Here is a 57,136-nt window from a genome sequence, read left to right as displayed (position 1 = left end):
AAACATTGATATGAAGCAAAAGACAGTGATTGTACTGGGGAAAGGAAAAAAAGAGAGGCCTGTATTCTTCTCTGACCGTTTACTAGTTTACCTGGAAAAGTATCTGGATGGCAGGCGTGAGGGCCCGGTGGTGATATCGGTCAGAGCTCCGTATCAAGGCATAAAAAAGAACGCTATGGAGAATATCGTCAGAGAGATTTCAAAGAAGGCCGGAATCGAAAAGAGGGTATTCCCACATCTTCTGAGGCACACATTTGCCACACATGCGCTTAACAAGGGAATGCCGCTGGAATCACTGAGTGACCTGATGGGCCATGCGTGTATCGAAACAACGCGTATTTACGCAAAAAACCATATGTCAAAGATACGGTATGAATACGATATGTATGCATCGTAGAAAGGAGTATGCTTCATGGGAGAGGTCGTAATGTATGATTTATATGACGAGGGGAGATATGTCGGGAGGTATCCAATAGCAGCATTAGCCGTCATGTTAAGCATCCAATATCCACGCTTGATAGCCAATTATGCAAGGGAGGGAAGGACATATCGCAAACGGTACCAGTTTGAGCGGGTAGACGAGCCGATAGGTGCCGAACTGGCAGAGGAGTGGGATAAGGCGAGGCAGAGGTTTTTAAGGCTGGGGAGGTGATGCCGATGGAAAAGCATATATTAAGTCAATATATAGATGCCTGCGAACTAATCAAAGAGACAGAAGAAGATATTACGAGGCTTAAGAAACGTAGGAAGCTACCTGTACAGGATTCGGTAAAAGGATCCATGCATGAATTTCCTTATGCACCACAGAACTTTCATATCGAAGGACTTTCTTACTCTTTCATAGAACATCCAAGCTACCTAGAAAAGGAGGAAGAATTGCTAAAATTTCGGAAAGAAGATGCAGAGAAAATAAAGCTGCAGGTAGAAGCTTGGATGAATACTATTCCTCAGAGAATGCAGAGGATTATAAGGATGAAATTTTTTGAAGAAAAGACGTGGGGGGAGGTGGCCGCACGATTGGGGAGAAAGGCAACAGCAGACAGTGTCAGAATGGAATTTAACAATTTTATGAGCGCTGCATAAATAATTTCGTTAATTTCACATTTTTCGTTTTTGAAATGTTATAGTGTAAACTGGAAGTGGTGTAAAGCATTGCTTCACATACACGTACTGGCGCATCGGGTATCTGATTTCAGATACTTGGATGCAGGTACGCCTTGATGCGAGGTAGAGCAGTCTGGCAGCTCGCAAGGTTCATACCCTTGAGGCCATGGGTTCAAATCCCATCCTCGATATTAAGCATTCGGCCATAAAGTTGAGTGCTTTATTTTTGGTCATTTACCCGACAGGTCTTTCTTACCAGGATATTTCGATGCTAGGAAAGGTGACATATGGATAGTTTTATTAGTTGGATTGGTGGAAAGAAACTATTACGAAGGGCAATTCTGGAACAATTTCCTGAGACAGGCACATTTGACCGATACATAGAGGTATTCGGCGGCGCTGCCTGGCTTTTGTTCTCCAAGGAGAGCCATGCAACAATGGAGGTATATAATGATATTAATGGGGAGTTAGTCAACCTGTTCCGAATAGTTAAATACCATCCGGACGCGTTGCAAAAGGAGCTTGATGGAACATTGATGTCCAGGGAAATGTTTTTAGATGCAATACAGCCAGCGCGAGGACTTACGGATATACAAAGGGCAGCGCGCTTTTGGATTGCAATAAAAGAGAGTTTTGGGACAAACTTACATTCCTTTATATGCAAGGGTTATAATATACAGAATGCCGTTGAGCTTATCAAGGTAGCATCCGTAAGACTAAACAAGGTAATCATTGAGAATAATGATTTTGGGAAATTGATTAAAACATATGACAGGGAAAAAGCTCTTTTCTACCTTGACCCTCCATATTACGATGCAGAAAAATATTATCCAGATAGATTCCAACCGGAGGACCATATTCGTCTCAAAGAGAGCCTGGAACATATTAAGGGAAGGTTTATCTTGTCGTATAATGATTGCCCGGAAATCAGGAAATTGTATGACAGATTTGTAATTATTGAAGTAGAGAGGCAAGATAATCTTGTAAGCAAGAACGGCAGCAGGAAATACAAAGAATTGATTATTAAAAATTATTGATACACTCTCCGGGGCCACGGACCGTCACAGGTTCGCGGCTCATTTAATTTTCAGTTATCTGAATATGTTTTCGAAAAAATAAATGAATGAGAGGTGGTGATGGATGCCAAGACCCAGAGACCCCAACAGGGACCGGGCATTTGAGTTGTACAGGAAAAGTGGAGGAAGCCTTGATTTGGTTGAGATTGCAAGTCAACTAAATCTCCCGCCCGGGACAATCCGAGGATGGAAATCAAAAGATAACTGGGAAAACCGATTAAATGGAACGCTCCAAAAAAATACGGAACGTTCCAAACATGATTCCAGAAAAAATAAGGCGGAGAAAATAAAAGCTGCAGAGGCTGCTGAACAGATGAGTGTAAATACTGAACTCAACAGCAATCAACAACTTTTCTGCCTGTACTGTGCTTATGGAGATAATGCTACAGCCGCGTATCAGAAGGCATATGACTGTAGTTACCAGACAGCAATGGTTAATGCCTCACGTCTGCTAAGAAATGCTAAGATTAAAGCCGAAGTTGACCGAATCAAAAAAGAACGTTTGGAGTCGTTATTTTTCGATGAGCATGACATATTTCAATGGCATTTAGATGTGGCGAGAGCTAACATCACGGATTATGTAACATTTGGTCGCGAGGAAATCCAGGCCATCGGGGCTTTTGGGCCAATCACAGACAAAGAGACTGGAGAGCCGATAACGAAGGAAGTTAATTATGTAAAGTTCAAGGAATCATCTGAGGTAAACGGGCATGTCATAAAAAAAGTGAAATTGGGGAAGGATGGTGCAAGCATTGAGCTTTATGACGCAATGGCAGCCATGAAGTGGCTGGCCGAGCATATGAGCCTGGGAACCGCAGGACAACAGAAACTGGCCCAAAGCATTGTGGATGCATATGAATGGCGGAGGAGCCAGGAAAAGGAAAGGAAAGGGGAAGCAGATGCTGGGGAGTGATGCCGTTCTTTTTTATGCGGATAATCCTATATATTTTGTCGAGGATGTCATACGGGCAAAACCGGACGAGAAGCAGAGAGACATCTTGAGAAGCCTGCGTGATTATCCGATGACATCCGTACGGTCCGGCCATGGTATAGGCAAGAGTGCCGTGGAAGCATGGTCTGTAATTTGGTATATGTGTACCAGGCCGTTTCCTAAGATTCCATGTACCGCCCCTACAGAGCACCAATTGATGGACGTCCTGTGGGCTGAAATCAGCAAATGGATGAGGAATAATCCTGCATTACGCGATGATCTTATATGGACCAAGGAAAAGCTCTATATGCAAGGCCATCCAGAAGAATGGTTCGCGGTTCCACGGACAGCAACTAATCCAGAGGCATTACAGGGGTTCCATGCAGAGCATGTCCTTTATATCATTGACGAAGCATCCGGCGTGTCGGACAAAGTATTTGAGCCGGTCTTAGGTGCTATGACAGGAGAGGATGCCAAGCTGCTTATGATGGGGAATCCGACCCGCCTGGCTGGATTCTTTTACGACAGCCATCATCGCAATCGGGAACAATATAGTGCGATTCATGTGGACGGACGCGACAGCCAGCACGTATCAAGGACATTCGTACAAAAGATTATTGATATGTTCGGAGAGGATAGTGATGTGTTTAGGGTCCGTGTTGCAGGACAGTTTCCTAAATCCACGCCGGACAGCCTGATTGCAATGGAATGGTGCGAGGAAGCTGCGAATCTCCAGGTATATGCGCCAGGAGGACAGATTGACATTGGTGTGGATGTGGCGCGCTATGGTGACGATAGTTCCGCGCTGTATCCATTGATAGACAAGAAACAATCATTACCATATGAGCTATACCATCATAACCGCACAACTGAGATAGCAGGGTATGTTGTCATTATGATAAAACAGTTTGCCATGGATTATCCGGACGCGGCCATCCGGGTTAAAGTTGACTGTGATGGACTGGGGGTTGGCGTTTACGATAATCTATATGATCAACGTGACCAGATAATAGATGCAATATGGTATGACCGATGCCGACGGGCCGGTATAAATCCGGAGGACGGAAATCAGTGGAATGAATGCCAGAATGTTCCGAAACTGGACCTGGAGATTATTGAGTGTCACTTTGGAGGCTCTGGAGGAAAGGTTGATGATAATGACCCCGTGGAATATAGCAACAGTACTGGCCTCATGTGGGGGAAAGTGAGAAAGTATCTTCAAGAGGGAAAGCTGCAGCTCCCCGATGACGATACACTGGTATCGCAGCTCTGCAACCGTCGCTATTTGGTAAATAAAGACGGAAAACTGGAGCTTGAAAGAAAAGAATCCATGAAGAAACGCGGGCTGACTTCTCCCGATATTGCCGATGCACTTGCATTGGCATTATATGAACCTAATAACGAATGGACTGTGAATTGGTGATTAATATGGGTATTTTTAATTTTAGACAACGGCGCCGTAGGGATTACTTTGAACGCCGTTCAGATAATAGTATGGTTCCGAGGTACACTTCTCCACCGACCAGAAACACAGCAGAATGGATGGACACGTTCGGAAAGAATCCGAGGATGGCAGTTATTGATAAGATATCCTCAGATTTAGCATATGTGAAAGGGAAGCTATATCGGATTGACCAGAACGGGGACAAGAAAGAACTGACAGTGCATCCCTTCCTGGATTTTTGGGCCAGGCCAAATCCGTTATATGAGTTTACAGCAAGTGCACTTTGGAAGCTGCAAAGCGATTATCTCCTGCTGAAAGGCGAGGGGTATTTCATCATCGAACGATATGACAATGGATATCCAGCAGAACTGTGGCCGGTACCGACACATTGGGTTCAAATGACGCCATATCAAGGTTTCCCATATTATCGGATACGGGCGGCCGATGGCGGAGTAATGGATGTGCCGATTGATGATGTTTTTGTAATGAAGGACCTAAACCCTCTCGATCCATACCGAAGAGGCCTGGGGCAGGCGGAGCCCCTTGCGGATGAGGTTGAGATTGATGAATATGCGGCCAAGTTCCAAAAGAAGTTTTTCTTCAATGACGCGATGCCGGGTGCAATCGTTGTAATGCCAGGGGCGGATGATAAACAGCAGGAGCGTTTTCTTGCAAAATGGAAAGAACGATTCAGGGGGCATCAAAACAGCCATGGAATTGCGACCATAGGAGGACCAAAGGACACACAAGCAAGCGTCGTGAAACTGAGTGACAACATGAAGGACCTAGACATGATTAACGGGAGGGCATTTACCCGTGATGCGGTCCTGGAGCATTTTGGGGTACCGCGTGAAATAATGGGAATCACCCAAAACAGCAACAGGGCTACGGCAGAGGCTGCGAGATATATATACGCTACAAACGTATTGACTCCGCGCCTGGCGAACCGGCAGGATGCCATAAACCTGCAGCTTTTATCTGCTTATGGGGACGATCTTGTATGGGAGTATGATGATATCATACCAAAAGACAAAGAGTTTGAAAAAATGGTCGCCTTTGATGGATGGAATAACGGAGTAATTACTAAGAATGAGGCGCGTGAAAAGCTGGATATGGAGAAGACGGAGAAGGGCGACATCTTCAAAATGAATTTTGCGGACCTCTATATTGGTGAAGACGAAGATCCAGTGGAACTCAGTTCGGCGGCGGAAAACCTACAATACTCAGATGCATCCGATCCGATTGAGGCAGACAGGAACGATATAGAAGTGTCTCTTGGGGACGAGTTGATTGGAAGTACACAGGACGAAGAGAAAATCCTAAAGCGTGCAGCAGAGATTAAAGAACAGCGAATCAAGGCGGCGGGGATGGGGTTAAACCATGCAAGGCAGACACAGACCCGTAAATTTGAAATAGCTACAACGAAATACTTCCGGAGCCAGGCAGATCAGATACAGGGTGCGCTGATAGGAAACAAAAAGGCGGAAGGGAGCGTTTGGGATGCCATTGGTATGACACAAGAGGAATTCCTGCGGCTGTCTGAGCAGCAACAATCACAATTGACCATGCAGTTTGTGAATGGATTGCTGGATTGGAAAACACAAGAAGGAATCCTGGAATCCATATTGACGCCTCTTTGGGCAGAGACCTATGATAAGGGTGTAAAAGAAGTGGTATCGAGTTACCGCCTGAATGCAATCCAGCAACCATCATTGACTTCTGTAGCACGTTTGCGTGGAGGGCAGCGCGTCACAAGGGTGACGCAGACAACCAAAGATAATATCCGAAGAATCGTCGCAGACGGCCTAACGCAAGGGAAAGGAAAGCAGGAGCTAACTGAGGACATCATGATTGAAATGAACACATCTGCTGCCAGGGCACGTATCATTGCTGCACAGGAATGCAATACCAGCCTTCTGGCAGGGAATTTTGATATGGCGAGACAAGGTGGATTTTCAACGAAGACTTGGCATGTAACTAATTTGGGAAAAGCCAGGGACACACATCAGGCATTGAATGGAAAAACAGTCCCAATAACGGAACCATTCGTAACAATTAAGGGGAATAAACTCATGATGCCGTGTGATCCTGATTGTTCAGTCGCAGAGGAAACCGTGAACTGTCATTGCTTTTTGACATACTCATAAATTGCACCGGTACAACAGATTTAATAAGCATGTAAAAGAGACCAAGAGACATCCTGGTCTCTTTTAACATAAAAAATTAAGCGGAAAGGAGGAAGAGGAGTGGAGCATGAGTTTAAAAAAATGCGGTTCAAGATGGATGCCTATAACGAAGAAGAAGGGATTTTTTCAGGTTATGGCGCGGTATTTGAGAACATAGACAGCGGAGGGGACATCATAGAACCGGGAGCGTTTACAAAGACATTAGCAGAAGGATGGGAGCGGGTTAAAGTACTTGCATTACACAATGACTGCTGGCTCCCGATTGGACGTCCTGTTGAACTGCGTGAAGAACCCAATGGACTGTTTATAAGTGGGAAAATTTCCGACACGACCATGGGACGTGACGTAAAAGTACTATTGAAGGACGGAGTTTTAAATGAGCTGTCCATTGGGTATGATCCAATCATTTTCGATTATGACGAGAACGGAATTCGACATCTGAGAGAAATTAAACTATGGGAAGTATCGGTCGTCACCTGGGCAATGAATCCGGAAGCTGTAATTACCAGTTATAAGTCAATGCAGGAAACAGCTGCACAGGCATTAGCTATCAAGAAAGATTTATTGCAGGAATTAAAGGAAGGGCGCAAAATCAGTAATTCACGATTGAAATCACTAAGGGATGTCAGTAAATCAATGAAAGATTCCGCACGCACGATTGATGCGGTCATTCGAGAGGCCAGTAATGAAGCTGCAAAGAAGTCCGGGGTTCTAACTCTTGGAAGCAGTAAAAGCGTTCAGAAACAAATAGAGATTATTTTTTAGGAGGGCATGTAATGTCAAGATATAAAATGAGCCGAAAGACGGCAAGAGCAAGAAAGTCTATGAAAATGGGAGCAGACGACCTGCAGGAAATGGTAAAGGCAGCAGTAAAGGAGGCTCTGGATGAACAGAAGGCAGAGGATGGTTCCGAAGACGACCCAGAAGAATCTGGTGGAGACTTAGGGGAAATCCTGGATGCAGCCATTGAGGCCGTGAATGCGAAACGCAAGTCTGCAAAATCTGATGAATTAAATCCGGATGATACAGAGGAGTTGGTCGGCGCCATTCTGGAAGAAGCTGGAGCGGCAGAGGATGGTAAATCGGATGATGAAGCAACTGACCTGGAGGAGGTCATTAAAGCTGCCTGCGAGGCTGTAAACGAGAAACGCAAATCTGCAAAAGCGGATGAGATAGGTGATGATGTGGTAGATGAAATCCTGGATGCAGTGGCAGAGGTTATGTCAGATGACACGGCAGATGAGGAAGGGAAAGGAAGAAAAGAGGCCTATTTCAGACAGCGCCAGACTAAGTCATATGGAAGCAGAGGAAAACAGAAGAAGGCTGTGCAGAGAAAGTATAGTGACATTTTTTTAAAAGGAGGAAATGGAGGAGGAATGCAGAAAAAAAAGGAAGAAGTACCGCCGTTAATTACCTTTGCGCGGGCAGTAAAGTGTCTGGATGTGTATGGACGTCAGGATCCGGAAAGAGCTGCTTACTATGCCAGAAAGAAATATGATGACACGGAAATGGAAAGAGAGTTTAAGGCATTGTCAGCTACTAACCCTACAGACGGAGGGTATCTTATACCAGAAGTCTACTCTGACCAGGTTATTGAACTGCTTTATCCCAAGACTGTGATTGTTGAATTGGGAGCTCAGACTGTGCCACTTACCACTGGAAATCTGAATCTGCCCAAGATGACCGCAGGAGCCCGTGCCCAGTGGGGAGGAGAGCAGCGAAAGATTAAAACCAGCCAGACTAAATTTGGAAACATCAAATTATCTGCAAAGAGGTTGGAGGCAATTATTCCTCAGTCAAGGGAACTGCTTATGCTCTCCACCTTCTCGGCAGACTCTATGTTCGCAAATGATTTAACACGCAGAATGCAGTTGGGCCTTGACTATGGCGGTCTGTACGGTGCGGGAGCCGAGTTCCAGCCCCTTGGTATTGCGAATAATAAAGAAGTCGAGAATATTGATGCCACCAAGATAGGCAATGATGACCTGGCAGACACTAATGGTAAAATCACACCAGATTTACCTATTTACGTAAGGTCTAAAGCAATGTCGAAGAACATTGACGACATCCATGCCGGATGGGCTATGAACAGTATGTTAGAAGGAATCTTTTTGAACATGAAAACCCAGATGGGAACCTATATTTACCGCGAGGAAATGGCAACCGGGAAGCTGTGCGGATTCCCATATAAGGTATCCAACCAGATTCCGACCGACAACGGAAAGACTGACTTGTTCTTTGGAAATTGGTCTGACCTGCTTATTGGCGACCAGATGGGTCTGGAGACATACACTACTTTGGATGGTACATGGACTGATGAGGATGGTGTGCAGCACAATGCATTCGAGGAAAACCTGGCGGCCACCAGAGCTCTGATGTATGACGATATTGGTGTACGTCATGCTGAGAGTTTCATATACTGTAAAAATATTAAGGTAATGTAAGGAGGAGTAGACGATGAAGAGAGAATTATTTGACAATGTGGTGGTGAGGGTTGGGGCGACTGGTATTGCAGTTGACCGAAAGGGATTTCTTTCGGCTGTCGTTGCCGCCGATATTGGGGAAATAACTGGTTCCCCTACAGAGACAAAACTGTCTGTAAAAGTTGAGCATAGCGATACAGCTGATGGTACATTCACGAATGTGGAGGATACCATGATCAACCCGGAACATGCAAGTCAGGAAGGAATCTTGAGCGTGGCAACTGTGGAGTCAGAGGCTGTGCTTCAGATAAATATGGATCTGCTGGGGTGCAAAAGGTATATCAAGGTGACACCAACTATTACTTTTACAGGAGGGACCAGCCCAAGTGCGGCATCTGCGGCGTATGCGCTGGTTCTGGGAGACCCCATAGACAGTCCTGTATAAGGAGAAACGATGAAAAAAGATGGCAGGGAAAATAAGATGAATAAGAGCCCGGGGAGCAACAAGGATCGGGTAAAGGATTCCGCTCATAAGAGAGGTGATGAGATTGGAGGAAAGAAGGAAGCTCCTGGCAGATAATGCCATGACCACACTCGAAGATTTAATGGAATTTATGGGAATGGACCCGAAGGATATAGGGATACCAGACTCCGTTAAGAATAACCTGGAGCGCCTTATAAATGCAGCATCCGGTTATATTGAGAGGATGACAGACCGCAGATTTGGACGCAAGGAATATGTTGAAGGACACCATGGAAGTGGATGGCAGGAATTGTGTTTAAATCAATACCCGATTGTGGATGTAAAATCAGTCATAGACGTGGAGAGTGGACAGATCATTCCATCAGAGTCTTACTCTTTTTCTGATACTGGGGAAATCGGAGTGTTGTACAGGGATGGGGGGTGGGCGGACCGGACATTTTTAGGTGGGCTGGCAAATGATAGGGTGGCCCCCAAACGTTACCTGAAAGTGACTTATACAGCTGGTTACATACTTCCGAAAGATGGGGCGGATCATAGTGCATCTGACCTGCCATTCGACTTACAATATGCCGTATGGCAAATGGTTCAGCAACAATGGAATCTGTCACACAATGGTGCAAACGGTTTGTCTGCATTTACCATCTCAGATGTAAGCTGGACCTTTGATAAAGAACTAAACACACAAGTACAGAATGTAATTGAACAGTACCGGAGGTGGGCATAACGGAAGCGAAAGACGAGATATCCCCGGAGATGGAACGGATTATCCGGGAGCTTAAGAGACTGGAAGAAATGTCCATCCATATCGGGATTCAAGGGCAACCCGGACGCGATGAGTCGGGAATGGAAAGGGAAGGGGCGCCGGCAGATATTCTGACCATTGCAAATGTCAATGAATTTGGCGCGACCATCAAGGCTAAAAATGTAAAGAACCTGGCTATCCCGATTGCTAAAAAAGCAATCGGGAAAAGCCCACTGGATTTTCCCGGACTATTCTTTCTGCGTTCCAGGAATGGTTATCTGTTTGGATGTATCAGTAAGAAGCGAAAGGGAACATCCCCAAAAAAGAAAAGCAGTCCAACAGACAGCAAACCCAATAAGCATGGTCCATCCAAAAAACAGATTCCGAAAAAAACAGACGATATTGAATTCTTATTTATCCTGATGGAATCCACTTCCATTCCGGAGCGTAGCTTCATCCGTGCCGGATATGACAACAACAGAAGGACGATTGAGGATATAACAACAGCTGCCATACAGAATATTATATTTAGCGGATGGGATGCGGAGAAAGCGGCAAATAACATTGGAATGGGTGTGGTAGGCATCATCCAAATGTACATGAATCAGCCGTTTAATTTTAAAAAGAAGAGCAGCATTACAAAAGCGGTATCTAACTGGCCGGATAATCCCCTTATCGAAACAGGGCGTCTCCGTAATTCAATTACTTACAGCATAGAAGGAGGAACATAGAGTGAATAGTTATTGTTTTGGAAGCGCCCAGCCGATGATACCGGAGGGACTTATGCATGAAATGTATGAAATTAAGTCTGGTGCTGTATTTAGCCAGGAAGATGGCGGCCAATGGGTTCCAGGAGAAGATGAACGTATTCCGTTCAAAGGCGTACTTTTACCGGTTAGCAACAAGGACTTGGTGCGGGACATTGCCGGGGTGTTTACGCAGTATTCCGAAAAAATATATACCAATGGACATACCCTCAAAGTCGGGGCGCAGGTGGAAGATTTTGGCGGAATGCGATATACGGTCACCCAGGAACTGGGATACAATTCTCTGCACCCGCTCAAACGCTACTTGGTGGAACGGAAAGGAAAGGCAGCTAAAAAATGAAATTCAAATATATTAGGAACATGGTCACAAATGGATTAAGCAATTACCTAAAGGTGCCGGTTGTTCTGGCAAGTCAAGTGGAGCCAGAGCAGGATTATCCGTTCATCATTTATTCCGTTACAGCCCCTTATATACCGGAAAATACATTAGGGGAATATCGGCAGGGCGGAGACGGGGAAGAGATACGGAGAGAACAACCCACATGTACATGGTCCTTTACAGCCTGCAGTGCAAACCGTAGAACACCGTCCGGTTTTATACTGGGAGAAGATGAAGCCATGGAACTGGCGAATCAGGCTCTTGGATGGTTCCTGCACGCAGGATACGAATATACGTCCGGGAACGGAATTACCATTGTGAACACAGGAAACGTACAGGAGCGGAGCGTTCTGGAAGTGGATGAGGCGGTCAGAAGGTATGGGTTTGACGTGACCATCCGATATATCAGAGAGGACAACCGGATGATTGCCACCATACGGAATGCAGCAACCATTGAGCAGAAAGGAGACACACATTGAGCAAAGATGTAGTAGTTGTGGTGACACTTGAGGATGTGCCACAGTCCATGGACACCCTTGATATTCTCTTGATTTCTACAGCAGGTGAGAAAGCGGGAAAAACCTATACAGATTTAGAGGAAATCAAGAAGGATTGGACAGATTCCAGTATTGTGTATAAAAAGGCAGCAGCCTTATTTAACCAGGGAAATGCCATACCTGCGCCGGAAAAATTAATCAGGAAGGTAACTATTGTAGGAGTTGCGCAACCGGAAACAGCCAGTGCATTGGTGGAAGCGATTAAGGCATATCAGGAGGAGAACGATGACTGGTATATTTTCCTGACTGACCAAACGGATGATACCTACCTGGAGGCTTTGGGAAATTTCGCAGCGGGAAGTGAGCCGACAGAAGCGGAACTGTCATCGGGGGTGGAGGACCACAGGAAGTTATACATTGCTCAGACGAACAATAAGGAGTATGCAGTCAGTACTGCCCGGACTGTGATAGTATATACCAAGGATACGAATGAACATGCGGATGCAGCATGGCTGGGGGCTGTTGGTCCTTGGTATCCGCAATCAGTTACATGGAAATTCAAGATGCCGGCAGGAATTTCGGTCCCAACGCTGACCACTTCAGAAGTCACAGCCCTGGAAACAAACCACGTGAATTTCGTAACCAGTGAATATAAAAAGAATTACATCAAAAATGGCATCTGCATGGATGGGGAATGGATTGACGCAGTGCTTGGAGCTGATTGGATTGCGAAAAGGATGAGGGAAAAACTCTATGATATCTTCATGGGAAATCCCAACATCCCTTATACAGATGCTGGTTTCACTACGGTATCAGCAGGTGTATTTGAGACATTAGAAGAGGCAACTGGATATGCAATTATAGCAGAGAACCCAGAATCCGGAGCGGGCATCTATAACGTGTCCGTACCTAAACGGTCTGAGGCAACGGACCAGCAGGCAGCTTCCAGGCAGATGCCGGACATTTCGTGGGAGGCCCAGCTCGGAGGGGCCGTGCATGGAGTTAAAGTCAAAGGTACTCTGAAAGTATCGCTTACATAAACGGGAGGTAAGAAGAATGGTAACAAGTTATGATCCCAAAAAAGTGAATGTTAATGTGGATGGAACAACCCTGACGGGATTTGCCAGTGATGGTATTATCACGGTATCCAAAAGTGAAGATGCTGTTACGCCGAATGTGGGAGTACAGGGTGATGTGGTATATGAAGAGAATGCCAATGAAAGCGGGACGGTCGCAGTTACACTGCAGCAGACATCCTCATCATTGCAAAAGCTCAGGAACCTGGCATCAAACCGGAAACGATTTGCTCTAACAATTTCAGATGCCAACGACGACGCACCTGCCAACGTTAGCGGTTCAGAGTGTCGCATCTTAAAAGAACCGGATGTAGTTAGAGGAAAGAATACAAGCACGGTGACAGTCAATATCTATGTGCCTAATCTTAAAATCAGGCAGTAACAATGTCGATGGAATGGCCACAGCGTCCAAAGGGACTAACAGAAAGGAGCTATAGAAAATATATGGCAAAGCAGAAAAAGGTAACAGTAAACGGAACAGAGTATACATTGCAGAGCGTTTCGCCCACATGGTATTTCAATCACAATGATGAATGTGGAATGACTGGAGGGAAGAGGAAAACGGTAAATTACATAGATGGCCTGATTAAGAATATCGTGATTTCACCGAAGGAAGTGAGCACCCAGGGGATATCATACTTTGAAGAGGCAGAGGATATATCCACTCCGGAGAAGCTTATGACTGAAATTGAATCCTTTCTTAGAGGATGAAAAGGATATCGGGAAGGCACAGATTCGGGCGATACGCAACCAGGAGTTTTGGTCGCTTGTTTTTAGCACAGGGAAAATCGCATATACAGAATGGTGTAATATGTGCTTGTCGGAGTATTATGAAGCCAGGGAAGCCTATATCAACTATAATGAGAGCTTAAAGAGCAATCAGTGACCAATGTCGCGATTGCTCTTTTCTTTTAGGAGGGATGAAACTTGGAGGACAAGCGGAACCTGACCATGGGAATTCGAGTTTCAGCTACGGATACCATTGGACAGTTGACCAAAATAATGGAATCCATAGATGAAATTAAAGAAGGATTCCAAAAAGCAGAGGATAAAGCAGAAAAATTCGGAAGTGAGGCCGCCGAGAGTGCCGGGACATTGGCCCACGGGATGCAGGATGCCAGACAGGAAACATCAAAGGTAGCCACCTCTATGGATAAATTGTCAGATTCAGGGGATAAGGTAGAGAGTTCGGCCAAAGGCGCTAGAAGGGCGCTTGAGAACATGGGGAGCGCAGCATCGAAAAGTGCAACCGAGGCGAGGAAGGACCTGAATAATGCCAGCGATGCAGCGGATGAATTCAGAAAAGAAATCAATAAAACATCAGAGGCAGGAGAAGACGCTTCGAATACTTATCGAAGTATGGGGGCAGAGGCGGATGGATTCGGTTCTGCTGCTGCTCGTTCTGCTGCAAAAGCCTTAAAAGAAACCAATTCTCTTGGAAAGGCCGTAAAGGCAGGATTCCAGGGAGCATATGGATTTGCAGGAAAACAGGCAGAACAGTTTGCCAATAAGGCCAGAGACGGGTTGGAAGAGCTGGAGACGGCCCTTAAGAATCCAATCCAAACAATCAAAAATAAGCTGGTGGATGCCCTGGAAAAGGCAGGGAAGAAAATTAAGGATACCGGGGATAAATCCGATGAAACAGGTGATGACTTAAAGCACATGGGAAATGACGGAGAATCAGCCGGGACAAGAATCAAAGATGCCGTAGGAGGGGCTGTAAAATCATTTTTTGCTATTTCTGCAGCCATTGAAATTGTGAAGGCGGGTATCGAGGCGGCAAAACAGCTAGGATCTGCCATCAAGGATGCAGGAATTGCTTCGGAGCAGACAGGAGCAAAATTTGGAGCTATGTTCTCGGCAGATTCAGGTGTGCAGGAGTGGGCCGATAATTTTTCAGATGCCATCCACCGGAGCAACACTGAAGTGCAAGGCTTCCTTGTTTCGAATAAGGCCATGTACCAGGAGATGGGAATTACCGGGACAGCGGCAGAGGACCTATCTAAAATCACCACATCACTGGCCTATGATTTTGGAACAGCCTTTTCGCTGGATGATGCAGAAGCCCTATCAGTCGTACAGGACTATCTAAAAGGCAATACGGAAGCGATGGCTGAGTTTGGGATGCAGATTGATGATGCGGCCTTGAAACAGTCTGCCATGGAGATGGGACTGGGAAAGAATATTGACGCATTGGATGAAGCTGCAATGGCACAAGTAAGAATGAATGCATTATTGCAAAATAGTACGGAAATCCAGCAGGCAGCGACTAAAAAACAGGAAGGATATGCGAACAACATCAAGAGCTTGAAGGGCATCTGGAGTGACTTCCTTTCTGGAGCTGCATCAAAGTTTGCGCCTGTGTTTACAGAACTTACAAATACAATCATGGCATCATGGCCACAGATTGAACCAGCCTTACTGGGCATGATAGATATGCTTAGCAATGGATTTGCAGCAGGAGTGCCGGTCATCATGGATTTGGCAACAGGCGCACTGCCGGGACTGATATCGACATTTGGTGAACTGATGTCGGCTGCCGCACCCATAGGAGGAGTTCTGCTCGATATGGCAACCACTGCACTGCCGCCGCTCATGGCTGCCGTGACACCACTTATTCAGACATTTAGTACATTGGCTCAAACTGTGCTCCCGCCGGTTTCTAGGATTATTGGAAGCATTGCAACCACAGTGGTGCCGCCATTGGTTAACATACTTAAATCCTTGAGCGACAATGTAATCGCACCGCTTATGCCACATATTGAGAGTATTGCAAATGCAATCCTGCCGGCATTATCTGCGGGACTGAAGATTATACCACCTATATTATCAGCCATCTCCCCTGTTCTGAGTGGAATTTCAGGGGTCCTCTCGAACGTGGTAGGATTTCTGGCAAAAATTATGGAATGGGCAGCAAATGGATTAGCAAGCCTGCTGGAAAAGATTGCTGGTCTGTTTGGTGGCGGCTCAAAGGCGGCGGCCTCAGCCGGGGCAAATATTCCACATAATGCGGATGGAGATAATTACTTCCAGGGAGGATGGACGCACATCAATGAACGCGGAGGAGAAATTGCCTATCTGCCATCTGGATCAACCATCGTTCCAGCGGACAAGAGCGAACAGATAATCGCAGGCGGGAGACAGCAGAGTATAAAAAACGATGTGAATTTTAATCCGACTATCAGGATAGAGATTCTTGGTGGCAGTAACGAGGGAACGCCTGGAATGATGGAGGACCTCAAACAGACAGTCAAGGAACTATATCAGGAAATGCAGGAAGAACATTTCGCGAACCTGGCAATCCAACAAGGAAATGCGTAAGGAGGTATCAGATGGCATATAGAATCACAGGAAGAAAGACCGGGACTGTAAAGTTCCAGCCGGCTACAGGCACTATCACCCAGGAGACCATGACGAAGAGTAGCAAGATGACCTCCAATGCCATTGAAGGAGGAAGCACCATTGAGGACCATGTAAGCCTCAATCCGGAACAGTTCCAGATTGCAGGAGTGGTAGTAAGAAACTGTGGATCCTACAAATCCCAACTGGATTACATGTGGAGGAGCCGGGATTTAGTAACTTACGTCGGAAAGTTCCGCGTGACGGATTATATCATTATCAATCTGCAAATGAAGAACCTTCCGTCAAATAAGAAAGGGTTTGCATTTACTGCGACATTACAGAAAGCGAATATCGTATCAGGACAGTATGTAGAATTAGGACAGGCACTCCTTATGAGTCAGCAGGACAAGGGAGAAAAAAGCAAGGGTACCGGCCAGGCAGAGGCCATCAAGGCAGCCGGGCTTAAAACAAAGGTAAGCGAACAGATTAGTCAAAGCTCATACGCATCCTATGTAAATTCCTACAATGGAAAAAGCAGTGCAGGACCAAATCAACGAAAGACTACGAGCTTTAACGGAGTATAAAAGAAAAGAGAGTGACTGGGATGACCAATGAACTACAGACAATGGGGTTGACGTCAGAAGTTGAATATATACCTGTGGATGCATCAATGGTACCGTATACGTTTTCTGTCAAACTTGATGACCGCACATATTTCATGACAATTAAATATAATGACCCGGGAAGTTTCTTCACGATAGACTTGGCCTTAATGGCGACGGGAGAGGTGTTGTGTTATGGGGACCCTGTAAGATATGGAAGACCTATGTTTAACTCCATCGAAGACGCAAGGTACCCGATTCCGGTCATTGTACCATATTGTCTGACTGGAGAGGTTAATGAGGTAACATACGACAATTTTGGAAATGAGGTGAAGCTGTACCTGCATGAGAGGAGGACGGACTGATGGCATTTTTTATTCGTTCCGCTTCCCTTCAGATAGGGCCGCTTAAATACAGTATGAATGACGGATTTTACTTCGAATTCGAGGTTCCCTTCCATGATTCGGAGCAGCTAACAACTGCTTCATTTACAGTAAACAATTTGAATGCGACATCCCGTGCAGGAATCCAAAAGAACCAGGTCGTGATACTTAATGCGGGATATGAGGACGACATGGGCGCTCTGTTTGTTGGTCAGGTGACGAGCTGCAATCACCGACAGAATGGAGTAGAGTGGCAGACGAAGATTACTGCCACTGCGGCCTTGGACCAGTGGCTCAATTCTGTAATCAATAAGACCTATACTGAAGGAAGTCGGGCAGAGGACATTGTACGAGACCTGCTCAATATTTTTGGACTGGAGGTTGGGGCCTTCCAATTAGTCAAGAATACACTTTATCCGCGTGGACGAGTGTGCTCTGGAAAGCTCAAAGATATACTAACAGAAATTGTGATAAACGAATGTAAATCAAGATTTCTTATACGTTCAAATCAGGTTATTATCAATAATCCAGCAGATGGGGTAAATAAGGGATACCTACTTACGCCAGATGCAGGATTACTGTTCCGGTCCGAGGATTCGGATGTCACTATGATAGAAGCTCCAGAAACAAAGGAGGTTTCGAAAGAGAAAAAGGCATTTGAAGAGAAGACATGGAAACGTCAATGCCTTCTGAATTACCGTATGGGACCCGGGGACGTAATTCAAATTCAATCCCGTGATTTAAACGGCAAATTTATGATTGTGTCAGGGACGCACAAAGGTTCACCAACCGGTACGTGGATAACAGAAATTGAATTCAAGGTTGCAGGATAGGAGGATACCATGGCACGAAAAACCAATGAACTTTACAATTTGCTTGCGAATGAGAAAAAAATTATGCAGCGAATTCGATGCCACGACATTGTCAGGGTGGAAGACTTTGATGCGGTAAGAATGACCGTTACCGTAAAACCCCTGGTGCAAAGGGAGATGGCTGGGGCCTACGTTTCGCCTCCGCCAATTCTAGCCGTCAAGGTAGCTTATATACCGCTTGAAATAAAAGTGGATGGAAAAACGGCGGACGTGAATGTTCAAATCAAAAAAGGGGACATTGGAGTGGTAGCTTATCTGGACATGGATAGTGATAACTCCATCCAGACGGGAGCGGATAGCAAGCCAAACACTGATAGAATTCATTCGGGGGATGATGCGGTTTTTGTTGGAGTAATCCGGAAAGGGTGATGATATGTCTAAAACAGCATGGAAGATTGACCCGGAAACAAAGGACTTATCTTTTACAGACGAAGGAATGCTTGAAGTTCTGGAGGATGACGCTGCTATTGCACAGGGAGTAGCACTGACCTTGGGAGCCTGGAAAGGAGACTTTGAGTTGGTGCCCAGTCATGGGACAGATTACGAGCAAATACTCGGGACAGTAGTGGACGAAGAGACCACGGACGAAGTTCTACGCGAGGCAATATTTCAGGAGGAACAGATAACCACAGTGGAGAGCCTTGGCGTGACACAGGGAGAGGGTAGGAAAATGACAGTAACTTGGTCAGGACGGTTAAGCGATGGAAAAACAATAAGTATGGAGGTGAATACAGGTGGATGATGAGTGGGGCCTCACGGAAAAAGGATTTTACCGACCAACCTACACTGTGCTATTAAATGCATTGGAATATAAGGCAAGGGAGCTGTATGGAGATGGAATAATTCTTACAGTACGGTCACCACTGGGTCTATTCTTAAGAATTCTGGCATGGGTATGGAATATTCTTTTCGCATGTCTGGAGGATGTCTATAACAGCCGATTTGTGGAAACATCTGTAGGGAACAGCTTATACAATTTAGGAAAGAACATTGGAATGCACATGCTGACAGAGGGGAAGGCTTCAGGATATATTACAGTGACTGGAACATCTGGATCCACTATACCGGCAGGATTCCTGGTTGCGACAAATGGGGGGCTGCAATACACGGTTGTGGATGCCATCACTCTGTCGGAATCAGGAACAGGGCTTGCACTGATACGTGCGGTGGAGACGGGGCCGGAATACAATACAGCTGCTGGAACCGTGAAGGTAATCGTAAATCCTTCATCGGTAAACGGGGTTGAATCAATCACAAACAAGGCTGAGATATCCGGCGGACGTATAAAGGAAACAGACGCTGAGTTCCGGGCACGTTATAATAAGTCTGTGGATTATGCAGGAGGCGTCAATGCGGACGCAGTCAGAGCAGCGTTAATGAATGATGTTGAGGGCGTATCGAGTGCCTACGTATACGAGAATGATACAGACGAGAGCGACACCACGTATAACTTGCCACCACATAGTCTGGAGGCCGTGGTATATGGAGGACTGGACGAGGAGATTGCGAAAGCAATTTACTCCAGAAAGGCAGGAGGAATACAGACTGTTGGAAATAAGGCGGTCAATGTACTTACGGCTTCCGGTCAGCAGCTGGAAGTCCGTTTTTCACGGCCGACGACGAAAAAAATATATGTGAAGGTGACAGAACTTCAGACAGGTGAGGGATTTCCGGGCGAGGACAAGGTCAGACAAGCATTAATTGACTACATAGGCGGAACAACGGTCGGGGGGCTCGAAACAGGAATGGATGTCATATACATCAAGATACCGGGTATCCTTACTGCGATTCCAGGTGTGGAGGACTTTGAGCTGCAGATTGGCACGAGTATGACCTCTTATGCAAAAGAAAATATAGCAATCGGTTACAGAGAAAAGGCAATAACGGATAGCACAGCAATCAGCATAACAATGAAATGAGGTTGATGGGATGAGCTTTGCCACGCGCATGTTAGACATGCTTACCAGTGCATACATAAGGACAGATATACAAAAACTTGAGAAGTCGGAACCACCAGAGACAAATATAGGAAAACTGTTTTATCTTGCAGGATGGGGATTCGATATTCTGCAAGAGCAAACGGAAAAAGTTCGACTGTGGGATAATATTGATAAAATGCAGGGAGCCGTACTGGATAGTTTTGGAAACAATTACGGCGTGGCTCGAGGAACGGCGACAGATGAAATATTTAGAATCATGATTAGGGTCAAGATTCTTGCTATGCTTGCATCAGGTAACTTGGATACCCTTATTTTATCGGCAGCAAGTCTATTTGGAATAAAAGCAGAGGATGTCAAATGTGAGGAGGTATACCCAGCTAAAGTATATATATACATCAATGAGGATGAGCTGGACGAAGAGCATAAAAATGTGGCCGGAATTATCGCTGAGTTGATGAACCGGATTAAATCCGGAGGGATTGGAATTAGAATATTCTATCGTACTTACAGCGCACATAAGACAACTGTCTATGTTGGCGCCTCGGCTTGTCTGGCCACATTCATGAATATTCCACCAACAGCGATTAATAAAAAGACAGAAAAACAAGTAAAACTGAAGATAGGGGTCGGGACATTGCTATGTGTGACGGCATCCTATCCCGCCAGCCGATAGGAGGAATTTAAATGGCAGGAACAGTACTAACAAACAAGGGTCTTGCACTGATAACAAAATTGATGGCAGCGCAGGCCACGTTATCCTTTAGCCGTGTGGCCGTGGGGACTGGAAGGGTACCGTCCGGATATGATGCCCAGAATATGACAGGTCTTAACGAATATAAGATGGACGCAACGATAGAATCCTGCGGCGTGAGTACCGAACAGCCAGACGTGGCTTATATCGTTACACAAATCAGCTCCGTTGGCGTATCAACGGGATTTGCAATTACGGAGGCCGGGGTATTTGCCACAGACCCAGATGATGGAGAAATCCTTTATGCGTACCTGGACCTTACGCAGGATCCACAGTACATATATGCATCCACGGATGCAATCAGTAAGTTTGCGGAAATCACATTCAACGTTTTGGTTGGTTCAGTAACAAGCGTAACGGCAATTGTATCGCCAGGAGCATTAGTAAAAAAATCAGAATTTGATAATTTGAAAACAAGAGTGGAAGATGTTGAAACCCCTGAGTTTGACGCCTCTGGAACCGCGGAGGGCATAACTGATAAAACAAGCCTACTGGCCAGCTTTGTCACAAAGATGCCACTTGTAAAATTTATGCGCAATGTGGTGGCCGGATTTAAGTTGGTCTTATATTCAGGACAGATTGTCAATAACTGCGTGACAGACCGGCCGGATCTGCCGGGTTCGGCCGCACAGCTAAAGGTACTGATGGACCTTTATACTGTGCTCAATACCAAGATAGGTTCCAAGGTGGCTGTGGTGTCTTTTATAAAAAGCAGCATCCCCATTGCTGCCGGTGCCGACTTTTTTGCCTATATTCCAATCGACATAGATACTACGGATGCTATATGGGTCTTTCCTGTTCTAACAGACGCGCCTGGAGACAATTGCACCAAGGTTAATATAAGCACCTGCGTATGGCAGGACGCATCCAAACAGATATATGTTAATGGATGCAACCTGGCATCTGGTGCAGCAAATATAAGCCTTGCTGGCGTACTGATAGCGATTAGATAATCCCAATAATTTTAGTTATCGGAATGTCAGATGTTGAGATTGTGCCAGCACAGTATCTTGTATTATTCGTAAGCCGGATCGTATTGCCATTCCGGATTACTGAGAAGGTATCTATGTAAAGGGCGCTATTAGCCAAATACGTGAAAGTCAAGATTGAATCACGCCATACCGAATGGGCGCCGATGCTATTATGGAATATCAATACTCTGTAATTGCTACAATCCGGGACATCCTCTGGGGTGGTAAAAAAGCTGCTTCCCGTCCAGAGTATCTTACCATAATTATCATTCTTGGTATTGAGCACAACAAGCAACTCGTAAACCGGGCCCCGCAAGGGCCTTTTTATAATTCAAAAAAAGGAGTGAATCCATGGAAAAAATCAGAATTGGAAAGGAAGAACGACGGTATGAAATCAGCAGCATCCGGCCAGAATCTGCAAACGTCCTGGAAATCGTCTTTTCCGGCGCAATCCCGGCCATATGGGGCGACATTACAATCTATACAGATGATGGTACAGAGGCCACCACCCTGCACGGCTATGAGACAGTGTGGAAGCAGGGAGGAAATAGGGTATGGTTATCCAACGACGGAAGTGTTTACACACCTCCAGTCCCTCCGGAGCCAGCGGTACCACCAGAACCATATGTGCCGACACTGGCAGAGGTTCAAGACAACAAAAAGGCCGAGGTAAATGCGGCCTGTGAGGCCATGATTGTATCAGGGGTTAATGTAACATTGGCGGATGGAACAGTGGAGCATTTTGATCTAAAGGAGCGCGACCAGCTCAACCTATTTGGCAAGCAGATACAGGTCAACGCAGGATTGGAGAGCATCGAATACCATACCGACACCACTCCTACAACCAACTGTAAGTACTACAGCAACGCAGACATGCAGTCCATCATCCAAGCGGCCATGTGGCACGTCAGCTACCATCAGACGTACTGCATCAGTCTCAAGGTATGGATTGATGCCTGCGAGGCCAAGGAAGAGGTGGCAGAGATATTCTATGGTGCAGATATTCCGGAACAATATCAATCGGAGGTGCTCAAGGCATATCTTATCCAGATAGCAGCTGAGATGGGGGTGGATAATGGCACGCCGGCGAGTTTATAAGTATGTCACCTTGTGGAGCATGGGAGGACTGCTATACATACTCATGGAGGTTGCGTGGCGCGGCAGGAGCCACTGGACCATGTTTGCGTTGGGTGGCCTGTGTTTTATTGGCCTGGGACTGATTAATGAGGTCCTGCCATGGGATATGCCCTTATGGCAGCAGGTTGTGATTGGCGCCGGTATTATTACAGTGCTGGAGTTTTTGACTGGATGTGTAGTTAATTTGTGGTTGGGCTGGGGCGTATGGGATTACAGTAATAAGCCGGGTAATATCCTGGGGCAGATATGTCCGCAGTTCTTCCTGCTGTGGCTGCCGGTAAGCCTGGCTGGGATAGTACTGGATGACTGGTTACGGTATTGGTGGTGGGGCGAGGAGCGGCCGTGTTATAAAATATTATAGAAAGGTGAGGTTAATGAAAATGAAAAGAGAATATGTAATTACAGTACAGGGGGCGCTGGCAGCAGCTGGTGCCTTTTTAAGTGCGAAGCTAGGAATCCTTTATCCGGTGCTGTGCATCCTAATGGGTACGATGGTGTTAGATTACATAACCGGGATGCTGGCCAGTAAAAATGAGGCCATAGACCATCCGGGTGATGCCAGCTATGGATGGAGCTCCAGAAAAGGGGCTAAGGGTATCATTAAAAAGGTGGGATACCTGTGCGTAATTGCCGCGGCTATGGTGGTTGATTATGTGATTGTTTTTGTGTCGGCAGAGCTTGGGATGCAGATATCCGTCAAGGCCTTCTTCGGGCTCCTGGTGGCGGTCTGGTACTTACTCAACGAGTTGCTGTCCATCATTGAGAATGCCGGTCGTATGGGTGCCAATGTGCCGGAATGGCTGCGTAAATATATCGCGGTATTGAAGGATAAGATTGACAATACAGATTATCAGGGAGGCAGCAGGACATAAAAGGAGGTGGTCCGTATATCTCCCGACCGCCAGGGTAATGGCGGTAAACTTATTAACCCCAAAAAAGGAAAGAGAGGTACATATTATGGCAAAATTAACAGGAAAACATGCAGCACGTATTCCGGGGAATGGAGGATATCTGGCAGAGGGGCCGGACTTGCAGGAAAAGCAGCCTACTCCATACCTGTATGATGGACCGACAGACACACCGCATCCAGGTAAACACCAGAGCGGTGTGGGAGGTCCAAGTGACAGTAATAATAATGGAGTAGACGACGAAGAGGAGTAAGTTGCACCGGTACAACAATGGCCCTAGGGTATTCCTGGGGTCTTTTTAAATTGGAGGAAAAATACTATGAGTAAAACAGCTGAAGGATTAATACAGCACTGCAAGGACAAGCTGGGCACCCCTTACGTCTACGGCGCCAAGGGCGAGATACTGACGCAGGCCATCCTGGACAGGCTTGCCCGGGAGAACCCAAGCACATACACATCAACTTATAAGGCCAAGGCGGCTAAGTACATAGGCCAGCGTTGCACGGACTGCAGCGGCCTCATCAGCTGGTACACCGGGCGCATCCGGGGCAGCTACAACTACCATGACACAGCCGTGGAGCGGGCAGGTATCGACCACCTGAATGAGTCAATGACCGGCTGGGCGCTCTGGAAGCCGGGCCATATCGGGGTGTACATAGGTGATGGATATTGCATCGAGGCCAAGGGCATCAACTACGGAACCATCAAGAGCCGCGTGACGGCCACTCCCTGGCAGAAAGCCCTTAAGCTCTGCGACATCGACTACACACCGGTCCCGGTGACATACACCCAGGGATTCCAGCCGGCGGCAGACGGGCAGCGCTGGTGGTACCAGTTTGCAGACGGAAACTATGCGGCTAACGGCTGGTACTGGCTCCAGGAGATGGAGCGGAGGACATGGGGATGGTACTTATTTGACAGCGAGGGTTATATGCTGACCGGCTACCAGGTGGACCCAGCCGGCGAGGCATTTTTACTCTGCCCAGTAATAGGCAGTAATGAGGGCAAGTGCATGATTACGGATGCCAGGGGTGCACTGCAGATTGCGGATGAGTACGACATGATAAAACGACGGTACATGTTTGAGTGGTAGGTCCTTTTTAAAATTGGAATGGTACTGATATTTTTTCATACTATTCTGATGAGTGCAAAATAGTGTTATAAATGCATCATATGCGCGTTAATTCATTGCTTTCCACGCCATTTATAATGAAATTGAGACTCTGTAGGGTGGTAGCGGAATTTTTCTCCGTTTTTAGGTAAAAGAGGAGAGAACAGCAATTTTTTGCTGGCTTTGTTTACGAGAAAACACATATAAATTTACCTTAAAGGTAAATAATTAAGTTGACTTACCATTAACTAAATAGTATAATTAAATCGCTCAAAGAATAAACTGGAGGTGATGAGGGCTGGATATCTCATACAAGAATAATAAACTGGAACAGGTTTGTAATGATTATTCTGTCGCAAAGAAACGCTTTGGAGAGAACATGGCTATTAGAATTAACCAACGAATCATGGAACTTCAGGCTGCTGACTCAGTTGAAATGCTGGTCCGGCTTTCGATTGGGCGATGCCACCCGTTAAAAGGAAATCGCTTGGGGCAATATGCAATGGATTTAGTACAGCCTTACAGATTGGTTTTTGAGCAGAACGAAAATAAATTGGAGTTAGTCAACATAATCTCGATAGAGGATTATCATTAGTTGGTCTAATTGAGGAAAGGAGGACACTGATATGTTGCATAGTGAACATGTAATTGCCGTGCCACCTGGTGAAACTATCCGCGAACAATTGGAAAATCGAGGAATGAGCCAGAAAGAATTTGCATTAAGAATGGGAATGTCGGAAAAGCATATGAGCCATTTGATTAATGGAAAAGTTGAATTGACGCCAGAAGTGTCTTTGCGCCTTGAGTCGGTTCTGGGAATCCCGGCTAAATTTTGGACTAATCTTGAGTCGGTATATCGTGAAAGATTGGCGCGAGTTAATGAGGAACTTGAATTTGAACGGGATAGGGAAATTGCACAAAAATTTCCTTATGCAAAGCTCGCAACACTAGGATGGGTTCCGTCTACGAGAAAAATGGAGGAAAAAGTTAAAAATCTTAGAACCTATTTTGGAGTGGCGCGACTCGAAATCTTAGACACCTTGAGAGTACCGGGGATTGCATACAGAAAAATGGGAGAAAACGAAACCAGCGATTATGCATTAGCAGCTTGGGCACAAAGAGCAAGAATTGAAGCGCGAGACATTGCTGTTTCTCCTATAAATATAAAACACCTTAAAGAGTGCATTCCTGAAATTAGGATGTTAACAATTAGAGAGCCACATGTATTTTGCAGGGAATTGCATCGTATTTTAGCTGAATGTGGAATCATAATAATTTTTCTTCCACATATTAGCGGATCTTTTTTACACGGCGCTTCATTTGTTGATGGAAACCATATTGTCCTAGGGCTTACTGTTAGAGGAAAAGATGCTGATAAGTTCTGGTTTAGCCTTTTTCACGAATTATATCACATTATAGAGGGACATATTTATGATTCTTGCGAAACAAGTGAAGAGCAAGAAGTATTAGCGGATGAATTTGCACGCGACACATTGATTCCGATGAAACAATATCAAAAATTTGTTTCTCAAGGAGATATGAGTGCCCAAGCAATATGTAATTTTGCGGAGCAGGTTGGTGTTGCCCCCTGTATTATACTAGGGAGATTGCAAAAAGAAAATATAGTACCATACAATTGGCACCAAGGGCTTAAAATCCACTACAAACTAGTACAGTAGAGTAAGAGGTGGCATCTAAATGATGCTTCCTTTTATTTTATATCCAACACCAAATAAAAGAGACCTACTTAGAGAAAGAGGAAAGACGGGTAAACAATTTTATTTTTCTTCACTTTTGTTGCCGTGCTCAATACCAAGATTACAAATAATGGCATTGTTGATTCCTATTCTGGAGATGCAGTCATTAATTTGGACTGGGTAAGGGCTGGGACTGTAGTTTATAAAGTTCTTAATGGTACGTGTTTTGTCGATTTTGACATCACTGTAAAGGCGATTACAGCAGTAAATACTCTAATAGTAAGTGGATTGCCTGCCTCAACAATAGTCAGGCATGGACGCATTGCAGGCTGGGAAAACGGAAATATTTCTATGCCCTTTTATTTGAATAATACTGACATCATTGCTAATCCTTGCAGTGCAGGCCGGTATGCGGGTTGTTTTTCTTTTTCTATAATATAACCATTTTATAGCAATTATAAGCTATGCCAATCCAAAGCGTAGACAGTATGTGTATCTGATGTAACGAATTTCAATCGGCCATCTGTATCCAGATATAACGCTCCTCCGTTGGACCCAGAATTATGAAATCCGTAACCAGCACGGGTAGAATTATTTTCTTTCCACGGAGCTTCAGACACAAATTGCATGTTTAGATAAGCCCTATCATCTATGCCTGCATAAGTAATAACATACTGTTGACCAGTATATACGTTTTTTCCATACCCGGCCTTACTTGATAAATTGGTATTGAGCACAGAAAATACTAAAAAGGCAGAACCAGATACCTGGTCTGCCTAAAGAACTATTGCATTAATTTGACACCGCATTTTTCGCATACCACATGGGCATGTCCATTCACGCTGCTTAAGGCCACAATCATTTTGCCGCCACAATCTGGACATTCAGCAATCCGTTGTTCGCCCCATTTTAGCTCAGACAGGATTGGAGTAATAACTCCAAACAAATTTCTCAGACGAATAATATCCTTGTCATTGTCATCGGCCAGTTTTCCGCCGGCTTGAACAAATTCCTCAATGACTGAAAAGTCAGGATGATCTAAGAGCTTTGGTTCGTATGTAGCAATATTTTCCTCGCACTCTCCACAATCCATTACAATTCCTTTGATAAGCGCATCCTCCTTTACATAACAATATCCTCCGCACTCGCAAGTGCATTTCCATATGCGCCGGAAATTATGATTTTTCCAGCTCCATTTTGTGGTTAGGGCACCAAACCGCATACCAGGTATCACATTCATACCAACATCTCCTTTCACGATCTATTATAACGCAGGAAAATAAAAGAAGTTCTGGTAATTAATGGTATATATTTATACGTATAGAGATTGTGTGCATACGAACTTGCACATCTGGAAATCGTGGCTGCCATTATCCATCAGCTGACAAAGGGACTGACTGCCGACCAGTTGGTAGAGCAGGGCTTCGGACCTTACTATATCGATCACACCACAGGTATCTGGCCCCAGGCGGCAGGAGGAATTCCTTTTAATGCATGTGAGTTCCAGTCCAAGGGAGACGTAATTACGGACCTTCATGAGGATATGGCTGCAGAGCAGAAAGCCAGGAGCACCTATGACAATATCCTGCGCGTTGTGAAGGATTATGACGTCTGTGAACCCATCAAATTCCTGAGGGAAAGGGAAGTCGTTCATTATCAGAGATTCGGTGAACTGCTGCGTATCACCCAGGAGAAGCTGGACAGCAGGAATTTCTATGCGTTCAACCCTGCCTTCGATATGCAGTTACCATCCTGCCAGGACCAGATGAGACAGATGTAAGTTCATTCTTTCGTACCAGCGCAGGTGACTGAATCAGGCTGTTTATACGAATTGTATTCAGAATTATATGTGAAAGGCGCTGCAGGCCCAGGGGAAAAACCATGGGCTGCAGCGCTTTTCTTTGGCTCGGTTAATGTATATCGTACATATCATACGTCCATACAGTTTTCCAATCTCACCAGCTCTCCGCCAATGAGTTCCACATCCTCCTCCTGGTGGGTTGAGAGGATTAAAAGCCGTCCGTCTTGTTTTTCCCTGATATATGAAATGACATTGCATTTCAATTCGTCATCCATGCCGGTAAAAGGTTCATCCATGAGAAGAATATGGGAGGGGATAAGAAGGGCACGGGCGACAGCCACACGGCGCTTCATGCCGCCGCTTAAGGTGGATACAGGGCGGTTCAGGCATTCCTCCGGAAGCAGGCGGGCCAATTCCCATTTAATACGGGGAGCCTTGAGCGACCGGCCGGCACACATGGCTACATTTTCAATCGGAGAAAAGGATTCGCAGAGCCGGTCCTCCTGAAAGACAGCGGAAGCAGGCAGGGAACTCATGTCCTGGGGGGTTCCGTCTGCCAGTATCAAGCCATGGTCTGCTTGCTCCAACCCCATGAGAATGCGCAGCAGAGTAGTTTTGCCTGAACCGGATGGACTCATGAGACAATAACATTGGCCCTGCTGAAAGGACAGGTTCAGGTTCTTTAATACGGGCAGCCCGTCATAGGATTTGGAAATATGTTGCAATTCCAGGGTCATTCCATACACGCTCCTTAATGCTTTATTTTCTTTAGCAGATAAAGAAAAAAACGTTCAAACAATGCGCTGATTATTATGATGACAAAGGTCCAGGCAAATAGCCCGGCCGTGTCAAGATACAGTTTGGAGTAGTACAGCTGTTCTCCGATGGAACCTTCCGGTATGCCGATGACTTCCGCGGCCACGCCGGATTTCCAGCTCATACCAAGAGCTGTACGGCACCCGTTTACAAGGTATGGAAGGAGGGCTGGCACATAGATATAGTGGATGCGCTTCCACATGGGCATACGGAAAACTCGGGCCATTTCCAGCAGTTTTTTATCCGTGTGTTTCAGCCCGGACAGAGTGCTCACATAGACCATGGGCACCACCACCAGAAAAGAGGTGAATACTGCCAGGTTGCGGGAGCCAATCCATATCAGTGCCAGGATAACAAAGGAGGCAACCGGAACAGATTTAATCAGAAGCATGACCGGGTCCAGCAGCTCCTTTACCAGGGGAAAGAGGTAGGCCAGGCTTCCCAGGAGGATGCTTAGGGCAAAGGCCCCCAGGAATCCAAGACTTATCCTGGCAAAGGAATTCAGGATGGTGGCCCAGAAGGCCGGGTCCGCCGCCTGTTCTGCCAGGGCCTTTACCATGTCCAGAGGGCCTACGAATATAATATTGTTGTGTATCAGGAGATTGGCTGTCTGCCATACTGCAATCCAGAACAGCCAAACCAGATATTTACGTATTCGTGTGATGTGATTTGTAGGTTGATTCATGAGGGATGTCTCCGCAGTTAGGGGTTAGGGCATATAGTAAAAATCATCTCCGGGCATCTGTCCGCCGATGGATTTTGGGTCCTGTTCATGTAAGGTGGAGAGGTAACCGCTCAATGCGTCCTTCATCTCCTGACCGGTCAGACATACAATATTACAGTAGGGAAGGGCTTTCTGGGCAATGGGGGCTTTTTCCACAATACCCTGCTCAGCAATCAGCCTGGATGCATCCTCCGCATGTTCTGTGGCAAAAAGGGTGGAGGCCTCATGGTCCTTTATGAAGTCTGCAACAGGGGAGCGGTTTTCCCTGAGAAAATCGCTGCGTACCAGGGTAACTCCTGTCACCAGCATGCTTCCGGTGTCCTTGTTCAGCATGTTCCACTGTTCTGTTAAATCCAGCACTGTTTTTAGGTCAGGGTTCTGGATGCAGGCAGCAGTGGCAAAGGGCTGCGGCAGAACTCCGATGGCGCTGGAATCCTGTTTTAGCAGGGACGCCACTTCTGTGGCCTCGGATTTGAACTGAAGGTCCACATCAGATGTAGAAAGACCATTTTCCTTTAAAAGGTAATTCATGACGTATTCAGGGGTGGTTCCCTTTCCTGTCATATAAATGGTGCGTCCCTTTAAGTCAGCCATGGAGGAAATGGAATCATCTGAGGCAACCACATAGAGGACACCCAGGGTGTTGATATCCAGGACCGTGATATTTCCCTGGGTCTTGGCGTAGAGTACACTGGCAACATTGGCAGGCAGCAGGGCGATATCCAGATCGCCGTTTGCAATCTTGCCCACCAGTTCATCAGCCTTGCCGGCCATGGTAAATTCATAAACATTGGAGGTCTCGCCCCTGGAAGCCTTGTCCATCAGGGATACAAGTCCCATGGAGGTAGGGCCTTTTAGAGAGCCTACACGGATGGCTGCCTGACAGGTCAGCTTGTTTTCATCAAAACCCGTGTTCAGTTCATCGCCGGAACCGGATTCAGAGGAGGACACTGCGCCGGAAGCGCTTTCTGAGGCCTGGTCCTGGGAGGCTTTTTCACCGTTCTGGTTTATGGTCTGTGCGTCGGCCTGGGCTTCCGTCTGTGTCCCGGCCTGGGCTTCCGTCCGAGCCTCTGTGGCAGGTGTGCCTGAGGTGCTCTTGCCGCATCCGCCCAGCACCAGGGAGATACCCATAAATGCTATTAAAAGTAAAGAAACATGTTTTTTCATAGTACTTCAACTCCTCTCGTAAATATCATTAACTATAGCACAACAGCCCTGTCTTTTCTATAAAATATTTGAGAAATATTATTGATATAAATATCACAATGTGAGATAATGAAGCCATGGTTTGGGGTGAGCCCATAATACACGCAGATAGTGGAGGAATAAGGGATGAAAGTAACGATATGTATTGGAAGCGCCTGTCATTTAAAGGGATCCAGAGAGATTATCAGTAAGCTCCAGAAGCTGGTGGATGAGAACGGCCTGTCTGATAAGGTGGATTTAAACGGTGCGTTCTGTTCCGGAAATTGTGACCATGGAGTGTGCGTGACGGTGGAGGGCGAGTTGTATTCCCTGAAGCCGGAAGATACAGAAGAATTTTTTGAAAATGAGATAAAGGGGAGACTTTGATTATGGGCATGGAAATCATAGATTTCAAAGCCACAAAGTGCAAACACTGCTATAAATGCGTCCGCTACTGTGGGGTAAAGGCCATCCAGGTCAAGGATGAGCGGGCGGTCATCATGCCGGACAAGTGTATCCTGTGCGGTCACTGTCTGAAGATCTGTCCTCAGTCAGCAAAAACCCTTAAGAGCGACCTGAACATGGTTCGCGGATTTTTGCGCGAAGGCATGCGTGTGGTGGTGTCCATAGCACCGTCCTATATGGGTTTATTAAAATACAAGACAATCGGTCAGGTGCGGGGGGCTCTGCTGCGCCTGGGATTCGAGGATGTGAGAGAGACTTCCGAGGGAGCTGCTTTTGTGACGGCTGAGTATACGAAGCTTCTGGCAGAGCACAAGATGGAGAATATTATAACCACATGCTGCCCAAGTGCTAATGACCTGGTGGAAATCTACTATCCACAGCTTATACCCTGCCTGGCACCGGTTGTGTCTCCCATGATTGCCCACGGAAAGCTTTTGAAGGAAGAACTTGGATGTGATGTGAAGGTCGTGTTCCTTGGACCGTGTATTGCCAAGAAGAAGGAAGCCATGGACCTGAGGCATGAGGGCTATATTGATGCTGTATTAAATTTTAATGACATAAACAAATGGCTGGAGGAAGAAGACATCGTAATCGGGGACTGTGAAGACCGGCCATTTACCGCATTTGACCCAAAGGTAAACCGCCTGTATCCTGTGACCAACGGCGTGGTGAATTCCGTGCTGGCTACCGAGGAGAAGGGGGATGGATACAGAAAGTTCTATGTCCACGGGGAAGACAATTGTATTGATTTGTGCAAGAGTATGTCCCGGGGAGAAATCAAGGGCTGTTTTATAGAGATGAATATGTGTTCCGGCGGCTGCATCAAAGGCCCCACGGTAGATGAGGAGTTTATATCCAGGTTTAAGGTTAAGCTGGACATGGAGGAGAGCATCTGCAGGGAGCCGGCTGAGGAAACGCAGATGGAGCCGGTATGGGAAAATGTGAATTTCAGGAAGCAGTTCGAGGACCATTCCCCCAGGGACCCCCAGCCTACGGAGGAACAGATACGGGAAATCCTGCGAATGACCAACAAACTGAAGCCGGAGGATGAGCTGAACTGCGGCGCCTGCGGTTACCCTACCTGCCGTGAAAAGGCCATTGCCGTATTCCAGCACAAGGCAGAGGTAAGCATGTGTATCCCGTTTATGCATGAAAAGGCGGAATCCATGGCCAACCTGGTGATGGAGACTTCACCCAACATCGTACTGATTGTGGGAGATGACATGCGCATCATGGAGTACTCGGATGTGGGCGAGAGATATTTTGGAAGGACCCGTTCCCAGGCATTGCAGATGTATCTGTATGAACTTATCGACCCAGTGAACTTCCAGTGGGTATTTGATACACACCAGAACATCCACGGCAAGCGGGTGAATTATCCGGAATATAATCTTTCCACCCTGCAGAACATTGTGTACATAGAAAAGGAAAATGCAGTCCTGGCCACCTTCATAGACATAACCCGTGAGGAGGAGCTGGCCCAGGAAGAATATGAGAGAAAGCTGGAAACCATAGATCTGGCCCAGAAGGTCATCCACAAACAGATGATGGTGGCTCAGGAGATAGCAGGTCTGCTGGGAGAGACAACAGCCGAGACAAAAACCACCCTGACCAAGCTGTGCCACTCCTTGCTGGAGGATGGCAGCGATGCCGGGTATGCCGGGGGAGAAAGAGAGCGGGAAATTCCTGGCGTACAGCTGGGAAGCGGAGCCGTGCCCTTAAAGGGTGTCATGACAGCCGGGGGCTCCGGCGGAGCGGAAGCCGGACAGATATCAGGAACCGGGCCGGCATCAGAACCGGCATCAGGAGCCGGGAATCCGGCAGATAATGCCGGTGAACAGAAAAAGCCTACGGGGTATGTCCATATAGGCAGCGCCAATCCGGGCGGGGGAAAGTCCGGGTATGTCCATCTGAGCAATGTGGATTTAAAGAAACCAGGCGGCAACGGAGGTAAATAATGGGAATTACAGTGGATGTTGCATATAAAAGCCTGAACAAGTACACCGAAATCCTGTGCGGGGACAAGGTAGAGCTTTTGCAGACCGAGGATTCCAACATCATGATTCTGGCGGACGGTATGGGAAGCGGAGTCAAGGCCAATATCCTGTCCACGCTGACCTCTAAGATATTAGGAACCATGTTCCTTAATGGGGCTACCCTGGAGGAGTGTGTGGATACCATCAGTGAGACTCTCCCCATCTGTCAGGTCAGGCAGGTGGCTTATTCCACCTTCAGTATACTGCAGGTATACCACAACGGGGATGCGTATCTGGTGGAATATGATAATCCCGGATGCATATTTATCCGGGACGGAAAGCTTATGCAGATTCCGAAAAATGTACGGGTCATGCAGGGCAAGGAAATCAATGAATACAGGTTCAAGGTCAAAAAAGGCGATGCCCTGATTCTCATGAGCGACGGCACCATCCATGCAGGGGTGGGTGAACTGCTGAACTTTGGATGGCTGTGGCAGGACATTGCGGACTATGCAGTGAGACAGTATCCTCTGACCGTGTCGGCCATGCGTCTGGCCGCCAGCATCAGCAGGGCCTGTGACGAGCTGTATCAGTTCCGTCCAGGGGATGATACTACGGTGGCGTGCATGCGGATTATTGACAGCAAGCCTGTTCACCTTATGACCGGACCTGCAAGGAATCCGGAAGACGACGTTCGTATGGTCCAGGATTTTATGGATGATCCCAATGCCAGGACCATTGTATGCGGGGGAACCAGCGCCACTATCGTGTCCAGGGTGCTGGGGAAGAAACTGGATGTATCACTGGATTATGTGGATCCGGAGATACCTCCCATTGCATACATGGAAGGTGTGGATTTGGTTACGGAGGGAGTTCTTACCCTTAACCGGGTACTTCAGCTGCTTCGCAGGTATGTGAAAAATGAGACTGTATCCGAAGAATTTTTTCATGAATTGGATAAGCCCAACGGGGGTTCTATGGTGGCCAAGGTGCTCATAGAGGACTGCACGGAGGTGCACCTGTATGTGGGGAAGGCAATCAACAGTGCGTACCAGAATCCGGGACTTCCCTTTGACCTGGGTATCCGCCAGAATCTGGTGGAACAGCTGAGGCATGTGATTGAGGAGATGGGAAAGACAGTAGTGGTGACATATTACTAATGTTGTATGTCATTTAATACTTGCTTTTTCAGGGTAAATATAGTAGATTTCTAGTGTTGATATAATTTTAACAAACTCGAATTGTGATATAGAAGCAGACATATATGGGATAAGCCAATGATATGTAATGCGCAGGAGACCATAGGACGGTCTCCAAGTGCCCGTAACAAGGAGGAGAAAAAGATGGTAACCAATGATGCGACAATCCTGCGTTTGAAACATGATGTACTTTACGAGGTGGCTAAAGCTGCATGGGAAGGGAATCTGGACGAGAAGCGGGAGCAGATTCCATATTCCATGATACCAGGGCCTCAGGCGACTTACCGCTGCTGTATTTATAAGGAAAGAGAAATTATCCGGCAGAGGGTCCGCCTGGCAGAAGGAAAATGTCCAACCGGGAAGGACACATCCAATGTGGTCCAGGTTATCAATGCTGCCTGTGAGGAGTGTCCCATTGCATCCTACATAGTAACTGACAACTGCCGTAAATGTATGGGAAAGGCCTGCCAGAACTCCTGTAATTTCGGAGCCATCAGCATGGGACGTGAGCGGGCCTATATCGAGCCCGGCAAATGTAAGGAATGCGGCAAGTGCTCACAGGCCTGTCCCTATAACGCCATTGCCCATCTGGAGCGTCCGTGTAAGAAAATTTGTCCGGTGGATGCCATCACTTATGATGAGTATGGCATCTGCGTGATTGATGAGAAGAAATGTATCCAGTGCGGAGCCTGCATCCATAGCTGTCCGTTCGGAGCCATAGGGTCCAAGACCTTCATGGTAGATGTGATTCGCCTGATTAAGGCAGGAAAACGGGTGGTTGCCATGGTGGCGCCTGCCACAGAGGGGCAGTTCGGCCCTGACATTACCATGGCCAGCTGGAAAATTGCATTAAAGCAGCTGGGATTTGCGGACATGATAGAAGTGGGATTGGGCGGAGACATGACCGCTGCCTATGAGGCAGAAGAATGGGCCCAGGCCCATAAGGAGGGAAAGAAGATGACTACCTCCTGCTGTCCCGCGTTCGTGAACATGATTAAGCAGCATTTTCCAATGTTACTGGAGAATATGTCCACCACGGTGTCGCCTATGTGCGCAGTGTCCAGAATGATAAAGAGCGGGGATCCGGATACGGTTACTGTATTTATTGGCCCCTGCATAGCCAAGAAGAGCGAGAGCCTGGATTTAAATGTAAAGGGAAATGCAGATTATGCCATGACCTTTGGTGAGATAAGAGCCATGATGCGCGCCAAGGGAGTAGAGCTTCAGCCGGCCGAGAACGATTATCAGGAAAGCTCTGTGTTTGGAAAGCGTTTTGGCAACGGCGGCGGCGTGACAGCGGCCGTACTGGAATGCCTGAAGGAAATGGATGAAAACACAGATGTCAAAGTAGCCCGCTGTAACGGAGCCGCAGAGTGTAAGAAGGCATTGCTGCTCATGAAGGTGGGAAAGCTTCCGGAAGATTTCGTGGAAGGCATGGCCTGTGTAGGCGGCTGCGTAGGAGGTCCCAGCCGGCATAAAACTGAGACCGAGGCCAAGAAGGCCAGGGAACAGCTGATTGGGTCTGCCGAGGAGAGGCATGTGCTGGAGAATCTGAAGAAGTATCCTATGGATGAGTTTTCGATGCATAGGCATTAAGCTACGGTAGTTTAGATGACGAATTGTGGTTTTGGAGAAAAATGAAGAATAAAACCACAAGATATAGTGGTTTTTGAGGGGAAATTGAGTGAATTTGCGGCCTGGAAATGGGTGTTTTTCAGGGCGTGAGAAATAGATGCCTTGTAAGTGATTCATAATGAGTAGGCTGATTAGAGCCCCAGTCTGTGAGATAATAGGCTCCTAGAAGAATCTACTTGAAAAACTTTGAAAACTTTTAGAAGTTTTTCAAGTAACTCAAAGGATGCTACTCTCTATGAACGAGGTCGTCGAAGTACGAATGGCTAGTTGGAAAGCCATGGTCCAAGAACGTAGTGCCAGCGGCCTATCCATCGAAGAATGGTGCGCAGCAAACAATGTCAGTGAGTCACAGTATTACTATCGCCTCAGGCAGCTGCGCAATACAGCGCTGGCTGCGGCAGGCCAGACGTCCATGGAACATACCGGTGGATTCATGCGGGTTCCCTTTTGCCCTGCGGACCCTTCTTCCGCTGTTGCTCTCCGAATCCGTCGTGCGGATACCGTCATTGAAGTCAGCGGTGATGCGCCAGACAATATCCTCGCTTTTCTTAAGGCGGTGATGACCGATGTTGTCTAAGATGAATGGTTTCGAAGCAATTTATCTCTATGCGGGTAAAAGTGATCTGCGCAAGGGAATCGATGGTCTGGCCGCTCTTGTAAAGGAACAGTTCAATCTTAACCCTTTTCAGAAAAATGTCCTCTTCCTTTTTTGCGGGACCAGATCAGACCGATTCAAAGGGCTGGTCTGGGAAGGCGATGGGTTCTGCCTTGTTTACAAGCGCATAGAAGCCGGCCGTCTCCGATGGCTCCGCAGTCAACAGGAAGCTGTGCAGCTCAGCCAGGCTGAACTCCAGCGGCTTCTTGATGGTATGACGATCCTGGAACGTCCGACCATAAAAAAGGTCAACTGCACACAAGTATTCTAAATTGGAAATGTTTCCAAATCAATCAGTGGCTTTTCCCGAGCGTTTCTGGTATACTTTCCTAAATGAAATTCAGGAAGGGGGAGTCTTGGACGATGGCGGTAAGACTGGACGAACAAGAACTATCAAACCTTGACAAACAAACATTGATCAAGATGTATCTGGGACTTCAGGACTCCATGGAGAAGCTCAGCCAGAGTATTGATATCCTTACGGAGGAGGTCATTCATCTGCGCCAGCATCGGTTTGGTCGTTCTTCCGAAAAGGGCCTGACGGAAGCGGAGGGTCACTTCCAGCTTGGTTTCATGTTTAACGAAACCGAGATGACGGTTGATTTGAATCCGGATATCCTGGAACCTACCTTCGAAGAAATCCACTAGAAGGCTTATAAACGCGGAAAAAAGGTGATTGGAAAACGCGGGGAAGAACTGAAGGATCTGCCCGTAAGCACAGTCAGCCATCCCGTCTGCGAAGCACAACTCCAGAGAGCGTTCCCAGATGGGAAATATAAGCAGCTCCCTGATGAAGTTTATAAGAGACTGGCTTTCCATCCCGCCTCCTTTGAGGTAATCGAGCATCATGTAGAGGTCTTTGTGAGCACGGACGGCAGGACGTTCGTGCGTGGTGAGCGTCCCGCTGATCTTCTGCGCAACAGCATCGTGACGCCTTCCCTCGCCGCAGGTATCTACAACGCCAAGTATGTCAATGCACAGCCAATCCAGCGACTGGTAAAAGAGTTCGAGCGCTGTAACGTTTTCCTTCCGGAACCGACCATGTGCCGCTGGGCGAATGTCTGTTCAGACTGTTACCTGAAGAGGATTTATGACCGTCTCAGGGAAAAACTCAATGACTATCATGTCCTCCACGCAGATGAAACACCAGTTGAAGTACGAAAGGATGGTCGCCCTGCCAGATCCAGGAGTTATATTGTGGGTGTACCGGACCGGATCACTGGAAGCACATCCTTTTGTCCTTTATGAATACCAGAAAGGACGCAAAGCGGATTATCCGAGACAGTTTCTAAAGGATTGCAGTGGCATCTGCGTGACGGACGGATATGAGGTATACCATTCAATCGCGAGGGAACGGAACGACCTTACGATTGCCGGATGCTGGTCCCATGCCAGAAGGGACTTTGCCGATGTTGTGAAGTCTGCCGGTAAGGAAAAAGGGTCCGTTCAGGAGTCCATCTGCTATAAGGCGTTCCAGATTATACAGACCATGTTCCGGTATGAGCAGGGTTATGCGGATATGCCTCCCGAAGAGAGTCTGGAACAGCGAAAAAGAAACGTTGCCCCATTGGTTGCCGCATTCTTTGCGTATCTGAAATACGAGCAGGGTCACGTAGCGCCAAAAATGAAGACTGGCAGGGCAATCAGCTACTGCATCAATCAGGAATCGTTTCTGCGGGTATTTCTTACAGATGGTGCTGTCCCGATGACAAACAATGCTGCGGAGCAAAGTATTCGCCCCTTTACTCTGGGCAGGAAGAATTGGTATCTGATTGATACGAGCGGCGGAGCAAAGAGCAGTGCCATTGCCTACAGCATAGCTGAAACTGCCAAAGCGAATAACCTGAAGCCATACGAGTATTTCAAATATCTGTTGGAGGAGCTGCCCAAGCACGGAGCTGAAAGTCCCTATATGTTGTTAGTGGCAAATGTCCTTAAACCCAATGAAATTCCGGCTGTTACTCATGTGGATAAAACTGCAAGAGTTCAGACAATTACCTCTACTCAAAATGCAGTTCTCTACAATATTTTAGATGAGTTTGAAAAGCTTTCAGGTGTACCTATATTATTGAATACCTCGTTTAACATTGCTGGAGAACCTATAGTTGAAACACCTATGGATGCTCTGAAATGTTTTGAAAAAACTAATTTAGACGCCCTATCTATTGGACCATATCTTATAACAAAAGATGTTAAAAAAGGTAAAATTGAAATCGATAATTATCAACGCTTTGTAGTTTCATTAGGGGCAGCTCTTTAAAAATTCATTTTTTCCTAAACATCTCTAATTATACTAATTACGGATTAATGCTACCTATTTATAGTAATCATGGAGAAAATAATATGTTATACCTAAAAAAACTCAATACCTACGATAGCGAACTAGAGTATTTGTATTTAAAGGATTTACCCTTGAATGAAAATGGATTTATAAACAATCTTCATAATATTTCTAAAGAGGAGTTTATGGAAGTTTCACTTCCTAAACTAATTAACTATTCAAATGGAATAGACCTTCCAAGTGGTTATGTACCTGAAACAAATTATTTTTTATGGGATGAAAAAACTATAGTAGGGTTATTTAGATTGAGACATTTTTTAAATGATAGCCTAAGGAATGGTTCTGGTCATATTGGATATCAAATTCACCGTAATTTTAGAAGAATGGGGTTTGCTTCTAGTGGCTTAGCATTAGCAATTGATGAAGCAAAGAAAATAATTCCTGATGATGAAGTTTATATGTCTACAAGATTAGATAATATAGCCTCGCTAAAAGTTCAACTACATAATAATGCATATATTCATCATACAGACAATGAACACTATTATACCAGAATAAGAATAAAATGATTTTGGAATAATCGTGCAAAGGTGAAGCTAAACAATAGTAAATGCTTCATATAATGTATGGATTTCCTTCTATATGATTTGAGATAATAGAATAGACTCACCAAGTTGAAAACTCCATAACAGCATACTATAGTTACATTATCATGAAATATGACATGCTATTGACATGGGCATAAAATAATGAGAGGAAACGCCAATATGGGTGACTAAAAAAGTGTAAAAAATATCTCAATTCAATGAAAATCTGGATGCAAAACTGGATGCAAAACTGGGATGCTATTTCCTCGATCTTCAAGTTTTCCACAGCAATCAAGAAGGTCATCCATACCACCAACGCAATAGAGAGCCAGATGCCACTTACCACAAGCTGAACCGTCAGAGTAGTGGGTTCCCAAGCGATATATCGCTATTGAAAGCTCTACCTTAGAGGCTACAAAAAAATGGTCAATGCACATCCGTAATTGTGGACAGGTATATGGTAAGTATAGCATCATGTATGAGGGCTGTCTACCAAAATAATCGGTAATACACAATTTCTTTCGGCGGATATTTTGCCTATATTTTACACATAACGGCATATGCTTTTTAACGCCTTACTCACAGTGCGGTCATCTCAACACAAACTTGCTCCCAGTGCAGAGCTGGTCCCAGTATTGCTTCCTTTTGGACGGTTTAGTATCTGGCTATTATCAGAGGCTTTTTTCCCCCAACCCTAGCATATGGACAGGAAGGGGGTGTAAGTGATTCATAGCCGGTACCCGGCAAAAAAACCGTATATGGTAGACCATGAGTACCAGCTCATTTTATGACCGCCGTTTCCGGCGGTCAGTTTACACATTTGTTGTTTTTGTTTTGCTCTTACAGATTTCCGGCAGCTGCTCAGACCAGGGAAGCAGTTCTTCCATAAAACGATAATCCGTATCCTCCTGATGATCCTTCATCACGGTCAGGATATATTCCAGATAGCGGAAGGGATTTAGATTATTCGCCTTTGCTGTTTCCGTGATACTGTAGATGATCGCGCTGGATTGTGCACCATCGATACTGTCGATCAGCTTCCATGCATGTTTGTGCAGGCAGAAGCTACGCAGTGACCCTTCAGTTGCGTTATTATCAAGCGGGACTTCGCCATCATCCAGGAATACTTTTAATGCCTCTTCCTGATTGATGCAGTAGTTGCTCCCTTCCAGAGTTTTACCCTTGGTCAGGCGACTGGAAGTCTGGATTTCTTTTGCCCACGCAAAGAAAGCCTCCACCAGAGGTTTGAGATTGATTTGCCGTTGCTTTTTCCGGTCATCCGGTTTCATCAGCGAGTTGGGTGTCCAGATGGTATATGGCGCCAATCCGCTTGGTCGCCTTGTAAGCGACCGTATCTTTGGCTGCCTGATGATCTTGTTTCGGCAATGCCTTCAGGGCATCGGCAAAATACCTTCTCGCATGGGTTCAGCACCCTGCGAAAACGATGGTCTCACTTTCCCGGTCCAGCTTCCGGTAGGCGGAGTATCCGCCACAGACAACGGTGCCTGTGAATCCTTTCAGGAATTCCCGCGGATGGTCTGCTTTCCGGGTCTTCTGGTATTCATACAGGATAATGGGTGTATCCCCATATCCCTTTCCCGCCCGGTAAACCCACATGTAACTCTTGCTGTTTGCCGGGCGCCCATCCTTCGATACCCTGACCAGAGTCTCATCGGCCTGCAACACATGGAAACGGTATGTTCTTCGACCGTGTAGACTGCCGGCTGAACCCGGACTCTTTTATAGACTTCATCTGGGAGCTGCTTCCAGCCAACGGAGCCAAAAATCTCCTGCAGCTTTTCTTCCGGAAGGGTATGAGAGATCACTTCCACAGGAAGCTCCTTGAGATTCGCCTCGCGTTTTCCTTTTTTTTTCCGGCGCGTGACCTGAATCACATCTTCTTCTGCAGGTTCGACAACATAAAGCGTTTCGGTTAAGGCTTCCGCTTCATTAAAGATGATCTCCAGCTCCAACTGTCCGGCGATAACGTCCAGCTTTTCGCAAGAGCGCCCATAACGATGATTGTTTGCAGACGCGATCTGCTCAATCAGACGTTCCATGTTTGTATTCAGTTGGGTAAGCTGGTCCTGCATGGACAGGAGCACTGCCACGAGTGTTTCCCTGCTGAAACTGTTTAGTTCTTCCGGTAAGTAGATCTTCTGCATGTTCGGCGCTCCTTTGTTTTACTGGAACTATTGTACCGCAAACCAAAAGAAAAAGCGAACGGGATAAAAAAGAAGGTTCGTCATTCTTACCAAAGGATAAACACTCTGAAAAACCGGAAAAACTAATAGTTTTTTCGGTTTTTCAGAGTACTTATCCACACAGCAGCTTATAGCTGTGAAGTACTCTTGATTGAATGAATGGGATGAGACCCGGCCGTGGATAACTTCCGCCGTGTCTGCAGTAGTAGATACAAAAAGATTTTTTATTTTCTCCGTTTTGCACAACTTTTTACAGAAGATCACTGGGCTGCACTTCCTGGATTGGATGTCTGGACACGATCTCCAAGCCCTGCATCAGTGCCTGGTATTGTTCCAGTGTGATCTCCAGTGCTTCTTCTTTTGTACGGGGCCAGCTGAAACTGCCAAGCTCCAGCCTTTTGTAAAGGAGAAGGAATCTGTCTCCTTCCCATATGAGCCCCTTGATGCGGTCACTGCGTCTTCCGCAAAACAGGAAGAGGATATCCTTTTCATAGGGCTCCAGCTGGAAGTTGAATTTCACAATGGATGCCAACCCATCGATCCCGCGCCGCAGATCTGTATAACCGGCAGCAATGTAAACCTTCCGGAAGCCGGATGCGTTATTCAGCATGAAGAATCCCTCCTACCCGGGAGATCAATTCTGATGAGGCTGAATTTGAGATTTCCAGAACAAGGTTCCCTTTCCGGATCACCAGATCCGGATGGAAAACGGGTGACGAGTCTGGTGGCACAGCAGGGAGTTTGATTTCGGCGAAAGATACCGTTCTCTGAACAGCAGACAACGGTTCTGTCTCTGCAACTGCAGGTAATGGTGGATTCTGAGATGCTTCATAGGCTTCCCTGCGCAGGATGCGCTGCCAGTAAAAAAACTGCTTCACAGAAATCCCGTTTGCCCGACACCAGGCGGTTTTCGACATCCCGCTGTTCATACATTCATTTAAGATTCTGGCCCAGTGCTCTTCACGGACCTGAGTGTAATTTTATCCATGGCACTAACTCCTTAAAAACTTGTAGTTTTCTGGAGTTATTATCTCATGGAACCAGGTAACTAGCACGGTACTAGTGATTTACCGTGTACTTTTTAACACACCCCAACATTCAGTATAGAACCGCAATAAATTACTTTTTGTTGTGGGCTTGATATAAGGGTGTTTTAGAGATTAGGGAAAAGTAAAAAATCAACTTAGCTAAAGCAACTTGAATTAGCCCTTGTAACGCATCGTAAGCCACTGTGCTGGCTTTTAAGGAGAGCAATGGGATAGATGGGCATACAATAAAAAATCCGGCAAATTTGGCCCAATATAAGAAAGCCCATTTTGGATAAGAAAAATTGATATCTCAACGTCACATTCGTCGCCATGAATCGAACCGTATTTCCCGTTCGATTTGTGTGCAGGTTAAAGGGAGGTGCACCTAAAGGCGCCCCTCCCGGCCACAATCGCCCGCAATGCGGGCGTTTTTCTGATTCCACCAAGGTGCACCTGTTTGGGGCCTTGGTCACCTGTCAGGTGGTCGGTTTTGGCTGGAGACCACGCAAGTACAAGGAAAATGGTGTATTTATAGGTGCACCCTGTAGGTGGTTCTGACGTATTTGGAGCAGAATCTTTATGACATGTGGATATGGACTTCCGCCGTGATATTCGATATGGTGTTGGCGGAAGGAGGAGTGTCCATGAAGAAAACTACGAGGGAACAATGTGAGGAAGTCATAGCAGCCAGGGTAGAATGGCTGGTAACCCGATGGCAGGCAGATAAGACACAGGAAGAAAAGAATGCAGACCACAAGCTGAACGAACGCATGGACCATTGGATGAAGGAAATTACCAAGGAGCAGAGGGATGCCATAGAGGATTGTATTGATGACATGCTGGATGGAAATGGGATGTGTCAGCTGTATCTGTATGAGGAAGGGGTGAAGGATGGGATACGATTGATGAAGATGATTCGGGATATGTGATAGTATGTTTTGAGGGTAGCCGTCATATTATGTGGCGGCTTTTTGTTTGTTTGGAGAGGAAAACAGAGGCAAAAAAATCAAATACATGCTGTACCTGTACAAAAAAATATATGCCACGCCAAGGGTGGAGTCTGTCTATCCGGTGGGCCATGCCCTGGCCCATGGTGGCCTGCCAAGAAGTACCCAATGGAATATCTAGTACAGAGGGAAAGAATATAAACCATTTGAGGCGTAATAAACTGAGTAAAAATAACTAAAGTTGTATGTGCACTTTTAACGAAATTGGCTTTTTGAGGTTATCAAAAGGGGTCTGAAACTGGACTAATAGTGAGGGGGTATTTTTTTCAGCCGATATTTTCAAAGGGCAGATGATAAGAGTATTCAAGGTGGCTTGAAAAGTTTTTGCAATTAATCTTGGCTATCAAAGGGCTGTTTTTTACCATGAGTCGCGGGGGAATCTTATCTGGAAATGTAATTGGCAAGACGGGTTGTATGCCGAACGTGTGCATCTTAAGAAAATCGTAAGAAGAAATCTGGTTATCAGAAGGCCTATTTTTTACCACTAGTAGTAGAGGGATGTTTTTTTAGAAGGGAATGGTACAGGGATGAGGAACTGGCTCGTCCATGCAATTGTAAAGAAAAACATAAGTCCATCCCCATTGAAATTGCCTATTCATGAGAGGGGAATGTATGAATACAGGGGAGGTTGACCCAACGAAGTTATCTGAAGGATTTGCATGAAGGAAGAAAAGAGCAGCTTCAATACCTGCGTTTCAGAGAAGTTTATATATATTTAAGAAAAAGTTTGGTTATCAGGAGGCCCTTTTTTTACCTCTAAAAGTAGGGGGATATTTTTTGGCAGGCATTTTAAAGGGAAAGACTGCAAAAGAATTTATGGTAAGTTAATCAAGTTTTTGTAAGTAGTTGGTTATCAGGAGGCCTATTTTTCGGCTTTTAAATAGTAGAGGGGTATTTTTTGAAAACCCGAAATGGAAGGAGAGAATGGGGTATAACCGGTCCATCTCTTAAGTGGGAGACTGGATATATGATAATCCACAAAAGAAAAAATGATTCATACAGGCCTGAATAAAAGGACGGGAGTATGCCGTCCGCCGTACAATGACAACTTCATATCCAGCCAATCCGTTACATTGGCTGTCCGGTCGTGAGGAACGAAAGCGACGTGAGGGGTGCGCGAAGACTGCCTGCAGGACATGGTCCTGTCCATGGATGTGCAATACATCTTAAGGCAAGAGCGGTACACACCTGACTCTCAATCAATCATAAGCAGGGTTGAATCGCCATGGCTCCGGACAGCTGACAATGATACTTCCGTCCAGTCACAGCCCCCTTGGCCGGGGACCACGCAATGAGGGCGGCCTCCGGAGAACCCGGAGGAGGTGGAATTCCTATGATGCCTGTACGCTGCAGGCAGGCGGACTGGCTGCCCTGTCCAGGTATCCTTCTGGACACGCTTCGGGGAGTAGTGTCAAATAGAAGCACAAACTAGAAACAGAGAGAAGGTGGGTTCGATGCCAGATCATGCAGCCGTTCTTCCGGGATGACTGCATGGATGTGGAATGGAACGAGGCCAGAATGGATGAAGGTGTTACAGATGGGCATTCCCATAACAGCTTCAGGAGCGATACACATGAAGAAATCCGTGAGGTGGAAATAGAGTATTCCTGGAGGAACTATGGAAACAATGGAGCTGCTTCAATACCTGCGATTCAGAGAAGTACAAAAGATACTGGATGAGCTGCTACGCCAAAGGCTGATTGCCCCCGTCATATACGACATGGTCCTTCGGAAGTACCAGAGGATATGTTCCCAACATGTTGTATAAAAATGTGAAGATTTGGAGAACTGATACTTGATATGGTGCAGGAAGTGTGGTAATGTGTCTTGTTGAAAACGGAGGAAAGGAGGTATAACAAGTGGCAGAAGTATTATACATCCCAAAGACCATACCAGAGCGTACAGGATACCAGATACGGAGCATACGGGTGTGTGCATATTGCCGTGTGAGCACGGATGACGATGGCCAGTATCATTCCTATGACGCACAGATGGAGTATTACAAGGGGCTTATCCAGAAAAATCCGGCCTGGGAATTCTGCGGGATATATGCGGACGAGGGAATAAGCGGAACCAGCCGATGGGGGAGGGAGGACTTCCAACGGATGCTGGAGGAATGCGAAAAAGGATGGATAGACCTCATACTGACCAAATCAATCACCCGGTTTGCCAGGAATACGGTGGACACCTTATCCACGGTCCGCCATCTGAAGGAAATAGGGGTAAGTGTGTATTTTGAGAAGGAACGCCTGAATACCATGACGGAGGAGAGTGAAGGGATACTGACTATATACGGTGCGGTTGCACAGCAGGAGTCAGAGAACATATCCCAAAACGTCCATTGGTCAGCGGTGAACCGGTTCAAACATGGTACATTCGTGATAAGCAGGCGGCCGTATGGTTACGATAAGGATGAAGAGAAGGAGCTGGCTGTCAAGAAGGATGAGGCAGCATGGGTCCGCAGGATGGCCAGTATGTACATGAACGGAATGAGTGGGGTGAGGATAGCCGAATGCCTGAATCAGAACCAAGTAGCGGCGCCGTATGGTGGGCTCTGGTCCTCCGAGGCGGTCCTGCGGATTTTGTTTAACGAGAAAACAGTGGGTGACTGCCTTCACCAGAAAACCTATTCGACTGGGACGGTGCCGTACCGGACAGAGAAAAACCGTGGGAAGAAGCCACAGTATTTTATAAGGGATGACCATGAGGGTATCCTGAGCAGGGATGAGCAGATGCGGTTACAACAGATAAAGGAGCACCGTCTTGGCAGACAGGCCAGGATGAACCCGCGTGGGAGTGGAGAAACTTATATCCTAAGCGGAAAGGTGGTATGCGGGGAATGTGGGAGAACGTTCATCCGTAAGAAGGAGCAGAGACGAAAGGGAGTGTCCATCAAGTGGAGATGTCCGGGCCACCGGTCAGAGGAATGCCAGTGCTATACCAATGAGATATGGGAAGTGGATATAAAAAACACGTTTGTGAATGCCTTTAATACTCTCGTAGGACATGCGGATGAGTTGTTTGGTCCAATCATACAAGGGGTAAAGAGGATACAGGAGGCCAATGGTCTCCATGAGGCATTGGGTACCTTAAATCAAAAGAAACTGGAACTAAAAGAGCAGAGACATATACTCAGGCAGTTAAAAGCAAATGAGTGTATCGACTCTGCTCTTTATTTTGAGGAGAGCCGGAAGATTGAACGAGAGCTAAGCAGATGCAGGTCAGAAGAGAAACAGCTGCACAGTAGAGGTATCCACCAGGATACCATCACAGGATTACAGGCCACCCTGCATCAGCTCCAGGGATATGATGGGAAGATGCAGGCGTTCGATGGTGACCAGTTTATCCTCCTGGTCCGGGAAGTCTCTGTGGGAAAGGAACGGGAGCTGGGCTTCCATCTGCGGTGCGGACTTAACCTATATGAACCGGTCCTATGACAGGAGGGATGCCATGTGAACAACTATATCACCTATGGGTACTGTCTGGTTGACGGAGACATGAGAATGGATTCGGGGCAGAGTGAGGCTGTACACCTTATCTTTGATGCATATGACGGAGGAGAATCCATCAAAAAGATAGTCGGGATGCTAAAAGACAGGAAGGCACCTACCACCCGTGGAAAACCGTCCTGGACACCCGTCCTTATTCGGAAAATCTTGCGTAACAAGGACTATCTGGGAGTGGAGCCGTACCCAAGGATGATTGAAGAAGAGCAGTTTGAACGGGTACAAAAGTGCCTGAAACGCTCCCGGGATTTATGGAACCAGCGTCATCCATCCGGCTCCATCCAGGGAACATCCATGTATACAGGCCGTTTGATATGCAGCAGCTGCGGCGGGGTATATTCCATCTATAAACAGAGCGTTAGAGGTGACAAAAGGGATATTCGATATTGGAAATGCAGGCATTATGACCCGGCCACGAAGGAACCATGTAAGATGCCCATCCTGACAGAGAAGCAACTGGATGGACTGTTCTTACAAGCACTTGTGCGGATGAAAACAGAGCCGGCCCTGTACCATGAGGAAACGAAAAAGATACTGACCGGAATCATCAAAGAAAGACAGCGCATGGAATCTGAATTAAATGGGGACTGGAACAAATGCAATGAAGACTATAAAAGGATGGAGCAGCTATATTTTCAGATTGCTGCCAGGAGATACCGAGAGATAAAGATGACAGAATTGACCTGTCAGATAGAGGATTACCTTCGGGGATTGGATGGTTCCATCAAGGCAGAAAAAATTGATTCGTCCATATTTAAAATCATCAAGAGGGTAGAGGTACAGCCGGACAGAAGCTTGAGATTTCAGCTGATAAACAATGCGACAGTACTTCAATACCCAGAAATTAAAACAACAAAAGATAAGAAATCGAAGAACATACGCTACTGTGTCCCCTTCGGATACTGGCTGGATGCACAGGAAATGCCAATCATCCATGAGCAATACGGTCTAATCGTCCAGATGCTATTCCAATCCTACGCAGAAGGGATGTCGCTGACAGCACTGGCAAATGAGCTAATACGCCAGTCCATACCCAACCAGAAAGGAAAGCCAGCATGGAGCCACAGCTGTATCCGAAATATCCTCACCAACCCTGTTTATCTGGGGGACAAGAAATTTCCTGCTCTGGTGACACAAGAACTGTTTGTACAGGTACAGAGTAGGCTGGAAGAAACCGTCCGGATGAAACGGGAAAGTCAGACTAGGGAATTAGCCAGAAAGGAGGGATTACATGCCAAGGGCGGAACGAATCGTGGAGGTCATCCCGGCCACCTGGAACCCGGCGGATGAGTCGGTCCGGGAAATCAGGAAGCTGCGGGTAGCGGCATACTGCCGCGTCAGCACGGAGCTGGAACAGCAGCAGTCCAGTTACGACATACAGATTGAGTATTATACCAGGCACATCATGCAGAATCCCAACTGGATATTCGCCGGTGTCTTCGCGGATGATGGACGCAGCGCGACCAATACCTTTCGCAGGGATGACTTTAATCAGCTGATGAACCAGTGTATGAAGGGGAAGGTGGACATGGTCATTACGAAATCCATCAGCCGGTTTGCCAGGAATACGGTGGACTGCATCTCCTGGGTGAGGAAGCTCAGGGAAAAGAACGTGGCCGTGTACTTTGAAAAAGAAAACCTCAACACCCTGGATGACTCAACCGAAATGATACTGACCATCCTGAGCAGCCAGGCACAGGAGGAGAGCCGGGCCATCAGCACCAACGTCAAGTGGGGGTATGCGAGAAAATTTGAAAAGGGAGAATCCACAGGACAGAGAAGCTATGGGTTCAGGAAGGCGCCAACGGGAGAGATGTGCATCGTGGAGGAGGAAGCCGCTGTTATCCGCAACATGGCCCGGTGGTTTCTGGACGGGGACAGCCTGGAACGAATCAAGCACAGGCTGGAGGATGCAGGGATAGAGACCACCACAGGTAAGAAAACATGGAGCACGGGTACCATCTACAATATATTGACTAATGAAAAAATCATGGGGGATGTGCTATTACAAAAGACGTTCACAGCAGACTACCTGACCAAACGGAGGGTGAAGAACTCGGGCCAGCAGAAGCAGTACTATGTGAAGAACCATCATGAGGCAATCATACCGAAGACAGTCTATTACAAAATACAGGAGGAGATTGCCAGACGCTCCTCATTAAAAAAAGCCGGAACCCGGAAAGGGAAGACGGCCCAGGGCGTATATAGTTCCAAATATGCACTGACCGGAATCATGGTGTGCAATGAATGCGGAGCCCATTACCGCAGGACAACCTGGGCAAAAAATGGGAAGAAGGTAATCGTATGGCGCTGCATCAACCGTTTGGAGCATGGGACGAAGCGGTGCCATGAATCACCTACGTTAAAGGAGGAGGTCATTCAGGAAGCAATCATGGGAAAGCTGCACAGCTTGTCAATTGACCAGGAGGAAGAAAACTTCTTAAACGGGGTAAAGGAAGATATCCTCCGGGCTGCCAAGGTTGTTGGAGGAGCGTGCACGGAGGAAGAGATTGATAAAACCATAGAGGAACTGCGAGACCAGCTTATGGACTATGTGGGCATGGCAGCCAGGGAACATGGTGGTGAGAACTGGTACAGCGACCGAATGCGAAAGCTGGGATTACAGATAAGCGAATTAAAAAGGAGGAGAGAAAGCATACGAGAGCAGGAAAAAATAAGGGACGAGTATGAGTATCTGGACCAGGAAATCAGCCGAATCATAGGTGAGACAGGCGGGGCCACAGGAGCCGAATTTGATAATATCTTCATACGGCAGATTGTTCGGGAGATACGTGTGATATCGAAAAACAAACTTCAAATTCAGCTAAGGACAGGCATGGTATTGGATGTGAATCTGTGATTAAAAGTAAAGAGGATGTTCGTATTAATAACAGAGAAATTAAAATAAAAGAACAAAGGGAGGCCATGTATAGATGCCGAAAATTGAGTTGAGCTTTGATATAGATAGGCTGGGGCAGGATGTCTTGAAAAGATTATATGCCATGACGGACGAAATATTTGAGTCTGAGGGTTTGAAATGTGTAGACAGGGGAGTGGTCCGGGTCTATGAGGATAGAGGGAGAAAGAAGGATTATGGACGTTTTTGGGCGGCGATTTTTGCGCTAAAGGAATCACCAGAGCTTTCTGCGAATTTAAAGGAATGTATATGGTACAATGGTTCAGTAAAGGAAAACCTGATTACAGGCTTCCTAAGAAATTAGTGCATGGATAGCAGGCAGAAGAAAGGGATAAATTTTGACCTGGATATGGAAGCGCTGAAAGAACATGATACAAAAAGGGGACTGACATCATGCATGCTATGATGTCAAGAACTTTTGGTAGTTTTATATTTCCCATTCATTTATCAGGGAGGCAGAGCGGTTGAATAAGCCATGACAGTTACGATGCCGGGAAGTGATTCTTTATACATGTAGGTATCTTCGGCCCCAAAATAATGAATCGCATAGGTTCGCAGATAACCGAATAAAAGAAGAGAAAGGAACGTATTGAGGAACAGAAAAGGAAGGAGGAAAAGTATTAATACCTGGACTGTGAGAAGATTGCGGACAGGTATGGATTAACGGGTTATACTCATCTTATGAATAAGTTATTGAAAAGGAATTCTGGTTTTGATGTACGATATTCTTGACAGACCATGGCTATTTTGTTATAGTCGGATACGAACATAACCGTATCAGGTCACCTTTGGGTTTAACAGCTGCAAAGGGTGAAAAGGGAATCAGGTGAAAATCCTGAGCGAACCGGTCACTGTAAATGTGGAGAAACCTCCGGACAGACCATTGCATATATTTGCGAGAAGGTGGGGGGATTGAAGATGCATAAGCCAGGAGACCTGCCTGATAGGAAAAACGGCGGCGCTCCAGGGTAAGCGGAGCCGGATTGGGGAGTTTCTTCATGGAAACTCTTTGTTTTTGTATTGTCATTTGCCCTGAACAGGGCTTTTTTTGTACAAAAAATTCGCCTCGTTCAACTGAGACGGTGAAGATGACAAATGCCCCAAATAATCTTAAAAGAGGAGAAAAAGGAATGAGGAAAAGAAACATGCTGATACCAGCTGTGATACTGATGGCGACACTGCTGTCCGCTGGCTGTACAGCCGGGAGTACGCAAGGAGTAACGGAGACAGCTGTTCAGGCAGAAAGCGCGGTAGAGGAGAATACAGACGAAAATGCGGAAACAAAAGCATTGCAGTCAGAGGAGAAGTCTACACTGGTTCTGGCTTATCCCAAGGACCTTGGGGATATGAATCCTCACACCATGTCTTCACCCATGTATGCTCAGGATTGGGTATATGATGGACTAACTGCATTGGTAAACGGTAAAATTGTACCGGAGCTGGCAGAGAACTGGGAGATTTCAGAGGATGGAAAAACATATACATTCCATTTGAGGAAAAACGTGAAGTTCAGCGATGGATCTGACCTGAATGCGGAGCTGGTAAAGGAAAATATCCAGGATGTAATTGATAATAAGGATGGGTACTCCTTCCTTCAGTGCCTGGAGGAGATTGATACCATGGATACGCCGGACGACACGACCCTGATTATGAATTTAAAAAATCCCTGCAACTCATTGTTGTCGGATATGAGTTTTAATAGGCCGCTGACGGTTGCGGGCAGGGCAGCCTTTCCGGAGTCAGGGAATATTTATAAGGATGGCGTAAAGAAGCCAGTGGGTACAGGTATGTGGACAGTAAAAGAGTATGTCCAGGACCAGTATACAATTTTTGAGAGAAATGAATATTACTGGGGTGAGAAGCCGTCATTCAAATATGTAAAGGTAGAAGTAATCCCGGATATGGACACGGTTGTAAACGCCTTGAAAGCTGGCGAAATCGATATGTATATTGATGTAAATGATGGTCTTTCTGCGGATGCGTATTATGAACTGGGAAAATTGGGATTCGGTACCCAGATGGCAGAGGGCACGCAGGTGACAAGTCTGAGCCTGAATACAGCAGGTGATATGCTGGGAGATGTGAGCGTGCGTCAGGCTTTGGAATATACAACCGATAATACTGTGATTTCTGAGTATGTCTATGGCAGTCTGCAAAAACCGGCATCATCTTATTTTGCGGACAGCGTAACACTTACACAGACCGGTACCGATGGGTATCCATATCAACCGGAAAAAGCAGCAGAAATCCTGGAGCTTGCAGGCTGGAATCTGGAATCAGGCAGCGATTACCGGACAAAGGATGGAGTTACCCTGGAAGTGGATATGCTGTATGATACTGTTTTTAAAAATGGAAAAAATATCGGGCTGGTGCTTCAGGAACAGTATAAAAAAGTGGGGGTCAAACTGAATATCTGCGAGGAGGATTCTCAGGTGTTCAGGAAGAAGTGGAAAGAAGGGGATTTTGATATGATTCTCTACAGTTCCTGGGGTGGTTCCTACGAACCTTTCGCCACACTGGCCGCCATGAGAAGCGATGGAGATAAGTTCAGTACGGTACAGAAGGGAATGGACAATAAGGCAGAGCTCAATAAGGTTATGAACGAGGCACTGAGTGAGATTGATGAGGATAAGCTGAAGGAGGATTTTACATATATCATGGAATCCTTTAAGGAACAGGCTGTCTATATACCGCTGACTGTGTCCTCCACCCTGGCGGTATATGATAGCAGTCTTAAGGGACTTGACCTGACCGATGGCAAGGATGTGATGCCAGTGGGGAGCGTGGTGAGAGAATAGATATGGCCATTTAAGGTGGAAGAAATATGGGGAAATATATACAGAAACGACTGGTTGGTATGATAGTGCTTTTATTCCTGGTTTCCATTGCAGCCTTTGCCCTGGTGCGGCTGATGCCAGGAGATGCAGCGTTTGCTTACCTGAATTCTATCAATGCTCCGGTAACAGATGCGGCTCTGGCAAAAGTTCGGGCGGAATTAGGGCTGGACCGGCCGGTCATATTCCAATATACTGCCTGGCTAAGGCGGGTGGTGTGTCTGGATTTAGGTGTATCATTTATGACTAAAAAGCCTGTGTCCGGACAGCTGCTAATCAGTTTCCGATATACAATGATCCTGACAGCCATGTCCGCTGTCTGGATAGCGGTACTGTCCCTTCCGTTGGGGATTATGGCGGGAAAGCGGCCAGGCAGCGCGGGAGATCAGCTTATAAGAGGGATTACGTTTCTCGGAAGTTCCATGCCGTCCTTCTGGCTGGGGTTCCTTCTGGTTGAATTGTTTGCGCTGAAACTTAAGCTGCTTCCTGTGCAGGGAGCAGAGACTTTCAGCCATCTGGTGTTACCTTCAGCTACCCTTGCCTGTTCTTATATCGCCATGTATACAAAGATGATTAGAGGTGGGATTGTAGAGAATATGGGCAGGCGGTATGCGGTCTATGGCAGGGCAAGGGGCCTGAAGAAGAATACAGTTTTGTGGAGACATGTACTCCCAAACGCATTAAATCCTGTATTCACAACCCTGGGATTAAGTCTTGGAAGTATGCTGTCCGGAGCTGTAATTGTAGAGAATGTGTTTGCCTGGCCGGGAATGGGGAGGCTGATTGTCAGCGCTGTTGCTGGAAGGGACTATCCGGTCATCCAGGGATATATACTGGTGATTGCGGTGGTATATACACTGCTTAATTTAGGCATGGATATATTGTGTGCGGCGATGAATCCCCAGATCCGTTTTGAGGGGGAGGAGAGGTGAGGTGGATTTATGTTCCGGAAATTAATAAAGGACAGGGTATGTCTTTTCTGCCTGTTCATGCTGATTCTGTTTGCAATAGCGGCTGTATTGGCCCCATGTCTGTCCCCAAATGATCCCAACGAGATCCATTATACAGCCAGGTTTGCAGGAATATCAAGCATGTTTCCGCTGGGGACGGACCATATGGGCCGGTGTATATTGTCGCGAATACTCTACGGTTCCAGACTGTCTCTTGGTTATGCCGTTCTGATTACTGTCATATCATCTGTGACAGGGACCATGCTCGGCATGCTATCCGGGTATACGGGTGGGCTGCCGGACCGGATTTTTATGGGAATATGTGACGCTGTGCGGGCTTTTCCCGGTATTGTCATTGTATTGGTGGTGGTAAGTCTTCTGGGAACTGGACTCTTTGAACTGTGCCTGGGAATGCTGGCTACCAGATGGGTCTGGTATGCCAGGGTCGCAAGGAATCTGACAAAGGCAGAGCGTGAAAAGGAGGCTGTACTGGCTTCCAGGATGGCAGGAAGCAGTTTGTTTTCTATAATCACAACGTTGATTTTTCCTGCTATCCGTATGCAGATGCTGTCTGTGACGACCATTAATTTTGGAACTGCCCTGACTGCCCTAGCGGGATATTCCTTCCTGGGATTCGGGGCGGCGCCTCCCAGCCCGGAATGGGGGATGATGATTCAGGACGGACGTTCCTTCATAAGCACGGATCCCTCCATGATGTTCTGGCCTGGTCTCTGCATTTTGGCAGTGGTGATATTTACAAATGGTTTGGGTGACAGAATTCAGGAGATTGCCGGAAAGATGAGGAGATAAGGGCATGCATTTACACAATCAGACAGAGCTTTTGCGGCTGGATGATATCAGGGTGGCGTTAAAGGAGGGAAAGAGACGTTTTACCGCAGTGAATGGGGTTTCTGTTTCTATATGTGCGGGAAGAAACCTGGGGATTATTGGAGAAAGCGGCTGCGGGAAAACACTCCTATGCCACTGTATACTTGGACTTTTAGATCAAGACGAGTGGGAAACAGAAGGGAGCATACTATTTGAAGGGCACAGGATTATCGCGGGAAAGGATGGCGTACGTCCGGGATTTTGCGGTACTGCAGCGGGTTTTATAGCACAGGATCCGGCTGGTGCATTTGATCCGCGGATGACATTGAGGGGACATTTTCTGGAAATGGCAGGTGTCTTTTCACAGAACCGTCAGGAGATATTGGAGCGGACAGCAGCCCTTTTAATCAGGATGGGAATCCGGGAGCCAGAGCGGGTACTGAAAAGCTATGCATTCCAGTTAAGCGGAGGTATGCTGCAGCGGGTCATGATTGCCCTTGCACTTTTAGGAAAACCGCGTCTTTTGATTGCTGATGAACCGACCACTGCATTGGATATCACCACTCAATGGGAAATTTTAGGCTTGTTGGGAGAGCTGAAAAGGGAGCAGGGGCTGACGGTACTTATGGTATCCCATGATTTAAGGGTAATCCAGAGTATCTCAGATGATCTTTGTGTCATGTATGCGGGGTATGTGATAGAGCAGGGCCCGGTATCAGAGGTGCTGGAAAATCCTTTGCACCCTTATACGAAAGGGCTTTTGGCCTCAAGGCCCGTATTTTCAAAAGAAGCAGTCCGGGTTATGGAGGGATATCCGCCGGGAATCAAAGAAAAAGTCCCAGGATGTCCTTTCGCTGACCGGTGTAAAGATGCTCTGAAATTATGCAGGCAATCGTGTCCAAAACTTTTAAAACATGGTCCGGTGAATCATCAGGTTCGTTGTTTTCGGGCCGGGGAGGGATGAGGATGATACATAAGCATACCATGCTGGAAGCTGATATGATAAGCCGCAGATACCGATGTGCAGGAAAAGGACAAGTGTATGCTGTTAATAACCTGTCACTTAAGATTCATACAGGAGAGTGCCACGGGATTGTGGGGGAAAGCGGTTGCGGTAAAAGTACCTTAATGCGTATGCTTGCCGGGATGGAAACGCCGAGCAGCGGACAGATTCTTTACAAGGGGGAGCCTGTAGCATTGCAGATGAAAAGGAAGCGGAATGAAATACAGATGATATTTCAGAACAGTATGAATGCAGTGAATCAGTATGCAACGGCCGAAGAGATTATTGGCGAACCACTTAGAAATTTTACCCATATGAACAAGGTGGAGCGCAGACAGCAGACAGCCGCACTCATAAAACAGGTTGGTCTGTCCGCTGCGGACCTTTTAAAATATCCGGCCCAGTTCAGCGGAGGACAGCTTCAGCGGATCTGCATTGCAAGAGCGCTGGCTGCGGAGCCGAAGATTCTTTTGCTAGATGAGCCTTTAAGCAGCCTGGATGTATCAGTGCAGGCACAAATCATGAAACTGCTGGAAATGCTCGGAAGGGAAAATGGACTTACCCAGGTACTGGTTTCCCATGATTTGGAAGCAATTTATTATCTTTCGGACAGCCTTTCTGTTATGTATGGCGGATGGATTGTGGAAGATATTGAACATATTGATATGTTTAGTACGCTCTGTCATCCATATACAAAAAGGCTATTTAAAGC

General features: G+C 46.5%; 60 protein-coding genes, 1 tRNA gene, 4 pseudogenes and 1 riboswitch (2 of these 66 running past the window's edge). Of the genes and pseudogenes, 56 read left to right on the top strand and 9 right to left on the bottom strand.

The window, feature by feature from the left end:
• From CGC65_RS24465 to CGC65_RS24295, 34 genes are all read left to right on the top strand, one after another.
• Positions 1-397: the end of a tyrosine-type recombinase/integrase gene (locus tag CGC65_RS24465; RefSeq protein ID WP_002578661.1), read on the top strand. 596 nt of this gene lie to the left of the window's left edge; the window shows 397 of its 993 coding nt (coding positions 597-993); its start codon lies off the left edge, out of view; the stop codon is at positions 395-397.
• 15 nt (positions 398-412) lie between these two features.
• A complete protein-coding gene (locus CGC65_RS24460; protein ID WP_002578662.1) occupies positions 413-652 on the top strand; it encodes a hypothetical protein in 240 nt (79 codons plus the stop codon).
• 5 nt (positions 653-657) lie between these two features.
• A complete protein-coding gene (locus CGC65_RS24455; protein ID WP_002578663.1) occupies positions 658-1,083 on the top strand; it encodes an RNA polymerase sigma factor sigma-70 region 4 domain-containing protein in 426 nt (141 codons plus the stop codon).
• 137 nt (positions 1,084-1,220) lie between these two features.
• A tRNA-Met gene (locus CGC65_RS24450) sits at positions 1,221-1,295 on the top strand.
• Positions 1,296-1,391: 96 nt separating this feature from the next.
• The gene (locus CGC65_RS24445; RefSeq protein ID WP_002578664.1) at positions 1,392-2,141 is read left to right on the top strand and encodes a DNA adenine methylase; all 750 of its coding nucleotides are present in this window, start codon (positions 1,392-1,394) and stop codon (positions 2,139-2,141) included.
• A 103-nt stretch (positions 2,142-2,244) separates the two neighbouring features.
• Positions 2,245-3,093 (top strand): terminase small subunit, encoded by an 849-nt coding sequence (locus tag CGC65_RS24440; protein ID WP_007037978.1) that lies wholly within the window; start codon positions 2,245-2,247, stop codon positions 3,091-3,093.
• Positions 3,080-4,534 (top strand): hypothetical protein, encoded by a 1,455-nt coding sequence (locus tag CGC65_RS24435; protein ID WP_007037977.1) that lies wholly within the window; start codon positions 3,080-3,082, stop codon positions 4,532-4,534. Before CGC65_RS24440 ends, CGC65_RS24435 begins: the two co-directional genes overlap by 14 nt.
• Before the next feature lie 146 nt (positions 4,535-4,680).
• On the top strand, positions 4,681-6,702 hold the full coding sequence (locus CGC65_RS24430) for a phage portal protein (protein WP_235622272.1): 2,022 nt from the start codon (positions 4,681-4,683) through the stop codon (positions 6,700-6,702).
• A gap of 99 nt (positions 6,703-6,801) precedes the next feature.
• Positions 6,802-7,506 (top strand): HK97 family phage prohead protease, encoded by a 705-nt coding sequence (locus CGC65_RS24425; RefSeq protein ID WP_002578668.1) that lies wholly within the window; start codon positions 6,802-6,804, stop codon positions 7,504-7,506.
• Positions 7,507-7,517: 11 nt separating this feature from the next.
• Positions 7,518-9,185, top strand: a complete 1,668-nt coding sequence (locus CGC65_RS24420; protein WP_002578669.1) for a phage major capsid protein — start codon at positions 7,518-7,520, stop codon at positions 9,183-9,185.
• Between the two features lie 13 nt (positions 9,186-9,198).
• Positions 9,199-9,609, top strand: coding sequence for a hypothetical protein (locus tag CGC65_RS24415; RefSeq protein ID WP_002578670.1), 411 nt, complete (start codon positions 9,199-9,201; stop codon positions 9,607-9,609).
• Positions 9,610-9,618: 9 nt separating this feature from the next.
• On the top strand, positions 9,619-9,744 hold the full coding sequence (locus CGC65_RS32140) for a hypothetical protein (RefSeq protein ID WP_002578671.1): 126 nt from the start codon (positions 9,619-9,621) through the stop codon (positions 9,742-9,744).
• Complete coding sequence (locus tag CGC65_RS24410; RefSeq protein ID WP_002578672.1) at positions 9,707-10,372, top strand: hypothetical protein; 666 nt, start codon at positions 9,707-9,709, stop codon at positions 10,370-10,372. Before CGC65_RS32140 ends, CGC65_RS24410 begins: the two co-directional genes overlap by 38 nt.
• Positions 10,373-10,401: 29 nt before the next feature.
• Positions 10,402-11,121: a hypothetical protein gene (locus CGC65_RS24405; RefSeq protein ID WP_002578673.1), complete on the top strand. Its 720-nt coding sequence runs from the start codon at positions 10,402-10,404 to the stop codon at positions 11,119-11,121.
• A gap of 52 nt (positions 11,122-11,173) precedes the next feature.
• Positions 11,174-11,497, top strand: coding sequence for a hypothetical protein (locus CGC65_RS24400; protein ID WP_235622271.1), 324 nt, complete (start codon positions 11,174-11,176; stop codon positions 11,495-11,497).
• On the top strand, positions 11,494-12,015 hold the full coding sequence (locus CGC65_RS24395) for a phage neck terminator protein (protein ID WP_002578675.1): 522 nt from the start codon (positions 11,494-11,496) through the stop codon (positions 12,013-12,015). The genes CGC65_RS24400 and CGC65_RS24395 overlap by 4 nt, the downstream gene beginning before the upstream one ends.
• Positions 12,012-13,073 (top strand): DUF3383 family protein, encoded by a 1,062-nt coding sequence (locus tag CGC65_RS24390; protein ID WP_002578676.1) that lies wholly within the window; start codon positions 12,012-12,014, stop codon positions 13,071-13,073. Before CGC65_RS24395 ends, CGC65_RS24390 begins: the two co-directional genes overlap by 4 nt.
• A gap of 16 nt (positions 13,074-13,089) precedes the next feature.
• The gene (locus CGC65_RS24385) at positions 13,090-13,491 is read left to right on the top strand and encodes a phage structural protein (protein WP_002578677.1); all 402 of its coding nucleotides are present in this window, start codon (positions 13,090-13,092) and stop codon (positions 13,489-13,491) included.
• 62 nt (positions 13,492-13,553) lie between these two features.
• The gene (locus tag CGC65_RS24380) at positions 13,554-13,820 is read left to right on the top strand and encodes a hypothetical protein (protein WP_002578678.1); all 267 of its coding nucleotides are present in this window, start codon (positions 13,554-13,556) and stop codon (positions 13,818-13,820) included.
• Positions 13,821-14,111: 291 nt separating this feature from the next.
• Positions 14,112-16,430 (top strand): phage tail protein, encoded by a 2,319-nt coding sequence (locus CGC65_RS24370; protein ID WP_146111404.1) that lies wholly within the window; start codon positions 14,112-14,114, stop codon positions 16,428-16,430.
• 11 nt (positions 16,431-16,441) lie between these two features.
• Positions 16,442-17,035: a phage baseplate protein gene (locus CGC65_RS24365; protein WP_002578680.1), complete on the top strand. Its 594-nt coding sequence runs from the start codon at positions 16,442-16,444 to the stop codon at positions 17,033-17,035.
• 20 nt (positions 17,036-17,055) lie between these two features.
• On the top strand, positions 17,056-17,418 hold the full coding sequence (locus tag CGC65_RS24360; protein WP_002578681.1) for a phage baseplate plug family protein: 363 nt from the start codon (positions 17,056-17,058) through the stop codon (positions 17,416-17,418).
• Positions 17,418-18,269 carry a phage protein gene (locus CGC65_RS24355; protein WP_002578682.1) on the top strand — a complete coding sequence of 284 codons (852 nt, stop codon included), beginning with the start codon at positions 17,418-17,420 and terminating at the stop codon, positions 18,267-18,269. The genes CGC65_RS24360 and CGC65_RS24355 overlap by 1 nt, the downstream gene beginning before the upstream one ends.
• A gap of 9 nt (positions 18,270-18,278) precedes the next feature.
• A complete protein-coding gene (locus tag CGC65_RS24350; protein WP_002578683.1) occupies positions 18,279-18,677 on the top strand; it encodes a Gp138 family membrane-puncturing spike protein in 399 nt (132 codons plus the stop codon).
• Between the two features lie 4 nt (positions 18,678-18,681).
• Positions 18,682-19,050, top strand: coding sequence for a contractile injection system sheath initiator (locus tag CGC65_RS24345; RefSeq protein WP_002578684.1), 369 nt, complete (start codon positions 18,682-18,684; stop codon positions 19,048-19,050).
• Positions 19,043-20,227, top strand: a complete 1,185-nt coding sequence (locus CGC65_RS24340; RefSeq protein ID WP_002578685.1) for a baseplate J/gp47 family protein — start codon at positions 19,043-19,045, stop codon at positions 20,225-20,227. The genes CGC65_RS24345 and CGC65_RS24340 overlap by 8 nt, the downstream gene beginning before the upstream one ends.
• Positions 20,228-20,237: 10 nt before the next feature.
• Positions 20,238-20,921 carry a hypothetical protein gene (locus tag CGC65_RS24335; protein WP_002578686.1) on the top strand — a complete coding sequence of 228 codons (684 nt, stop codon included), beginning with the start codon at positions 20,238-20,240 and terminating at the stop codon, positions 20,919-20,921.
• Between the two features lie 11 nt (positions 20,922-20,932).
• Positions 20,933-21,952, top strand: a complete 1,020-nt coding sequence (locus CGC65_RS24330) for a phage tail-collar fiber domain-containing protein (RefSeq protein WP_007037969.1) — start codon at positions 20,933-20,935, stop codon at positions 21,950-21,952.
• A gap of 369 nt (positions 21,953-22,321) precedes the next feature.
• Positions 22,322-23,068 (top strand): DUF4376 domain-containing protein, encoded by a 747-nt coding sequence (locus CGC65_RS24325; RefSeq protein ID WP_002578688.1) that lies wholly within the window; start codon positions 22,322-22,324, stop codon positions 23,066-23,068.
• Positions 23,046-23,468 (top strand): putative ABC transporter permease, encoded by a 423-nt coding sequence (locus CGC65_RS24320; protein ID WP_038283127.1) that lies wholly within the window; start codon positions 23,046-23,048, stop codon positions 23,466-23,468. Before CGC65_RS24325 ends, CGC65_RS24320 begins: the two co-directional genes overlap by 23 nt.
• Positions 23,469-23,481: 13 nt before the next feature.
• Complete coding sequence (locus CGC65_RS24315) at positions 23,482-23,979, top strand: phage holin family protein (RefSeq protein ID WP_007037967.1); 498 nt, start codon at positions 23,482-23,484, stop codon at positions 23,977-23,979.
• A gap of 85 nt (positions 23,980-24,064) precedes the next feature.
• A complete protein-coding gene (locus CGC65_RS24310; RefSeq protein ID WP_002578691.1) occupies positions 24,065-24,268 on the top strand; it encodes a hypothetical protein in 204 nt (67 codons plus the stop codon).
• A 66-nt stretch (positions 24,269-24,334) separates the two neighbouring features.
• Positions 24,335-25,108 carry a hypothetical protein gene (locus tag CGC65_RS24305; protein WP_002578692.1) on the top strand — a complete coding sequence of 258 codons (774 nt, stop codon included), beginning with the start codon at positions 24,335-24,337 and terminating at the stop codon, positions 25,106-25,108.
• Between the two features lie 644 nt (positions 25,109-25,752).
• Positions 25,753-26,805 (top strand): helix-turn-helix domain-containing protein, encoded by a 1,053-nt coding sequence (locus CGC65_RS24295; protein WP_002578694.1) that lies wholly within the window; start codon positions 25,753-25,755, stop codon positions 26,803-26,805.
• Between the two features lie 802 nt (positions 26,806-27,607).
• On the opposite strand, the gene CGC65_RS31430 is transcribed toward CGC65_RS24295, so the two are convergent.
• Positions 27,608-28,063: a hypothetical protein gene (locus CGC65_RS31430; RefSeq protein ID WP_002578695.1), complete on the bottom strand. Its 456-nt coding sequence runs from the start codon at positions 28,061-28,063 to the stop codon at positions 27,608-27,610.
• 99 nt (positions 28,064-28,162) lie between these two features.
• Between CGC65_RS31430 and CGC65_RS24285 the strand changes: the two are divergent.
• Positions 28,163-28,603 (top strand): annotated as a pseudogene (locus CGC65_RS24285) (manganese catalase family protein); the annotation flags it as partial.
• 149 nt (positions 28,604-28,752) lie between these two features.
• On the opposite strand, the gene CGC65_RS24280 reads toward CGC65_RS24285, so the two are convergent.
• The 3 genes from CGC65_RS24280 to CGC65_RS24270 are packed head-to-tail and all read right to left on the bottom strand — an operon-like array spanning position 28,753 to position 31,331.
• Entirely contained in the window at positions 28,753-29,361 is a 609-nt protein-coding gene (locus tag CGC65_RS24280; protein ID WP_002568894.1) for an ATP-binding cassette domain-containing protein, read from the bottom strand.
• Positions 29,362-29,375: 14 nt separating this feature from the next.
• A complete protein-coding gene (locus CGC65_RS24275; RefSeq protein ID WP_002568893.1) occupies positions 29,376-30,125 on the bottom strand; it encodes an ABC transporter permease in 750 nt (249 codons plus the stop codon).
• Between the two features lie 24 nt (positions 30,126-30,149).
• On the bottom strand, positions 30,150-31,331 hold the full coding sequence (locus CGC65_RS24270; protein ID WP_002568892.1) for an ABC transporter substrate-binding protein: 1,182 nt from the start codon (positions 31,329-31,331) through the stop codon (positions 30,150-30,152).
• 165 nt (positions 31,332-31,496) lie between these two features.
• On the opposite strand from CGC65_RS24270, the gene CGC65_RS24265 reads away from it, so the two are divergent.
• The 10 genes and pseudogenes from CGC65_RS24265 to CGC65_RS32610 form a co-directional block, all read left to right on the top strand.
• On the top strand, positions 31,497-31,736 hold the full coding sequence (locus CGC65_RS24265) for a (2Fe-2S) ferredoxin domain-containing protein (RefSeq protein WP_002568891.1): 240 nt from the start codon (positions 31,497-31,499) through the stop codon (positions 31,734-31,736).
• Positions 31,737-31,738: 2 nt separating this feature from the next.
• A complete protein-coding gene (locus tag CGC65_RS24260) occupies positions 31,739-33,772 on the top strand; it encodes a [Fe-Fe] hydrogenase large subunit C-terminal domain-containing protein (RefSeq protein WP_002568890.1) in 2,034 nt (677 codons plus the stop codon).
• A complete protein-coding gene (locus CGC65_RS24255; RefSeq protein ID WP_002568889.1) occupies positions 33,772-34,950 on the top strand; it encodes a SpoIIE family protein phosphatase in 1,179 nt (392 codons plus the stop codon). Before CGC65_RS24260 ends, CGC65_RS24255 begins: the two co-directional genes overlap by 1 nt.
• Positions 34,951-35,133: 183 nt before the next feature.
• The gene (locus CGC65_RS24250) at positions 35,134-36,585 is read left to right on the top strand and encodes a 4Fe-4S dicluster domain-containing protein (RefSeq protein ID WP_002568888.1); all 1,452 of its coding nucleotides are present in this window, start codon (positions 35,134-35,136) and stop codon (positions 36,583-36,585) included.
• Positions 36,586-36,859: 274 nt separating this feature from the next.
• On the top strand, positions 36,860-37,201 hold the full coding sequence (tnpA, locus tag CGC65_RS24245; RefSeq protein ID WP_002568887.1) for an IS66 family insertion sequence element accessory protein TnpA: 342 nt from the start codon (positions 36,860-36,862) through the stop codon (positions 37,199-37,201).
• Entirely contained in the window at positions 37,191-37,550 is a 360-nt protein-coding gene (gene tnpB, locus CGC65_RS24240; RefSeq protein ID WP_002568886.1) for an IS66 family insertion sequence element accessory protein TnpB, read from the top strand. The genes tnpA (CGC65_RS24245) and tnpB (CGC65_RS24240) overlap by 11 nt, the downstream gene beginning before the upstream one ends.
• 92 nt (positions 37,551-37,642) lie before the next feature.
• A pseudogene (tnpC, locus tag CGC65_RS32830) lies at positions 37,643-39,176 on the top strand (IS66 family transposase); the annotation flags it as partial.
• Positions 39,177-39,191: 15 nt separating this feature from the next.
• Entirely contained in the window at positions 39,192-39,539 is a 348-nt protein-coding gene (locus tag CGC65_RS32825; RefSeq protein ID WP_235622320.1) for a carbamoyltransferase C-terminal domain-containing protein, read from the top strand.
• 83 nt (positions 39,540-39,622) lie between these two features.
• Positions 39,623-40,129: a GNAT family N-acetyltransferase gene (locus tag CGC65_RS24230; RefSeq protein ID WP_002568882.1), complete on the top strand. Its 507-nt coding sequence runs from the start codon at positions 39,623-39,625 to the stop codon at positions 40,127-40,129.
• A gap of 221 nt (positions 40,130-40,350) precedes the next feature.
• Positions 40,351-40,648 (top strand): annotated as a pseudogene (locus tag CGC65_RS32610) (transposase); the annotation flags it as partial.
• A 311-nt stretch (positions 40,649-40,959) separates the two neighbouring features.
• Here the strand turns inward: CGC65_RS32610 and CGC65_RS31915 are convergent.
• The 5 genes and pseudogenes from CGC65_RS31915 to tnpA (CGC65_RS32755) form a co-directional block, all read right to left on the bottom strand.
• Positions 40,960-41,472 (bottom strand): IS66 family transposase, encoded by a 513-nt coding sequence (locus CGC65_RS31915; RefSeq protein WP_242981763.1) that lies wholly within the window; start codon positions 41,470-41,472, stop codon positions 40,960-40,962.
• 100 nt (positions 41,473-41,572) lie between these two features.
• Positions 41,573-41,833 carry an IS66 family transposase gene (locus CGC65_RS32605; protein WP_242981754.1) on the bottom strand — a complete coding sequence of 87 codons (261 nt, stop codon included), beginning with the start codon at positions 41,831-41,833 and terminating at the stop codon, positions 41,573-41,575.
• A 146-nt stretch (positions 41,834-41,979) separates the two neighbouring features.
• A pseudogene (locus tag CGC65_RS32600) lies at positions 41,980-42,207 on the bottom strand (transposase domain-containing protein); the annotation flags it as partial.
• A gap of 394 nt (positions 42,208-42,601) precedes the next feature.
• Complete coding sequence (gene tnpB / locus CGC65_RS24210; protein ID WP_002568879.1) at positions 42,602-42,961, bottom strand: IS66 family insertion sequence element accessory protein TnpB; 360 nt, start codon at positions 42,959-42,961, stop codon at positions 42,602-42,604.
• Positions 42,951-43,268, bottom strand: coding sequence for an IS66 family insertion sequence element accessory protein TnpA (gene tnpA / locus CGC65_RS32755; protein ID WP_412391122.1), 318 nt, complete (start codon positions 43,266-43,268; stop codon positions 42,951-42,953). The genes tnpB (CGC65_RS24210) and tnpA (CGC65_RS32755) overlap by 11 nt, the downstream gene beginning before the upstream one ends.
• A 755-nt stretch (positions 43,269-44,023) precedes the next feature.
• On the opposite strand from tnpA (CGC65_RS32755), the gene CGC65_RS24195 reads away from it, so the two are divergent.
• The 11 genes from CGC65_RS24195 to CGC65_RS24145 all read left to right on the top strand — a co-directional run.
• Entirely contained in the window at positions 44,024-44,308 is a 285-nt protein-coding gene (locus CGC65_RS24195; RefSeq protein ID WP_002568878.1) for a DUF6809 family protein, read from the top strand.
• A 1,569-nt stretch (positions 44,309-45,877) separates the two neighbouring features.
• Positions 45,878-46,066: a hypothetical protein gene (locus CGC65_RS31900; protein ID WP_155419570.1), complete on the top strand. Its 189-nt coding sequence runs from the start codon at positions 45,878-45,880 to the stop codon at positions 46,064-46,066.
• A gap of 179 nt (positions 46,067-46,245) precedes the next feature.
• On the top strand, positions 46,246-47,823 hold the full coding sequence (locus tag CGC65_RS24185; RefSeq protein WP_002568876.1) for a recombinase family protein: 1,578 nt from the start codon (positions 46,246-46,248) through the stop codon (positions 47,821-47,823).
• Between the two features lie 15 nt (positions 47,824-47,838).
• A complete protein-coding gene (locus CGC65_RS24180; protein ID WP_048928868.1) occupies positions 47,839-49,182 on the top strand; it encodes a recombinase family protein in 1,344 nt (447 codons plus the stop codon).
• Entirely contained in the window at positions 49,124-50,752 is a 1,629-nt protein-coding gene (locus tag CGC65_RS24175) for a recombinase family protein (RefSeq protein ID WP_002568874.1), read from the top strand. The genes CGC65_RS24180 and CGC65_RS24175 overlap by 59 nt, the downstream gene beginning before the upstream one ends.
• A 73-nt stretch (positions 50,753-50,825) precedes the next feature.
• The gene (locus CGC65_RS24170; protein ID WP_002568873.1) at positions 50,826-51,113 is read left to right on the top strand and encodes a hypothetical protein; all 288 of its coding nucleotides are present in this window, start codon (positions 50,826-50,828) and stop codon (positions 51,111-51,113) included.
• A gap of 458 nt (positions 51,114-51,571) precedes the next feature.
• Positions 51,572-51,767: riboswitch (cobalamin riboswitch) on the top strand.
• 172 nt (positions 51,768-51,939) lie between these two features.
• Positions 51,940-53,607, top strand: coding sequence for a nickel ABC transporter substrate-binding protein (gene nikA / locus CGC65_RS24165; RefSeq protein ID WP_039896705.1), 1,668 nt, complete (start codon positions 51,940-51,942; stop codon positions 53,605-53,607).
• Positions 53,608-53,633: 26 nt separating this feature from the next.
• Positions 53,634-54,575, top strand: a complete 942-nt coding sequence (locus CGC65_RS24160) for an ABC transporter permease (RefSeq protein ID WP_002568871.1) — start codon at positions 53,634-53,636, stop codon at positions 54,573-54,575.
• 9 nt (positions 54,576-54,584) lie between these two features.
• Positions 54,585-55,403, top strand: a complete 819-nt coding sequence (locus CGC65_RS24155) for an ABC transporter permease (protein WP_002568870.1) — start codon at positions 54,585-54,587, stop codon at positions 55,401-55,403.
• A 4-nt stretch (positions 55,404-55,407) separates the two neighbouring features.
• Positions 55,408-56,385 (top strand): ABC transporter ATP-binding protein, encoded by a 978-nt coding sequence (locus tag CGC65_RS24150; RefSeq protein ID WP_002568869.1) that lies wholly within the window; start codon positions 55,408-55,410, stop codon positions 56,383-56,385.
• 2 nt (positions 56,386-56,387) lie between these two features.
• Positions 56,388-57,136, top strand: partial view of an ABC transporter ATP-binding protein gene (locus tag CGC65_RS24145; RefSeq protein ID WP_002568868.1) — the 5' portion only. 175 nt of this gene lie beyond the right edge of the window; only the first 749 of its 924 coding nucleotides appear in the window; it begins with the start codon at positions 56,388-56,390; its stop codon lies beyond the right edge, outside the window.

The sequence above is a fragment of the Enterocloster bolteae genome (assembly GCF_002234575.2).
Taxonomy (GTDB): Bacteria; Bacillota; Clostridia; order Lachnospirales; family Lachnospiraceae; genus Enterocloster; species Enterocloster bolteae.
This window is presented reverse-complemented; position numbering and strand designations above follow the sequence as displayed.

What these genes read in the sequence shown, in the direction of transcription:
- CGC65_RS24460 (WP_002578662.1), top strand. Translation starts at nt 413, where the DNA reads ATGGGAGAGGTCGTAATGTATGATTTATATGACGAGGGGAGATATGTC.
- CGC65_RS24455 (WP_002578663.1), top strand. Translation starts at nt 658, where the DNA reads ATGGAAAAGCATATATTAAGTCAATATATAGATGCCTGCGAACTAATC.
- CGC65_RS24445 (WP_002578664.1), top strand. Translation starts at nt 1,392, where the DNA reads ATGGATAGTTTTATTAGTTGGATTGGTGGAAAGAAACTATTACGAAGG.
- CGC65_RS24440 (WP_007037978.1), top strand. Translation starts at nt 2,245, where the DNA reads ATGCCAAGACCCAGAGACCCCAACAGGGACCGGGCATTTGAGTTGTAC.
- CGC65_RS24435 (WP_007037977.1), top strand. Translation starts at nt 3,080, where the DNA reads ATGCTGGGGAGTGATGCCGTTCTTTTTTATGCGGATAATCCTATATAT.
- CGC65_RS24430 (WP_235622272.1), top strand. Translation starts at nt 4,681, where the DNA reads ATGGCAGTTATTGATAAGATATCCTCAGATTTAGCATATGTGAAAGGG.
- CGC65_RS24420 (WP_002578669.1), top strand. Translation starts at nt 7,518, where the DNA reads ATGTCAAGATATAAAATGAGCCGAAAGACGGCAAGAGCAAGAAAGTCT.
- CGC65_RS24415 (WP_002578670.1), top strand. Translation starts at nt 9,199, where the DNA reads ATGAAGAGAGAATTATTTGACAATGTGGTGGTGAGGGTTGGGGCGACT.
- CGC65_RS32140 (WP_002578671.1), top strand. Translation starts at nt 9,619, where the DNA reads ATGAAAAAAGATGGCAGGGAAAATAAGATGAATAAGAGCCCGGGGAGC.
- CGC65_RS24410 (WP_002578672.1), top strand. Translation starts at nt 9,707, where the DNA reads ATGAGATTGGAGGAAAGAAGGAAGCTCCTGGCAGATAATGCCATGACC.
- CGC65_RS24405 (WP_002578673.1), top strand. Translation starts at nt 10,402, where the DNA reads ATGGAACGGATTATCCGGGAGCTTAAGAGACTGGAAGAAATGTCCATC.
- CGC65_RS24400 (WP_235622271.1), top strand. Translation starts at nt 11,174, where the DNA reads ATGCATGAAATGTATGAAATTAAGTCTGGTGCTGTATTTAGCCAGGAA.
- CGC65_RS24395 (WP_002578675.1), top strand. Translation starts at nt 11,494, where the DNA reads ATGAAATTCAAATATATTAGGAACATGGTCACAAATGGATTAAGCAAT.
- CGC65_RS24385 (WP_002578677.1), top strand. Translation starts at nt 13,090, where the DNA reads ATGGTAACAAGTTATGATCCCAAAAAAGTGAATGTTAATGTGGATGGA.
- CGC65_RS24380 (WP_002578678.1), top strand. Translation starts at nt 13,554, where the DNA reads ATGGCAAAGCAGAAAAAGGTAACAGTAAACGGAACAGAGTATACATTG.
- CGC65_RS24370 (WP_146111404.1), top strand. Translation starts at nt 14,112, where the DNA reads ATGGAATCCATAGATGAAATTAAAGAAGGATTCCAAAAAGCAGAGGAT.
- CGC65_RS24365 (WP_002578680.1), top strand. Translation starts at nt 16,442, where the DNA reads ATGGCATATAGAATCACAGGAAGAAAGACCGGGACTGTAAAGTTCCAG.
- CGC65_RS24360 (WP_002578681.1), top strand. Translation starts at nt 17,056, where the DNA reads ATGACCAATGAACTACAGACAATGGGGTTGACGTCAGAAGTTGAATAT.
- CGC65_RS24355 (WP_002578682.1), top strand. Translation starts at nt 17,418, where the DNA reads ATGGCATTTTTTATTCGTTCCGCTTCCCTTCAGATAGGGCCGCTTAAA.
- CGC65_RS24350 (WP_002578683.1), top strand. Translation starts at nt 18,279, where the DNA reads ATGGCACGAAAAACCAATGAACTTTACAATTTGCTTGCGAATGAGAAA.
- CGC65_RS24345 (WP_002578684.1), top strand. Translation starts at nt 18,682, where the DNA reads ATGTCTAAAACAGCATGGAAGATTGACCCGGAAACAAAGGACTTATCT.
- CGC65_RS24335 (WP_002578686.1), top strand. Translation starts at nt 20,238, where the DNA reads ATGAGCTTTGCCACGCGCATGTTAGACATGCTTACCAGTGCATACATA.
- CGC65_RS24330 (WP_007037969.1), top strand. Translation starts at nt 20,933, where the DNA reads ATGGCAGGAACAGTACTAACAAACAAGGGTCTTGCACTGATAACAAAA.
- CGC65_RS24325 (WP_002578688.1), top strand. Translation starts at nt 22,322, where the DNA reads ATGGAAAAAATCAGAATTGGAAAGGAAGAACGACGGTATGAAATCAGC.
- CGC65_RS24320 (WP_038283127.1), top strand. Translation starts at nt 23,046, where the DNA reads ATGGCACGCCGGCGAGTTTATAAGTATGTCACCTTGTGGAGCATGGGA.
- CGC65_RS24315 (WP_007037967.1), top strand. Translation starts at nt 23,482, where the DNA reads ATGAAAATGAAAAGAGAATATGTAATTACAGTACAGGGGGCGCTGGCA.
- CGC65_RS24310 (WP_002578691.1), top strand. Translation starts at nt 24,065, where the DNA reads ATGGCAAAATTAACAGGAAAACATGCAGCACGTATTCCGGGGAATGGA.
- CGC65_RS24305 (WP_002578692.1), top strand. Translation starts at nt 24,335, where the DNA reads ATGAGTAAAACAGCTGAAGGATTAATACAGCACTGCAAGGACAAGCTG.
- CGC65_RS24295 (WP_002578694.1), top strand. Translation starts at nt 25,753, where the DNA reads ATGTTGCATAGTGAACATGTAATTGCCGTGCCACCTGGTGAAACTATC.
- CGC65_RS31430 (WP_002578695.1), bottom strand. Translation starts at nt 28,063, where the DNA reads ATGAATGTGATACCTGGTATGCGGTTTGGTGCCCTAACCACAAAATGG.
- CGC65_RS24280 (WP_002568894.1), bottom strand. Translation starts at nt 29,361, where the DNA reads ATGACCCTGGAATTGCAACATATTTCCAAATCCTATGACGGGCTGCCC.
- CGC65_RS24275 (WP_002568893.1), bottom strand. Translation starts at nt 30,125, where the DNA reads ATGAATCAACCTACAAATCACATCACACGAATACGTAAATATCTGGTT.
- CGC65_RS24270 (WP_002568892.1), bottom strand. Translation starts at nt 31,331, where the DNA reads ATGAAAAAACATGTTTCTTTACTTTTAATAGCATTTATGGGTATCTCC.
- CGC65_RS24265 (WP_002568891.1), top strand. Translation starts at nt 31,497, where the DNA reads ATGAAAGTAACGATATGTATTGGAAGCGCCTGTCATTTAAAGGGATCC.
- CGC65_RS24260 (WP_002568890.1), top strand. Translation starts at nt 31,739, where the DNA reads ATGGGCATGGAAATCATAGATTTCAAAGCCACAAAGTGCAAACACTGC.
- CGC65_RS24255 (WP_002568889.1), top strand. Translation starts at nt 33,772, where the DNA reads ATGGGAATTACAGTGGATGTTGCATATAAAAGCCTGAACAAGTACACC.
- CGC65_RS24250 (WP_002568888.1), top strand. Translation starts at nt 35,134, where the DNA reads ATGGTAACCAATGATGCGACAATCCTGCGTTTGAAACATGATGTACTT.
- tnpA (WP_002568887.1), top strand. Translation starts at nt 36,860, where the DNA reads ATGAACGAGGTCGTCGAAGTACGAATGGCTAGTTGGAAAGCCATGGTC.
- tnpB (WP_002568886.1), top strand. Translation starts at nt 37,191, where the DNA reads ATGTTGTCTAAGATGAATGGTTTCGAAGCAATTTATCTCTATGCGGGT.
- CGC65_RS32825 (WP_235622320.1), top strand. Translation starts at nt 39,192, where the DNA reads ATGTTGTTAGTGGCAAATGTCCTTAAACCCAATGAAATTCCGGCTGTT.
- CGC65_RS24230 (WP_002568882.1), top strand. Translation starts at nt 39,623, where the DNA reads ATGTTATACCTAAAAAAACTCAATACCTACGATAGCGAACTAGAGTAT.
- tnpB (WP_002568879.1), bottom strand. Translation starts at nt 42,961, where the DNA reads ATGCTGAATAACGCATCCGGCTTCCGGAAGGTTTACATTGCTGCCGGT.
- tnpA (WP_412391122.1), bottom strand. Translation starts at nt 43,268, where the DNA reads ATGTCGAAAACCGCCTGGTGTCGGGCAAACGGGATTTCTGTGAAGCAG.
- CGC65_RS24195 (WP_002568878.1), top strand. Translation starts at nt 44,024, where the DNA reads ATGAAGAAAACTACGAGGGAACAATGTGAGGAAGTCATAGCAGCCAGG.
- CGC65_RS31900 (WP_155419570.1), top strand. Translation starts at nt 45,878, where the DNA reads ATGGATGTGGAATGGAACGAGGCCAGAATGGATGAAGGTGTTACAGAT.
- CGC65_RS24175 (WP_002568874.1), top strand. Translation starts at nt 49,124, where the DNA reads ATGCCAAGGGCGGAACGAATCGTGGAGGTCATCCCGGCCACCTGGAAC.
- CGC65_RS24170 (WP_002568873.1), top strand. Translation starts at nt 50,826, where the DNA reads ATGCCGAAAATTGAGTTGAGCTTTGATATAGATAGGCTGGGGCAGGAT.
- nikA (WP_039896705.1), top strand. Translation starts at nt 51,940, where the DNA reads ATGAGGAAAAGAAACATGCTGATACCAGCTGTGATACTGATGGCGACA.
- CGC65_RS24160 (WP_002568871.1), top strand. Translation starts at nt 53,634, where the DNA reads ATGGGGAAATATATACAGAAACGACTGGTTGGTATGATAGTGCTTTTA.
- CGC65_RS24155 (WP_002568870.1), top strand. Translation starts at nt 54,585, where the DNA reads ATGTTCCGGAAATTAATAAAGGACAGGGTATGTCTTTTCTGCCTGTTC.
- CGC65_RS24150 (WP_002568869.1), top strand. Translation starts at nt 55,408, where the DNA reads ATGCATTTACACAATCAGACAGAGCTTTTGCGGCTGGATGATATCAGG.